The organism is Methylobacterium sp. BI1 (assembly GCF_056680125.1).
Genome location: NZ_CM155267.1, coordinates 2,162,930 through 2,220,600, shown reverse-complemented (window position 1 = coordinate 2,220,600; position 57,671 = coordinate 2,162,930). Strand labels below are relative to the sequence as shown.

At 69.6% G+C, this 57,671-nt stretch carries 44 protein-coding genes and 1 tRNA gene (2 of these 45 running past the window's edge); 18 read left to right on the top strand and 27 right to left on the bottom strand.

The window, feature by feature from the left end; all coding sequences use genetic code 11:
• The 8 genes from AC1MGR_RS10310 to AC1MGR_RS10275 all read right to left on the bottom strand — a co-directional run.
• Nucleotides 1-639, bottom strand: partial view of an allantoate amidohydrolase gene (locus AC1MGR_RS10310; protein ID WP_480234527.1) — the beginning only. 660 nt of this gene lie to the left of the window's left edge; the window shows 639 of its 1,299 coding nt (coding positions 1-639); it begins with the start codon at nt 637-639; its stop codon lies off the left edge, out of view.
• Nucleotides 614-1,366, bottom strand: a complete 753-nt coding sequence (locus AC1MGR_RS10305) for a DeoR/GlpR family DNA-binding transcription regulator (protein WP_480234526.1) — start codon at nt 1,364-1,366, stop codon at nt 614-616. The genes AC1MGR_RS10310 and AC1MGR_RS10305 overlap by 26 nt, the downstream gene beginning before the upstream one ends.
• A gap of 443 nt (nt 1,367-1,809) precedes the next feature.
• Entirely contained in the window at nt 1,810-3,354 is a 1,545-nt protein-coding gene (locus tag AC1MGR_RS10300) for an amidase (protein ID WP_480234525.1), read from the bottom strand.
• Between the two features lie 36 nt (nt 3,355-3,390).
• Nucleotides 3,391-4,104, bottom strand: a complete 714-nt coding sequence (locus AC1MGR_RS10295) for a branched-chain amino acid ABC transporter ATP-binding protein (RefSeq protein WP_108038092.1) — start codon at nt 4,102-4,104, stop codon at nt 3,391-3,393.
• The gene (locus AC1MGR_RS10290) at nt 4,101-4,844 is read right to left on the bottom strand and encodes an ATP-binding cassette domain-containing protein (RefSeq protein ID WP_480234524.1); all 744 of its coding nucleotides are present in this window, start codon (nt 4,842-4,844) and stop codon (nt 4,101-4,103) included. Before AC1MGR_RS10290 ends, AC1MGR_RS10295 begins: the two co-directional genes overlap by 4 nt.
• Nucleotides 4,841-5,932: an ABC transporter permease subunit gene (locus AC1MGR_RS10285; RefSeq protein ID WP_480234523.1), complete on the bottom strand. Its 1,092-nt coding sequence runs from the start codon at nt 5,930-5,932 to the stop codon at nt 4,841-4,843. Before AC1MGR_RS10285 ends, AC1MGR_RS10290 begins: the two co-directional genes overlap by 4 nt.
• On the bottom strand, nt 5,929-6,801 hold the full coding sequence (locus tag AC1MGR_RS10280; RefSeq protein WP_480234522.1) for an ABC transporter permease subunit: 873 nt from the start codon (nt 6,799-6,801) through the stop codon (nt 5,929-5,931). Before AC1MGR_RS10280 ends, AC1MGR_RS10285 begins: the two co-directional genes overlap by 4 nt.
• 8 nt (nt 6,802-6,809) lie before the next feature.
• A complete protein-coding gene (locus AC1MGR_RS10275; protein WP_480234521.1) occupies nt 6,810-8,063 on the bottom strand; it encodes an urea ABC transporter substrate-binding protein in 1,254 nt (417 codons plus the stop codon).
• Between the two features lie 387 nt (nt 8,064-8,450).
• Between AC1MGR_RS10275 and atzD the strand changes: the two genes are divergently transcribed.
• The 6 genes from atzD to AC1MGR_RS10245 all read left to right on the top strand — a co-directional run bounded on the left by atzD (nt 8,451) and on the right by AC1MGR_RS10245 (nt 15,289).
• Nucleotides 8,451-9,557, top strand: a complete 1,107-nt coding sequence (gene atzD / locus AC1MGR_RS10270) for a cyanuric acid amidohydrolase (protein WP_480234520.1) — start codon at nt 8,451-8,453, stop codon at nt 9,555-9,557.
• Between the two features lie 4 nt (nt 9,558-9,561).
• On the top strand, nt 9,562-10,983 hold the full coding sequence (hydA, locus tag AC1MGR_RS10265) for a dihydropyrimidinase (protein WP_480234519.1): 1,422 nt from the start codon (nt 9,562-9,564) through the stop codon (nt 10,981-10,983).
• 88 nt (nt 10,984-11,071) lie between these two features.
• Nucleotides 11,072-12,070, top strand: coding sequence for an ABC transporter ATP-binding protein (locus AC1MGR_RS10260; RefSeq protein WP_480234518.1), 999 nt, complete (start codon nt 11,072-11,074; stop codon nt 12,068-12,070).
• Nucleotides 12,071-12,107: 37 nt separating this feature from the next.
• Nucleotides 12,108-13,382, top strand: coding sequence for an ABC transporter substrate-binding protein (locus tag AC1MGR_RS10255; protein WP_480234517.1), 1,275 nt, complete (start codon nt 12,108-12,110; stop codon nt 13,380-13,382).
• 66 nt (nt 13,383-13,448) lie between these two features.
• Nucleotides 13,449-14,396, top strand: a complete 948-nt coding sequence (locus AC1MGR_RS10250) for an ABC transporter permease (RefSeq protein ID WP_108038076.1) — start codon at nt 13,449-13,451, stop codon at nt 14,394-14,396.
• Nucleotides 14,397-14,398: 2 nt separating this feature from the next.
• A complete protein-coding gene (locus AC1MGR_RS10245; protein ID WP_480234516.1) occupies nt 14,399-15,289 on the top strand; it encodes an ABC transporter permease in 891 nt (296 codons plus the stop codon).
• Between the two features lie 152 nt (nt 15,290-15,441).
• On the opposite strand, the gene AC1MGR_RS10240 is transcribed toward AC1MGR_RS10245, so the two are convergent.
• From AC1MGR_RS10240 to ada, 7 genes are all read right to left on the bottom strand, one after another.
• The gene (locus AC1MGR_RS10240; protein ID WP_480234515.1) at nt 15,442-16,470 is read right to left on the bottom strand and encodes an ABC transporter ATP-binding protein; all 1,029 of its coding nucleotides are present in this window, start codon (nt 16,468-16,470) and stop codon (nt 15,442-15,444) included.
• Nucleotides 16,467-17,528, bottom strand: a complete 1,062-nt coding sequence (locus AC1MGR_RS10235; protein ID WP_480234514.1) for an ABC transporter ATP-binding protein — start codon at nt 17,526-17,528, stop codon at nt 16,467-16,469. Before AC1MGR_RS10235 ends, AC1MGR_RS10240 begins: the two co-directional genes overlap by 4 nt.
• Nucleotides 17,525-18,454, bottom strand: a complete 930-nt coding sequence (locus AC1MGR_RS10230) for an ABC transporter permease (RefSeq protein WP_480234513.1) — start codon at nt 18,452-18,454, stop codon at nt 17,525-17,527. The genes AC1MGR_RS10235 and AC1MGR_RS10230 overlap by 4 nt, the downstream gene beginning before the upstream one ends.
• Nucleotides 18,454-19,407 carry an ABC transporter permease gene (locus tag AC1MGR_RS10225; RefSeq protein ID WP_480234512.1) on the bottom strand — a complete coding sequence of 318 codons (954 nt, stop codon included), beginning with the start codon at nt 19,405-19,407 and terminating at the stop codon, nt 18,454-18,456. Before AC1MGR_RS10225 ends, AC1MGR_RS10230 begins: the two co-directional genes overlap by 1 nt.
• Before the next feature lie 190 nt (nt 19,408-19,597).
• Nucleotides 19,598-21,145: an ABC transporter substrate-binding protein gene (locus AC1MGR_RS10220; RefSeq protein ID WP_480234765.1), complete on the bottom strand. Its 1,548-nt coding sequence runs from the start codon at nt 21,143-21,145 to the stop codon at nt 19,598-19,600.
• A 388-nt stretch (nt 21,146-21,533) separates the two neighbouring features.
• Nucleotides 21,534-23,900 (bottom strand): TonB-dependent receptor family protein, encoded by a 2,367-nt coding sequence (locus AC1MGR_RS10215; RefSeq protein ID WP_480234511.1) that lies wholly within the window; start codon nt 23,898-23,900, stop codon nt 21,534-21,536.
• Between the two features lie 218 nt (nt 23,901-24,118).
• On the bottom strand, nt 24,119-25,207 hold the full coding sequence (ada, locus tag AC1MGR_RS10210; protein ID WP_480234510.1) for a bifunctional DNA-binding transcriptional regulator/O6-methylguanine-DNA methyltransferase Ada: 1,089 nt from the start codon (nt 25,205-25,207) through the stop codon (nt 24,119-24,121).
• A 181-nt stretch (nt 25,208-25,388) separates the two neighbouring features.
• On the opposite strand from ada, the gene AC1MGR_RS10205 reads away from it, so the two are divergent.
• The gene (locus tag AC1MGR_RS10205; protein ID WP_108038059.1) at nt 25,389-25,634 is read left to right on the top strand and encodes a hypothetical protein; all 246 of its coding nucleotides are present in this window, start codon (nt 25,389-25,391) and stop codon (nt 25,632-25,634) included.
• 112 nt (nt 25,635-25,746) lie between these two features.
• Here the strand turns inward: AC1MGR_RS10205 and AC1MGR_RS10200 are convergent, their stop codons facing one another.
• Nucleotides 25,747-26,664: a PhnA-like protein gene (locus AC1MGR_RS10200; protein ID WP_480234509.1), complete on the bottom strand. Its 918-nt coding sequence runs from the start codon at nt 26,662-26,664 to the stop codon at nt 25,747-25,749.
• Between the two features lie 47 nt (nt 26,665-26,711).
• Complete coding sequence (locus AC1MGR_RS10195) at nt 26,712-27,041, bottom strand: CsbD family protein (RefSeq protein ID WP_108040921.1); 330 nt, start codon at nt 27,039-27,041, stop codon at nt 26,712-26,714.
• A 404-nt stretch (nt 27,042-27,445) separates the two neighbouring features.
• Between AC1MGR_RS10195 and AC1MGR_RS10190 the strand changes: the two genes are divergently transcribed.
• Nucleotides 27,446-29,071, top strand: coding sequence for a hybrid sensor histidine kinase/response regulator (locus AC1MGR_RS10190; protein ID WP_480234508.1), 1,626 nt, complete (start codon nt 27,446-27,448; stop codon nt 29,069-29,071).
• A gap of 762 nt (nt 29,072-29,833) precedes the next feature.
• Here AC1MGR_RS10190 and AC1MGR_RS10185 read toward each other — a convergent pair.
• Entirely contained in the window at nt 29,834-30,487 is a 654-nt protein-coding gene (locus tag AC1MGR_RS10185) for a GGDEF domain-containing protein (RefSeq protein WP_480234507.1), read from the bottom strand.
• Nucleotides 30,488-30,627: 140 nt separating this feature from the next.
• Here AC1MGR_RS10185 and AC1MGR_RS10180 point away from each other — a divergent pair, with 140 nt between their 5' ends.
• On the top strand, nt 30,628-30,969 hold the full coding sequence (locus tag AC1MGR_RS10180) for an NUDIX domain-containing protein (RefSeq protein ID WP_480234506.1): 342 nt from the start codon (nt 30,628-30,630) through the stop codon (nt 30,967-30,969).
• Nucleotides 30,970-31,426: 457 nt separating this feature from the next.
• On the opposite strand, the gene AC1MGR_RS10175 is transcribed toward AC1MGR_RS10180, so the two are convergent.
• Nucleotides 31,427-31,702 carry a hypothetical protein gene (locus AC1MGR_RS10175; protein ID WP_480234505.1) on the bottom strand — a complete coding sequence of 92 codons (276 nt, stop codon included), beginning with the start codon at nt 31,700-31,702 and terminating at the stop codon, nt 31,427-31,429.
• A 365-nt stretch (nt 31,703-32,067) separates the two neighbouring features.
• Nucleotides 32,068-32,142 (bottom strand) — tRNA-Val (locus AC1MGR_RS10170).
• A 427-nt stretch (nt 32,143-32,569) separates the two neighbouring features.
• Here AC1MGR_RS10170 and AC1MGR_RS10165 point away from each other — a divergent pair.
• The 3 genes from AC1MGR_RS10165 (at nt 32,570) to AC1MGR_RS10155 (ending at nt 44,125) form a co-directional block, all read left to right on the top strand.
• On the top strand, nt 32,570-34,792 hold the full coding sequence (locus tag AC1MGR_RS10165) for a glycosyltransferase family 2 protein (protein WP_480234504.1): 2,223 nt from the start codon (nt 32,570-32,572) through the stop codon (nt 34,790-34,792).
• Nucleotides 34,793-35,301: 509 nt separating this feature from the next.
• Complete coding sequence (locus AC1MGR_RS10160; protein ID WP_480234503.1) at nt 35,302-42,723, top strand: SDR family NAD(P)-dependent oxidoreductase; 7,422 nt, start codon at nt 35,302-35,304, stop codon at nt 42,721-42,723.
• A 25-nt stretch (nt 42,724-42,748) separates the two neighbouring features.
• The gene (locus AC1MGR_RS10155; RefSeq protein ID WP_108038771.1) at nt 42,749-44,125 is read left to right on the top strand and encodes an aminotransferase class I/II-fold pyridoxal phosphate-dependent enzyme; all 1,377 of its coding nucleotides are present in this window, start codon (nt 42,749-42,751) and stop codon (nt 44,123-44,125) included.
• Between the two features lie 434 nt (nt 44,126-44,559).
• On the opposite strand, the gene AC1MGR_RS10150 is transcribed toward AC1MGR_RS10155, so the two are convergent.
• A complete protein-coding gene (locus AC1MGR_RS10150; protein WP_480234502.1) occupies nt 44,560-45,960 on the bottom strand; it encodes an Nramp family divalent metal transporter in 1,401 nt (466 codons plus the stop codon).
• A 155-nt stretch (nt 45,961-46,115) separates the two neighbouring features.
• Nucleotides 46,116-47,813 (bottom strand): PAS domain-containing methyl-accepting chemotaxis protein, encoded by a 1,698-nt coding sequence (locus AC1MGR_RS10145; RefSeq protein ID WP_108038767.1) that lies wholly within the window; start codon nt 47,811-47,813, stop codon nt 46,116-46,118.
• A gap of 724 nt (nt 47,814-48,537) precedes the next feature.
• Between AC1MGR_RS10145 and AC1MGR_RS10140 the strand changes: the two genes are divergently transcribed.
• Both AC1MGR_RS10140 and AC1MGR_RS10135 read left to right on the top strand, forming a co-directional pair.
• Entirely contained in the window at nt 48,538-49,557 is a 1,020-nt protein-coding gene (locus tag AC1MGR_RS10140; RefSeq protein WP_480234501.1) for a DUF2865 domain-containing protein, read from the top strand.
• A gap of 86 nt (nt 49,558-49,643) precedes the next feature.
• Entirely contained in the window at nt 49,644-50,561 is a 918-nt protein-coding gene (locus AC1MGR_RS10135) for an MBL fold metallo-hydrolase (RefSeq protein ID WP_108038763.1), read from the top strand.
• 7 nt (nt 50,562-50,568) lie between these two features.
• Here the strand turns inward: AC1MGR_RS10135 and AC1MGR_RS10130 are convergent, their stop codons facing one another.
• A complete protein-coding gene (locus tag AC1MGR_RS10130; protein WP_480234500.1) occupies nt 50,569-51,348 on the bottom strand; it encodes a DUF1499 domain-containing protein in 780 nt (259 codons plus the stop codon).
• A gap of 140 nt (nt 51,349-51,488) precedes the next feature.
• Here AC1MGR_RS10130 and AC1MGR_RS10125 point away from each other — a divergent pair, with 140 nt between their 5' ends.
• Entirely contained in the window at nt 51,489-51,971 is a 483-nt protein-coding gene (locus tag AC1MGR_RS10125) for a MarR family transcriptional regulator (protein WP_108038760.1), read from the top strand.
• Here the strand turns inward: AC1MGR_RS10125 and AC1MGR_RS10120 are convergent.
• Both AC1MGR_RS10120 and AC1MGR_RS10115 read right to left on the bottom strand, forming a co-directional pair.
• Nucleotides 51,968-52,696 (bottom strand): HAD family hydrolase, encoded by a 729-nt coding sequence (locus AC1MGR_RS10120; protein WP_480234499.1) that lies wholly within the window; start codon nt 52,694-52,696, stop codon nt 51,968-51,970. The genes AC1MGR_RS10125 and AC1MGR_RS10120 overlap by 4 nt on opposite strands.
• Nucleotides 52,686-53,225: a hypothetical protein gene (locus AC1MGR_RS10115; protein WP_480234498.1), complete on the bottom strand. Its 540-nt coding sequence runs from the start codon at nt 53,223-53,225 to the stop codon at nt 52,686-52,688. Before AC1MGR_RS10115 ends, AC1MGR_RS10120 begins: the two co-directional genes overlap by 11 nt.
• 102 nt (nt 53,226-53,327) lie before the next feature.
• On the opposite strand from AC1MGR_RS10115, the gene AC1MGR_RS10110 reads away from it, so the two are divergent.
• The 3 genes from AC1MGR_RS10110 to AC1MGR_RS10100 all read left to right on the top strand — a co-directional run bounded on the left by AC1MGR_RS10110 (nt 53,328) and on the right by AC1MGR_RS10100 (nt 56,365).
• Nucleotides 53,328-54,725, top strand: coding sequence for an aminotransferase (locus AC1MGR_RS10110; protein ID WP_480234497.1), 1,398 nt, complete (start codon nt 53,328-53,330; stop codon nt 54,723-54,725).
• Between the two features lie 289 nt (nt 54,726-55,014).
• On the top strand, nt 55,015-55,230 hold the full coding sequence (locus AC1MGR_RS10105; protein WP_480234496.1) for a hypothetical protein: 216 nt from the start codon (nt 55,015-55,017) through the stop codon (nt 55,228-55,230).
• A gap of 181 nt (nt 55,231-55,411) precedes the next feature.
• The gene (locus tag AC1MGR_RS10100; protein ID WP_108038750.1) at nt 55,412-56,365 is read left to right on the top strand and encodes a metallophosphoesterase; all 954 of its coding nucleotides are present in this window, start codon (nt 55,412-55,414) and stop codon (nt 56,363-56,365) included.
• A gap of 70 nt (nt 56,366-56,435) precedes the next feature.
• On the opposite strand, the gene AC1MGR_RS10095 is transcribed toward AC1MGR_RS10100, so the two are convergent.
• Nucleotides 56,436-56,564: a hypothetical protein gene (locus AC1MGR_RS10095; protein WP_463776593.1), complete on the bottom strand. Its 129-nt coding sequence runs from the start codon at nt 56,562-56,564 to the stop codon at nt 56,436-56,438.
• A 110-nt stretch (nt 56,565-56,674) separates the two neighbouring features.
• Nucleotides 56,675-57,671 carry the 3' portion of an acyl-CoA carboxylase subunit beta gene (locus tag AC1MGR_RS10090; protein ID WP_108038747.1) on the bottom strand. The gene runs 536 nt beyond the window's last position, so 997 of the gene's 1,533 nt are visible here — the last part of the coding sequence; its start codon lies beyond the right edge, outside the window — the gene reads right to left on this strand; its stop codon occupies nt 56,675-56,677.

The following is a 57,671-nucleotide window of genomic DNA, read 5'->3' as shown; positions in this document are numbered from 1 at the left end:
GCCGATGGTCCGCCCGGCCTCCTCCAGCGCCGTGTCCTGCTCCACGTGGATCTCGAGGTAGCAGGCCGGACGCGGCGGCGCCGGGTCGCTGCCTGCCTGGCCGATCGCCTCCAGCGCCGCCCCCAGGCTGATGCCGTCGTCGTCGCGGCAGGCCAGCGCCTCCGCCACCGTGTGCCGGCCGAGATAGGTGCCGCTGCCGAGGAGGCTCGGCCGGAAGCGGGCGCCCTCCTCGTTGGTCCAGTTCACGGCGCAGAAATCGGCGCTGAAGCGCCCTCCGGCCCGCCGGGCCGCCATCAGGCCGGCACCCACCCGCAGGGCGGCGGCGACGCCGTAGGTGCCGTCGAGGCGGCCGGCGCGGCTCTGGCTGTCGAGGTGCGAGCCCATCATGACGAGGGGCGCATCCGCCTGATCCGACAGCGAAAACAGGCCGAACTGGTTGCCCACCGCGTCGACCCGCAGGGCGCCGCCGGCCGCCTGGACCACTTCCGCGAACACCGCGCGGGCGGCTCCGTCCGCCGGGCTGGCGCAGAGGCGGGTCACGCCGCCCCCGGGGGTGGCGCCGCAGGCGGAGAACCGGTCGAGCAGCTCCGCGAGGGCGTGCGCCTCGTCAGCCTCAGGTATGGATGGTCTCGATCTCATGCCGGGCGAACGCGTCCTGGAACGCCTCCGGCGGCGGCTTGTCCGTGACGATGCTCAGCTTCTCGCCGAGACCGAAGGTGCAGAGGTTGGCCTGCCGGCCGAACTTGCGGGAATCGGCGAGCAGGACGGCCCTGCGCGACTGCCCCCTCAGCGTCCGGCGCAGCACCGACTCGTGCTCCTCGTAATCCATCCAGCCGTGATCGAGATCGCAGGCGGCGATCCCCATGAAGGCGATGTCGAAGAAGTACCGCTGGGCGTAGGCCACCGTCTCGTAGCCCACCAGGGCGTTGTCGTTGCTCCGCAGGGTGCCGGGCGTCAGGTTGACCCGGGCCGGGCCGCCGCCGAGATGCAGGGCCACGTCCACCGAATTGGTGGTGATCGTGAGGTTGCGCCCGGTCAGCCGTCGCGCGAGGGCGAGCGTGGTGGTGCCCGTGTCGATGAAGATCGACATCCCGTCCAGCACCAGGGCCTCGGCCAGGATCGCCACGCGCCCCTTCTCGCGGGTGTTGAGCTTGCCACGCTCCTGCAGCGGACGCTCCTGGTCGAGGCGCGGCGGCACCGCGCCGCCGTGGATGCGCCGGAGCAGGCCGCGTTCCTCCAGCACCTTCAGATCGCGGCGGATGGTTTCCTCGGAGACCTTCAGGAAGAGAGCCACATCCGCGACGCCGACCCGGCCCGTCCCGTGGAGGCGGGACAGGATTTCCTGGTGGCGATGATCCGTCAGCATGCTCGATGGCCGTCCTACCGTTCACCCGATGATAACGGTGATCCATGGCCGCGGTCGCGCGGGAATGCGGGAGCGGCATGCGGTATCCCATGCTCGTTCGCGTCGTTATGCAACCGGAATGATGCATCGGATCTCGCATTGCGTCTTCGGCGGGTGTGCCCGGTCGGTCAAAAGCCACATGCACAGGCCGCCTCTCGAAACCCCGCCGCTCCGCCGGACCCCGGATCCGGGCGTTGTCCAAACGTCGCTCGGCGCATGCTTTTGCCGGACATCTGAGAGGCGTGTGCCAGGGAAACGTCCTACATGCCGACTACGCCGCGATCAACGAGGTGGGTCAATCGAAAAATTTGGGATTTGTGGCTTATGTGGTTTTCCTGCCCATCATCCGGTCCGTCTGCCGATTCCGCAGGCAGCACTGCCCGCAGGTTGCCCGCGCCCGGCTTTCAGCCGATCAGGTCCGGCGCGCGGCGGTGATGCGTCGCCTGCTCGTAGTCGTAGGCGAAGCCGAGGAGGTCGGCCTCGCTCCACATCCGGCCGACGAAGATCAGGTTGAACGGCGCACCCGAGGCATAGAACCCGGCCGGGACCGTCACGCCGGGCAGCCCGGCGATGTTGATCTCGCAGACCGTGGTCTCGTTGATCGCCCCGTCGCCGTGGAGGGGCGGAAGTTCGTTCCGCATCTGCGGAAAGACGAGGCCGTCGAGGCCGTTCGCGTCCATCACCGCGTCGAAGATCGCCAGGTAGGCCTCCCGCAGGGCGAGAAAGGCGGAGAGATCCGGGGGGGCGGTCGGATTGGCGAGGATCGGCGCGAAGGCCGGGATGCTGTGCAGGTAGCGCAGCACGCCGATGGGGCCGAAGGCGTCTTCGGCCGCGGTGGCCGTGGCGAAGGCCTCGACGCTGCGGATGGCGGCGCTCGGGCCGAGGCGCTGTAGATAGAGGTGCAGGTCGTAGGGCACCGATTCCATGCCGCGGGCATCGAAGTGGTTCAGGCCCGGCGTGGGGCGGCCCAGCGCAGCGAAGCCTGTTCCTGCGAAGGGATCGGCCACCAGCGTGGCGCCACGGGCGGCGATCTCGTCCTGCGCGCGGGCATAGAGCGCGCCGGCCTCCGGGGAGAGCGGCAGGTCGCGCCAGCCCGGTCCGAACAGGCCCAGGCGCTTGCCCGTCAGAGCCCCGGTGTCGAGGCGGGCGGTGTATCCGCCCGGCGGGCGCTTGCCGATGCCAGCCACGGTCTTCGGATCGGCGGGGGTGTAGCCCGCCAGCACGTCGAGGGTCAGTGCGGCGTCGCGCACGCAGCGGGCGATGGGGCCGACCACGTCGCGGGTGCTGCCGGCGAGCGGAACCACGCCGGCATTGGGGACCAGGGCGAAAGTCGGCTTGATGCCGACCAGCCCCTGCGCCGAGGCGGGATTCTGGATCGACCCGCCCGTCTCCTCGGCGAGGCCGAGCACCGCGAAGCTGGCACCGACGGCGGTCGCCGTCCCGGCGCTGCTGCCGCCCGGCAGGCTCTCGGGCGCCGCCGAATTCAGGGTCGGGCCGGCCCAGCTGTCGTTGGCATGGCTGCCGGTAGCGCTCAGCACCGGAACGTTGGTCTTGCCGAGCATGATGCAGCCGGCGGCGCGCATCCGCGCCACCACGGGCGAGTCGGTCTCCGGGATCAGGTCGACGCCGCCGGCCCGGGCGCTCAGGAAGTGCCAGCCGGCGGTGGTCGGCAGCCCGGCCATGTCCATCGGGTCCTTGATCACCACGGGCACGCCCGCGAGGGGCCCGAGGGCCTCGCCGGCCGCACGCCGTGCGTCGATGGCGCGGGCATCGGCCAGGGCATCCGGGTTCATGATGATGAGGGCGTTGTAGTGCGGATTATGCGCCGCGATGCGATCGAGGAAAGCCTGCGTCAGCGCCTCGGCGGTGACGCCGCGGGCAAAGGCATCGGCCGCATCGGCCAGGGTCATCTCCACCAGGTCGAAGGGGGCGGGTGTCGTGGCATCCATGCCGGAGGTCTCCTGACGGGAAAAGGGGTCTGGCCCTCAGGCCATGCCGACGAATTCATCGATCATCGCCCGGTCGCGGGCGACATCGGGCGGGACTTCGCGGGTGATGCGGCCCTTCTGGAGGATCAGCACCCGCTGCGAGAGCGATGCGATGAAGTTCAGGTTCTGCTCCACCAGCAGCACCGTGAGGCCCCGTTGCCGGCCGATCGCCTGCAGCGTCTCGATGATCTCCTCGATGATCGAGGGCTGGATGCCCTCGGTGGGCTCGTCGAGGAGGATGATGCGGGGTGCCCCGCAGAGGCAGCGGGCCAGGGCCAGCAGTTGCTGTTCGCCCCCCGAGAGGGCGCCGCCCGGCCGGTCGAGATAGGCCTTCAGGCGCGGGAACAGGGTGAGGATGTCGGCGATCACCGCCTCCTCCCTGTCGCGGGACAGGAGGCAGCCCATCCGCAGGTTTTCGTGGACGCTGAGCGCTGGAAAAATCTCGCGACCCTGCGGCACGTAGCCGATGCCGGCCCGGGCCCGGGCGGTCGGGGAGAGCCGGGTGATGTCGCGCCCGTCGAAGGTGATCGATCCGGCCGTGGCGGGCAGGTTGCCGGTGAGCGTCCGCAGCAGGGTCGACTTGCCCATGCCGTTATGGCCGAGGATGCCGACGAACGCGCCCTCGCCCACCTGCAGCGACACGCCGCCGAGGATCGGGATGCGGCCGTAGCCGGAATGCAGGTCGTCGACGATGAGGAGGGGGGCGGTCATGCGGCCTGCTTGCCCAGGTAGACGTCGCGGACGCGGGCGTCGGACAGCACCGTATCGACATCGCCCTCGATGAGGATGCGGCCCTGGTTGAACACCGTCACGGTCTTGGCGATCATCCGGATGAACGGCATGTCGTGCTCCACCACGATGACCGCATGCGTGCGGTTGATCTCGCGGATGAGAGCGGCGGTGCGCTCGACCTCCTCTTTCGTCATCCCGGCGGCGGGCTCGTCGAGGAGGATCAGGTCCGGCTCCTGGGCCAGGACCGTGGCGATCTCGACCCATTGGCGCTGGCCGTGGGCGAGCTGTCCCACGAGGCGGGTGGCGATCTCGGTGAGCTTGAGGCGGGTCAGCGTCTCCTCGACGATGGCGCGGGTGCGGGTGAGCGACTTCTTGCGGCCCGCCGCGACGAACACGTTCTCGCGCACAGAGAGGCCGTTGAAGACGTTGGGCACCTGCGTCTTGATGCCGACCCCGAGGCGGGCGATCTCATGCGGGTGCGCGGCCGTGATGTCGGTGTCGCGGAAGTGGATGCGCCCGGCGCTCGCCGTGAGCTGGCCGGTCAGCATCTTGAAGAAGGTGCTCTTTCCCGCGCCGTTCGGGCCGATGAGGCAGCGCAGTTCCACCTCGCCGAGGACGAAGTCGACCGCGTTGACGGCGGTGACGCCGCCGAAGCGCATGGTGGCGCCCCTGGCTTCGAGCAGGGGACGGAGGGGATTCGCCGCGGGGGACACGCTCATCGGCGCACCTCCCCGGCCAGCGCCGCGCCCGGGGCGGGCCCGAGGGGCTTGGCCCGCATCCGCCGGCCGCTCAGCGCCGCGCCGAGGCGCAGGACGAGGTTGCGGGCCACCGGCACCAGCCCCTGCGGGATCAGCAGCACGAAGGTGACGAGGATCGCGCCCAGCCCGAGATTGGAATCGATCACGCTCTGGGCGCCGGCCTCGATGGTCAGCCATTGGATCAGCACCGCGCCGAGGATCGGCCCCAGCAGGGTGCCGAGCCCGCCGACGAGGACGAAGATGATCACCTGGGCCGACATGGTGAGGCCGAACACCGTGGGGCTGATGAAGCCGCCCCAGTTGGCGAAGAGGCAGCCGGCGAGGCCCGCGATGCCGGCCGAGATCATGAAAGCCAGGAGCTTGTAGAGGCGCGGGTCGTAGCCGATGAGCTGGGCCCGGGTCTCGTTCTCGCGGATCGCCACGACCACGCGGCCGAAGCGGCTCGCCAGGATGGCGCGCAGGATCATGTAGACGACGACGAGGCTCCCCATCGCGGCGTACCAGATGCCCTCGGGATCGAGCTGGTTGCCGGCATCGCCCGGCAGGTTGAGGGCCGGGATGGCCGGGATGCCGTTGAAGCCGCCGAGCTCGGCCTCGCCGATCCGGTACTGGCTGCCCGAGGTGGTGTTCACGAGCTGGAACAGGATCACCGACACCGTCAGGGTGATGACCCCGATATAGGCGTCCGAGATCCGGCCGTAGAACATGAAGTAGCCGAGCAGCCCGGCGAACAGCATCGGCACCATGACGGCGAGGAGCACGGGCACGGTCGAGTCGCCCAGGTTCAGGACTCCGACGGCGTAGGCATAGCCGCCGAGGCCCAAGAAGGCGGCCTGCCCGAACGACATCACCCCGCCATAGCCCCAGATGAAGCCCTGGCTGAGGGCGAACATCGCCATGGCGGTGAAGCCCGTCATCTGCACGAGGCCGAAGGTGTCGAGGACGTGGGGGGCGCCGAACAGGATGACGAGGCCCGCGGCGACCATGGCGAGGAAGCTCAGGGCCGCCGGGCGGACCAGGGCTTGGAGCGGCGACGGGGGACGGGTCATAGGCTGCGCCTCAGGTAGCGGCCGGTGATGCCCTGGGGCAGCACGCGGATGAGCAGGACCGCGGCGACCAGGAGCGCCACGTCGCCGATGACGGGGGTGGTCTTGAACGAGACGAGCTCGTTGATGAAGCCGAACAGGGTGGAGGCGAGGCCCGTGCCGGTGAGGATCGCCGGGCCACCGCCCAGCACCGTGATGAAGGCGCGGGAGATGTAGGCTGCGCCCATGGCCGGCGAGATGCCCGAGATCGGCGCGAGGACTCCGCCGGCCAGACCCGCGAGGCCGGCGCCGAGGGCGAAGGTCGCCATGTAGATCCGGTCCGGCGAGACCCCGAGGGAGGCTGCCATGCGCGGGTTCTGCATCGTCGCCCGCAGGATGAGCCCGAACTTCGTCAGGCGCAGCAGCAGGTAGAGGCCGGCCAGGGCCGCGCAGGCCACCGCCACGATGACGAGGCTGTACAGGCTCGCGCCGTAGCGGCCGATCTCGAAGCTGCCCACGGGCGTCGACACGCCCCGCACGACGTTCCCGTAGATCGACGTGACGAGGCCGATGAGCCCGAGGCTGATGCCCCAGGTCGCCAGCATCGTGTCCATCATCCGCCCGTACAGGAAGCGGATCACGGTGCGCTCGAGGACGAGGCCGATCAGCCCGACCACCAGGGGCGGCAGCACCAGCATGGCGACCCAGATGTTCAGACCGGCATCGGAGGCGGCGACCGCCGTGTAGGCGCCGAGCATCATGAACTCGCCATGGGCGAGGTTGATGATCCGCATCATCCCGTAGATCACCCCGAGGCCCAGGGTGATCAGAGCGAGGGTGGCGATGCCCGCCAGGACGTTGAAGCCGAGCAGGCCGATGAGATCGGGCACCATGCTTTGCCTCAGCCCTTCAGGTCGGGGGTGAACTGCTTGTTGGTCTTCGGATTCTTCAGCAGGTCGCAGGCGCCCGCGGTGTCCGCCGGGAACTGGTCGGGGAAGCGCGCCAGGATCTCCCACTTCTTGTCCTTGGGTCGGGCCAGATAGGTGCTGCGGGTGGTGTGGTGGGTCGCCCCATCCATGGTCACCTTGCCGGTCGGCCCCTCGTAGGAGATGCCGGATTCCAGGGCGGCGATGACCTTGTCGCGGTCGAGGGAGCCGGCCTTCTTCACCCCTTCGGCCCAGAGCATGATGCCGTCGTAGGTGGCGGTGTCGAGTTCGCTGAGGTCGGTGACGTCGGCGCCGAACTTGGCCTGCATCCCCTTCACGAACTCGACGCTCCAGGCGTCGGGCAGGTCGTTGTACCAGCCGTAGCAGGTGACGATGCCGTTGGTGGTCGAGGCATCCATGGTGGTGAGCTCGTCGCCGAGCCCGAAGACCGAGGAGGCCACGGGGATCCGGCCCTTCATGCCGGCGGCGTCCCATTGGCGGTAGAAGCCCGAATGGTTGGCCCCAACCAGGGCCGAGAGCACGAGGTCGGGCTGGGCCTGCTGGATCCGGCTGATCGCCGAGGAGAAATTCGTCACGTCGAGAGGGAAGAAGTCGGTGCCGGCGACCGAGCCGCCGCCGTCCTTCATGAACTTCGTCATCCAACTCGCGGTGATGTGGCCGTAATTGTAGTCAGCCGCGATGATGTAGGCCTTCTTGCCCCAGGTCTTCAGCGCATAGTCGACGAGGTGGTTCACGGTCTGGGCCGGCGTCGTGCCGGTGCAGAACACGTTGCGGTCGCAGACGCCGCCCTCGTACTGGGTGTTGTAGAAGTACAGGGTCTTGGACCGGCCGAAGATCGGCCGGATCGCCTCGCGCGAGGCCGAGGTGATGCCGCCCTGGATGACGTCGACCTTTTCCTTGAGGGCGAGCTGCTGGGCGTACTGCGTGTAGAGCTGCATGCTCGACTGGGTGTCGTAGGCGATGATCTTGATCGGCCGGCCCAGGAGGCCGCCGGCCTTGTTGAGCAGCTCCACCGCGTATTCGGTGGTCTCGATCATCCGCTTGCCCTCGAGACCGAGGGCGCCGCTGCCGTCGAGAAGGCTCCCGAGCTTGATCGGTTCCTCGGCGGCGAAGCCGGAGCGTCCGAGGAAGGGCGTCGCGAGGGCGCCCGCCGCGGCGGCCGTTCCGAGCTTGAGCGCGCCGCGCCGGCTGATCGTCGGGTGTGTCATGCGTTCATGCTCCTCGGGATTGCCGGCGGGAGGCCGTGTCCGCCGCCGGACGCTGTCAGGGCCTCGCGAAACCCGACTTGGCAAAAGCAATGCCAACAAAACCCACAGATCGGTCATCGGCGCCGTTCGCCGGCGCGATTGCCGCCCGCTTGGTCAGATCGGGCAATCGAGCGCCACCCCGGGGAGCAGAAAGCCACAAATCGTGCAGCTCCAAACCCAGCAGGGCCGTGATCGGCCACCCTGTCGCTCGAGGGCCGCAAGAGCCGTACCGCCCGGGCCGTCCCGACCGTTGCCCGTTCGGGAGCGCGGCGTGCGCAAACCAGCACTCGCGCGGGCCGGACGCTCGGCCTAGCTTGGCCCGCCCTTTCAACCAGCCCCGAACCCGCCATGCCCGAATGCCTCGTCTTCCGCGTGCCGACCCGGCATCCCGCCGACGTCTCGGGGGTGATGGACCTCATCGCTTCGGGCGCCGTGGCGGCGGACGAGATCGTGGCGATCTTCGGCAAGACCGAGGGCAACGGCTGCGTTAACGATTTCACCCGCCAACTCGCCGTGACGGCGCTGGAGACCGCCCTCGCCGGCGCGATGGACTGCACGCCCGCGGCCGTCGGTGCGCGGGTCGCCCTGGTCATGTCGGGCGGCACCGAGGGCGGCCTCTCGCCCCACCTCCTCGTGCTGGCGCGCCGCGACGGTCCTGAAGCCGAGGGTGCGTCGGCGCTTGCGATCGGCACCGCCTTCACCGCCGCGTTTCGGCCCGAGGCGATCGGCCGGATGGCCCAGGTGCGGGCGACGGCGGCGGCGGTCGGCGAAGCCATGGCCCAGGCCGGGCTCGATACGCCGGAGGACGTCCACTTCGTGCAGGTGAAGTGCCCGCTCCTCACCAGCGCCCGCATCCAGGAGGCCGCAGAGCGCGGGGAAAGCGTGGCCACCCACGACACCTACGCCTCCATGGGCCTGTCGCGCGGCGCTTCGGCCCTGGGCATCGCCCTGGCCCTGGGCGAGGTCTCGGGCGAAGACCTCTCGGACGCGGCCATCGGCGCGCGGCGCGACCTCTATTCCGGGCGCGCCAGTGCGTCGGCCGGCATCGAGCTGATGCGCAACGAGGTCATCGTCCTCGGCAATGCCCGCGGCTGGTCCGGCCCCCTTGCCATCGCCCATCGCGTCATGCGCGACGGCATCGATTACGGCGCGATCCAGGGTGTCCTGGCGGATCTCGGTTTTTCCCCGTCGGGCCAGTTGGGGGCGTTAGAGGCGGAGCGCGTGGTCGCCCTCCTCGCCAAGGCCGAGCCCTCGCATGACGGGCTGATCCGGGGTCGGCGCCACATCATGAACGACGACAGCGACATCAACGCCACCCGGCACGCCCGCGCCCTCGTGGGCGGGGTCGCCGCCGCGGCGGTCGGCCGGACCGACCTCTTCGTTTCCGGCGGCGCCGAGCACCAGGGCCCGGACGGCGGCGGCCCGGTGGCGATCATCGCCCGCGTGAGGGACTGACCCGATGCCCGACTTCGACCTCGCCGTCCGGGGCGGAACCCTGGTCACCGCCACCGACACGTTCCGCGCCGATCTCGGCATCCGCGGCGGCCGTATCGCGGCGATCGGCGAGCGGATCGCGGATGCGGCCCGCACGATCGACGCCTCCGGCCTCCTCGTCCTGCCCGGCGGCATCGACAGCCACGTCCATATCGCCCAGGAATCCGGCCCCGGCATCGTCATGGCGGACGACTTCGCGTCCGCCACGCGCGCGGCGGCGGCGGGCGGCAACACCTGCGTGATGCCCTTCGCGCTCCAGCCCCGGGGCGCGTCGCTCCGCGCGGCGACCCATGCCTACCGGGCGCTGGCGGAGGGGCAGTGCCACATCGATGTCGCCATCCACCTCATCGTCTCGGACCCGACGCCGGCGGTGCTCGGCCAGGAGCTGCCGGCGTTGATCGCCGAGGGCTACACCTCGTTCAAGGTTTTCATGACCTACGACGACCTCGTCCTGAACGACCGACAGATCCTCGACGTGTTCGACCTGGCGCGGCGGGAGGGCGCGCGCGTCATGGTCCATGCGGAGGGCTACGACGCCATCCGGTACATGACCGAGCGGCTGGAGAAGGCCGGCGAGACCCGCCCCTTCGGCCATGCGCTGTCCCGGCCGCAGGTGGTCGAGCGCGAGGCGGCGCACCGGGCGATCAGCCACGCCGAGCTCGTCGACCTGCCCATCGTCATCGTTCACGTCTCGGGCGAGCAGGCCATGGAGCAGATCGCGTGGGGGCGGGAGCGCGGCTTGAAGATCCACGCCGAGACCTGCCCGCAATACCTGACCCTGACCGCCGACCACATGAAGGGGCTCGGCTCCGACGACCCCATGGCCGGGGCGAAGTACGTGTGCTCGCCGCCGCCGCGCGAGGCCTCCAACCAAGCCGCGATCTGGCGTGGGATCCAGGCCGGCCTGTTCGACGTGGTCTCCTCCGACCATTGCCCGTTCCGCTACGACGATCCCGCCGGCAAGCTGAACTCGAAGGGCCGAACCTCCTTCCGCTGGGTGCCCAACGGCATTCCGGGCATCGAGACCCGCCTGCCCATCCTGTTCTCTGAAGGGGTCTCGGCGGGGCGCATTTCCCTAAACCGCTTCGTTGAGCTCACCGCCACCAACCACGCCAAGCTCTACGGGCTCTACCCGCGCAAGGGCTCGATCGGGATCGGCTTCGACGCCGACCTGACGCTGTGGGATCCGAACCGCCGCGAGACGATTCGGCAGGCCAACCTCCACCACGGGGCAGACTACACGCCCTGGGAGGGGTTCGCCGTGACGGGCTGGCCGGTGATGACCCTCGCGCGGGGCGCGGTCGTCGCCGAGGATGGGCGGGTGACGGGCACGTCGGGGCGGGGGCAGGTCCTCGACCGGACGGTGACACCGGGTCCGCCGCTCTGAGCGGCCGCCACGGCCGGGGGCGCATTCGGACGCGAAATGGGGATCGTGTGGCCCGTCCCTTGCTGGGGATGGGGCGGGGAGACAACGCATGGACGTCGAGCTGATCCGCCTGACCAAGCGCTACGGCCATACGACCGCCGTGGACGGCATCGACCTGAAGGTCCGCTCAGGCGCCTATTGCTGCCTACTCGGCCCCTCGGGTTGCGGCAAGACCACGACCCTGCGGATGATCGGCGGCCACGAGACGGTGTCCGGCGGCGACGTGGTCATCGGCCCGCGCTCCGTGGGCGATGCCACGCCGGCCGAGCGCGGCACGGCGATGATGTTCCAGAGCTACGCCCTGTTCCCCCACCTGAATTGCCGTGACAACGTCGCCTTCAGCCTGAAGATGCGGGGCATCGCTAAGGCCGAGCGCCGCGCCAAGGCGCTGGCCATGCTCGACCTCGTGCAGATGGCTCATCTGGCCGAGCGCTTGCCGGCGCAACTCTCCGGTGGCCAGCAACAGCGCGTGGCGCTCGCCCGCGCGCTGGTCACCGGACCCAAGGTCCTGCTCCTCGACGAGCCGCTCTCGGCCCTCGATCCGTTCCTGCGGGTGCGGATGCGGACCGAACTCAAGCGGCTCCAGGCCGAGCTCGGCATCACTTTCATCCACGTCACTCACAGCCAGGAGGAGGCGATGGCGCTTTCCGACCTCGTGGTGGTGATGAATGGCGGACGCATCGAGCAGGCGGCCGACCCCCGCACGGTGTTCGAACGCCCGGCCACCGCCTTCGTCGCCCGCTTCATCGGCGGCCACAACATCATCCGCCTGCCCGACGCGACCGAGGTCGCCGTGCGCTCCGACCGGATGCGCCTCGGTGCGCAGGCCGGCCCGGGGGCGGTGCCGGCCCGCGTCGTCTCGGTGGAGTACCAGGGCACCAGCGTGCATGTGGGCTTCGAGGCGGACGGCCTCGGCGGCGCGCCCGCCACCGCCCTCACGGCCGTGATCGACGATCGCGCCTATGCGGGCCAGCCCCTCGCCCTGGGCGAGACCGTGCCGCTGGGCTGGGATGCCGACGCCGCCCATCGTTTGAGCACCCGCGCCTGAGCGCCTGACCCGACTTCGTTTCCTCAGAGGAATCTGCATGACGACCACGATCAAGCTGAGCCGCCGCACCCTGCTGCAGGGCGCGGGTGCCACCGGACTGGCGCTCGGCGCCGGCCCGATCACTGGCTTTCCCAACGTGATCGCCGCCGAGCCCGTGACCCTGCGCTACCTCGGCACCGCCGTGAACCAGTCCGGCGACATCGCCCGCAAGGTAAAGGAGGATCTCGGGATCACGATCGAGTACATCCCCGTTGTCACCGACGAGGTGACGAAGCGCGTGGTGACGCAGCCGAACTCCTTCGACCTCCTCGACACCGAGTTCTTCAGCCTGAAGAAGCTCATCCCGTCGGGCAACATCCAGGGCATGGACGCCCGGCGGATCAAGCAAGCCGACAACATCACTCCGGTCTTCACCAAGGGCGAGGTCGGCGGCAAAAAGATCGGCGACCAGGGCACGGCGCCCAAGAAGGTGTTCTACCTCGAAGGGCAGAATTCGAAGACCTTCGCGGGCTCGCCCACCGAGTGGATCACCCTGATCCCGACCACCTACAACGCCGACACGCTCGGCATCCGCCCGGACCTGATCAAGCGCCCGATCTCGAGCTGGAAGGAACTCCTGAACCCCGAGTTCAAGGGCAAGGCCTCGATCCTCAACATCCCCTCCATCGGCATCATGGACGCTGCCATGGTGATCGAGGCCACGGGCGACTACACCTATCCCGACAAGGGCAACATGACGAAGGCCGAGATCGATCGCACCATCAAGGTGCTGATCGAGGCCAAGCGCGCCGGCCAGTTCCGTGCCTTCTGGCAGGACTTCAACGAGTCCGTGAACCTGATGGCGTCGGGCGAGACCGTGATCCAGTCGATGTGGTCCCCCGCCGTCACCAAGGTCCGCAGCCAGGGCGTCGCCTGCACCTACCAGCCGCTCAAGGAGGGCTACCGCGCCTGGGCCACCGGCTTCGGCCTGCCCAAGACCCTGACCGGCCGCAAGCTCGACGCGGCCTACGACTTCATCAACTGGTTCCTCTCCGGCTGGGCCGGCGCCTACCTCAACCGGCAGGGCTACTACTCGGCCGTGCTGGAGACTGCCAAGGCGCATATGGAGCCGTACGAGTGGGCCTACTGGATGGAGGGCAAGCCCGCCGAGAAGGACATCAAGGGGCCGGACGGCAGCGTGCTGGAGAAGGCCGGCGCCACCCGCGACGGCGGCTCCTTCGAGACCCGCATGGGCAGCGTCGCCTGCTGGAACGCCGTGATGGACGAGAACACCTACATGGTCCGCAAGTGGAACGAGTTCATCGCCGCGTGAGCCTTGACGCAACACAACCCTCCCCCGCAGAGGGGGGAGGGTTCGGCGTCTTACGAGCGTAGAGCCATGACCGAAATCGCCCTTCCCGCCATCGCGGACGCGCCGCCCGTCGAGGCGCCCACGGCCAGCCTCACGGCCAAGACCCGGCGCCGACGCGCGCTGGCCTATCTCCAGGCCGCCCCGATGGCGCTGGTGTTCCTCGTGTTCTTCGTGGTGCCACTGGCGCTGACCTTGATCGTCAGCTTCTGGGAGTACAACGAGTACGAGATCATCCCGTCCTTCACGGTGCAGAACTACATCGACGTGTTCGAGGGCTGCCTCAACACGGCGGATGCCTGCACCACCGTGCGGACCTACCTCTCGACCCTGAAGTTCTGCGCGCTGACCTGGGCCTGCACCCTCGGGATCGGCTTCACGGTGGCCTACTTCGTCGCCTTCCACGTCCGCTCGCGCACGATGCAGATGGCGCTGTTCCTCGTCTGCACCATCCCGTTCTGGACCTCGAACGTGATCCGGATGATCTCCTGGATCCCGCTGCTCGGCCGCAACGGCCTCGTCAACGACACGCTGATGGGGATGGGGATCATCAAGGCGCCGATCGAGGGCCTGCTCTACTCAGACTTCTCGGTGGTGCTCGCCTTCGTGCACCTCAACACCGTGTTCATGATCGTGCCGATCTTCAACAGCATGGCGCGCATCGATCGCTCGCTGATCGAGGCGGCCTATGATTCCGGCGCCACCGGCTGGCAGACCCTGTGGAACGTGGTGGTGCCCCTGGCCAAGCCCGGCATCGCCATTGGGTCGATCTTCGTGGTGACCCTGGTGATGGGCGACTTCGTCACCGTCGGCGTCATGGGCGGCCAGCAGATCGCCTCGGTCGGCAAGGTCATCCAGGTCCAGATGTCGGCCCTGCAACTGCCGGCGGCCGCGGCCAACGCCGTGGTGCTGCTGGGCGCCGTGATGCTGATGATCGTGGCCATGACCCGGCTCATCGACCTGCGGAAGGAACTCTAGACGTGAGCGACCGTCCCCGCTCCCCGGCCTTCTATGCCCTGGCGGCGTTCTTCGCGCTCTTCGTCGCCTTCCTGTACGGGCCGACGCTGACGATCCTCGTCCTGAGCTTCCAGGGTCCGCAGGGCGGCCTCACCTTCCCGATGAACGGTGTCTCGACGCACTGGTTCGGCAAGCTCTGGGCCGGCCTCGGCATCGTCGACATCTGGGGCGCCCTCTGGCGCTCCCTGCGCCTCGGCCTCGTGGTGATGGGGCTCACCGTCGTCGTCGCGTTCTTCGCAGGGTTGGCCTTCCGCAAGCGCTTCCGCGGCGAAGGCGCGCTGTTCACGGTCGCGGTGGCGAGCCTGATCGTGCCCTCGATCGTGGTCTCACTCGGGATCGGGTTGGAATTCCGGCTTCTCGACGAGGCGGTGAAATGGGCCGCGGCCGAGACCGGCTGGGGCTGGCTGCAGGACCACGGCACCCTGATGGGGCTCTACACCTCAGCGTTGGGGGCCCACCTGACCTGGACCCTGCCCTTCGGCCTCCTCATCATGTTCGCGGTCTTCAACCGGTTCGACCCGGCCTACGAGGAAGCCGCCCGCGACCTCGGCGCCACCGGGGCCCAGACCCTGCGGCACGTGGTGGTGCCGATTCTCGGCCCCTCCCTCGTCGGCGTCGCGCTGTTCGGCTTCACCCTGTCCTTCGATGAACTTGCCCGCACCAGCCAGGCCATCGGCGGCCGCAACACCCTGCCGCTGGAGCTGCAGGGTCTGACCACCACCGTCACCACGCCGGAGATCTACGCGCTCGGCACCCTGACCACCGGCATGTCCCTCGCGGTGATCGGGCTGGCGCTAGGGGCGAGCCTGTACCTGCAGCGGCGCAAGGCGAAGGCGGGCTTGCGGCTGGGCTGAACCGCGCCGTCGCGTTCCGTCTTCCGGTTGCGGGAGAAAGTAGCCCGCGAATGCGGGTCGGATACGGGGGCGCCATGTCCCGAGAGGGCGCCCCTGCTCCCGCCTCGTTTCGCGAGGCACCCTTCCCGGCAGCTGGCGAAGGTTCTAAGTCCTCACACCATCGCCTTCGCCATCACCGCTGCCCGGTCCCCCTGGAACGCCGCATGTGCGGCTTCCGTGCGCCAGCAGGCGGCCCGGTGGCCCGTCTGCACGTCCACGGAGGGCGGGGCTTCGACCCGGCACTGCTCCTCGGCGAGGAAGCAGCGCGGGGCGAAGGGGCAGCCCGGCGGGCGGTTGGCGAGATCGGGCGGGCTGCCGGGAATCGTCTTCAGGCGGGTGCCCTTCGCGAGCGCCCCGTCGGCGCGGCTGCGCAGGAGGCCGATCGTGTAGGGATGGTGCGGGTCGAGCACCACGTCGCGGGCGGAGCCCTCCTCGACGATGCGGCCGGCATACATCACCGCGATCCGGTCGGCGACCTCCACGGCGGCGCCGAGGTCGTGGGTGACGAAGATCGTCGAGAGGCCGAGCTCCGCCTGCAATTCGCGCAGGAGCAGGAGGATCTGGATCTGCACGGTGGCGTCGAGCGCCGTGGTCGGCTCGTCGGCGAGCAGCACCTGCGGCCGGCAGGCCAGCGCCAGGGCGATCATCGCGCGCTGGCGCATGCCCCCCGACATCTCGTGCGGATAGGCGTCGAGGCGCCTTTCCGGGCTCGGGATCCGGACCCGCTCGAACAGGGCCAGGGCGCGCTGGCGGGCCGCCGCGGTGCTGATCCGCTCATGCTGGCGGATCGCCTCGATGATCTGCTGGCCCACGGTGTAGACGGGATCGAGGGCGAGCAGCGGCTCCTGGAAGATCATCGCCACGGCCCGGCCGCGCAGGGCCCGCAGAGCTTTCGCCGACATCGCCATCACGTCCGCGCCGCCGACCCGGATCGTGCCGCCGATCCGGGTCCGGCGCTCCGGGTTCAAGCGCATGATCGCCCGCAGGGTGACGCTCTTGCCGGAGCCGGACTCGCCGATCAGCGCCACGGCCTGGCCGCGCTCCAGGGTGAGGTCGACCCCGTCGACGGCCTCGACCACGCCGCCGAAGACCACTGTCAGGCCGCGGATCGCGACCGCCGGTTCGGGTGCGGACACGCTCATGCGGCCACCGTCAGGCTGGGCGACAGGAAATGGCCCGAGCCGGGCTGGCGGGCGAGGCAGGCGACCCGGTGGCGCGGATCGAGGGCGTCCAGCGGCGGGACCGTGTCGCGGCAGACCGCGTCGGCGAGGGTGCAGCGGGGATGGAAGCGGCAGCCGGCGGGCGGGTTGATCGGGTTCGGCGGGTCGCCGGCCAGGGGCGCCACCTGCGTGCGCGCATCCGGGTCCATGGAAGGCATCGAGGACAGGAGCGCCGCCGTGTAGGGATGGGACGGGGCGGCCAGCACCGTGTCGGCGGGGCCGATCTCCACCACTTGGCCGAGATACATCACCGCCACCCGGTCGCAGATGAAGCGCACCACGTTAAGGTCGTGGCTGATGAACAAGTAGGTGAGGTTGAACTCCTGCTTGAGGTCCATCAGCAGGTTCAGCACCTGCGCCTCCACCGACTTGTCGAGGGCCGAGACCGCCTCGTCCAGCACCACGAGGCGCGGTTCGAGGGCGAGCGCCCGGGCGATGTTCACCCGCTGGCGCTGGCCGCCGGAGAGCTCGTGCGGGTAGCGCGCGGCGAAGCGTGCCGGCTCCAGCCCCACCCGGGCGAGCAGGCTGCGGGCCCGCTCGATGGCCTGGCGCTTCGGAATCCCGTGCACCTGCGGGCCGAAGGCGATGGAGCCCTCGATGGTCATGCGCGGGTTGAGGGAGGAGTAGCTGTCCTGGAACACCATCTGGGCCTGGGCCCGGAAGTCGCGCAGGGGCAGAGCCCGGCTGCCGATGCGCTCGCCGTCGAACAGCAGCTCGCCGGAATCGTGGCGGATCAGGCCCATGATCAATCGGGCGGTGGTGGACTTGCCGCAACCGGACTCGCCGACGACGCCGAGGGTTTCGCCCTTCAGGATCTCGAAATCGACGCCGTCCACCGCCCGTACCACCGCCTTGGCGCCGCCGAAGCCCTTCTTGACGGGGAAGTGCTTCACCAGGCGGTCGACGGTGAGGAGCGGCTGGGCCGGGCCGCCCCGGTCGCGGGCGATCGGCACGGTGGCGAGGCCGATGGGCGTGCTCATGCCTTCACCTCCATGGCGGACCGCAGGCCGTCGGAGAACAGGTTGAACGAGATCGAAACGATGAAGATGGCGAGCCCCGGCAGGGCCGCGACCATCGGATTCACGTAGATCGCCGTGCGCAGGGTGTTCAGCATCAGGCCCCATTCCGGCTCCGGCGGCTTCACGCCGAGACCGAGGAAGGACAGGCCCGAGGCGAGGATCATCGACACGCTGATGAGGCTGGTGGCGTAGACGAAGATCGGCCCGAGGACGTTGCCGAGAACCTGCACCCGCAGGATCGTCAGGGTCGAGGCGCCCGAGAGCCGGGCCGCGTCGACGTAGTCGCGGGCCCGGATCTGGGTGGTCACGCTCTCGGCCACGCGGGCGATCTGGGGCACGAACACGCAGGTCAGCGACACGATCGAGTTGAAGATGCCCGCGCCGAGGGCGCCCGAGAGCGCGATGGCGAGCAGCACCGAGGGGAAGGCGAAGAACACGTCCACCGTGCGCATCAGCACGGTGTTGACCCAGCCGCCCACGTAGCCGGCCAGGATGCCGATGCCGGACCCGATGACGAAGGCGAGGATGACGGGGGTGACCCCGATGAACAGGGACAGGCGCCCGCCCATCATCAGGCGGCTCAGCATGTCGCGGCCGAGCTCGTCCGACCCCAAAATGTAGGTCGCGTCGCCGATGGGCTTCAGGCGTCGCAGCATCGAGCCGCGATACGGGTCCATCGGGGTGATCCAGGGCGAGAGCAGCGCCACCGCTACGATGGCGAGGATGATGCAGGCGGCGGCCATCGCGACGGGATCGCGCAGGAGCTTGCGGCCGACCTGCCCCCAGAACCCCCGCGAGGGCACGAAGGCGTCGGGCGCCGCCGGGGCGGGAGCGGCCCCACCAGCGATGTCGAGGATCGGCGCGGCGGACTGGGTCGCGAGTGCCATCAGCCCCTCTCGATGCGCGGGTCGAGCGCCGTCTGGACGACGTCGACGATGAGGTTGAGGGCGACGAAGAACATCGCCAGGACGAGGATCGAGCCCTGCAGCAGGGGCAGGTCGCGCTGGAAGATCGCGGCGTTGAGGAGGAAGCCGGTGCCCGGCCAGGCGAACACCGTCTCGATCAGGATCGAGCCGCCCAGCAGGTAGCCGAGCTGCAGGCCCATGATAGCGAGCGCCGTCGGGGCGGCGTTCTTGACCACGTGCTTGAACACGCCGAACTCGCTCAGGCCCTTGGCCCGCAGGGCGCCGACGAAGTCCTGGGCGAGGATATCGCCCACCAGCGCCCGGATCGTGCGGGCGATGACCCCCATGGGAATCACCGACATCGTGAGGGCCGGCAGGATGATGTAGCGCAGGTGGTCGAAGTCGGGCCGCCAGTTGCCCGAGCCGTCGGGTCCGGCCCCGGTCGGCGGCAGCCAGCCGAGCTGCGCCGAGAACACGATGACCAGCACCATGCCGAGCCAGTAATGCGGCACGCTCACCCCGAAGACCGAGACCGCCGAGGCGAGGCGGTCCAGGATCGAGTTGCGGAAGTAGCCCGCCACGAAGCCGAACAGGCAGCCGAAGGTGAAGCCGATCAGCGTCGCGACGAAGGCCAGGATCAGGCTGTTCACCACCGCCCGCCCGACCTCCTGCACGACGGGGCGGCCGGTGGCGATGGAGATGCCGAGATCGCCCTGGAGCACGTGCCAGAGCCAGATCACGTACTGGACGGGCAGTGGCTTGTCGTAGCCGTAGGCCGCCCGCATGGCGTCGATGGTCTCCTGCGTGGCGTCCACCGGAAGCACAGCGCTCAGGGGGTCGCCGGGGGCGAGGTGGACCAGCATGAAGCAGACGACGCTCACGCCGAGCGCCACCGGCGTCACGGTCAGCAACCGCTGCAGGATGAACTTCAGCATGGCGCGGACCGCCGGAGGCACCCTCCCCCCTCTGCGGGGGAGGGTGGTCGCGGAGCGCCCGAGAGAGGGGTCGGCTCAGGGCTATTCGGAGAAGACAGTGCTCTCCTCTCCCGACCCACTCCGTGGGCCACCCTCCCCCGCAGAGGAGGGAGGGTTCCGTCCTGCGCGCAGCCCGTTATCACCCGTCGCATCACTTGCCCATCGAGATCGGCGAGAAGTCCTGGAACCAGTTCTGCGCCTGCACGAAGCCCTTCACCTTCGGGCTCATGGCGCGCGGGTTGGTGTCGTGGGCCACCATCAGGAACAGGGCGTCGTTGACGTACTTCTCGTGGACCTTCTCCAGGACCTTGGTCTGCTCGGCCGGGTCGAAGGTGGTGCGGACCTGATCGAAGAGCTTGTCCATCTCGGGGTCGCAGTAATTGCCCCAGTTGGTGCCGTTGGGGGCCGCGAGGTTGCACTGGAGGTGGCGGATGAAGCCCGTGAAGGGGTCCTGGATGAAGTAGGAGAAGTTCATCCCCGTCGCCTTGCGCGACATGTCGGACTTGGCGCCCGCGCGCCACAGGTTGATGAGCGTGTTCCACTCGACCACCTCGAACTCGACCTTGATGCCGACATCCGCGAGGTTCTGCTGGATGAACTCGTTCATCGGCAGGGGCTGCATCTGGCCCGAGCCCGACGGCGCGATCAGGATCTTGGTGACGATGGGCTTGTTCGGGCCGTAGCCGGCCTCGGCCAGGAGCTTCTTGGCGGCCTCGGGGTCGTAGGTCGGCTTGAAGGTCGGGTGGCCGAACCAGGCCGAGCCCGGCGGCATGAAGCCCTGGGCCGGGATCATCAGACCGTTAAGCAGCTCCTTCATGCCCTCGCGGTCCACCGCGAGGTTGGCCGCCTTGCGCACGCGGATGTCGTTCCACGGCGAGCCCTCGACGCGGGAGAGGTGCCAGGTCCAGTTGTGCGGGTAGGCATTGGTGACGATTCCGAAGCCGGCGGCCTTTAGCGAGGCGACGGCATCGGGCGGGGGCGCCTCGATCCAGTCCACTTGGCCCGAACGCAGGGCCGCCACGCGGGCATTGGCCTCGGGCAGCGGCACGAGCACGAGCTTGTCGAGCTTCGGCACCCGGGCCTTGTCCCAGTACTCCTTGTTCGGCACCATCTCGGCGCGCTCGCGCGGAGCGAACAGGGTGAGCTTCCACGGGCCGGTGCCGGCCGGCGTCTTGGCGAAGGCGTCCCAGCTCTTGCCGACCTTCTCCCACTGGGCCGGCGACGAGATCATGATCCAGGCGATCTGGTAGGGCAGCGTCGCGTCGGGGTTCTTGGTGACGACTTCCAGGGTGTTCGGGTCGATGGCGCGGTAGCTCGCCACCGCCGGGATCCGCGAACGTCCCTGGGCCGACTGGCGCGGGTCGAATTGCGGCGCGTCGGTCTTCAGGAGCTTGTCGAGGTTCCACACCACCGACTCGGCCGTGAAGGGCGAGCCGTCATGGAAGGTCACGCCCTCGCGCAGCTTGAAGGTCCACTTGGTGTTGTCGGCGGGATCGACGGCCCAGCTCGTGGCCAGGCCCGGCACCAGCACGGAGGGCTTGGTGGCGGAGGAGAGGTCCCAATTGATGAGCCCGTCATAGACGGTGTAGCCCGTGAACCGCATGCCCTCGCCGCCATTGTCGGCCTGGCCCGTGGTGAGCGGGATGTCGGAGGCCGTCATGCCGATCTTGAGGACGCCCTGCGCGAAGGCCGGGGGCATCAGCACTCCGGACACCAGGGTGGCGGCGAGAAGACGGGACTTCGACCATCGGGAGACGGAAGCAAACATGCGCGGACGGGTTTCCCTGGGGTGCAGACGGGGTGACAAACCCGTGAATGCAATCCACCGGCCAAACTTTCGCGCTCGCTCCTGGGCGCTCGGAACAACCACGGAACCGGATCAGTTCTTTGCGCCCACGCTCCCGATCGGGCGCCGCACCGGTGCAGAACGATGCGATGCTGTCCGGGACTCGGCGCGGATGGCCGGTCGCTGCCTCGAAGACATGCAGAGAACGTGTCGCCCCCGGGCCACGTCATGCGTCATGCCTAAATCGTAGGCATTTCCGCACTGTGCTGGCCGGATGTGCAGACTCTCCGATCGCGGACGTTCAGAACGAGAGCTTCAGCCCGCCGACGACGTTGCGCGGCGCGCCCGCGAGGATCGATCCGGCCGTGCCTGCCAGGGCGGCCGCGCCGTTCTCCAGGCCGGTGGTCCGGCTGAGGGTGCTGGTCAGGTTCAGGGCCGAGGCGATGTAGGTCGTGTCGAGCAGGTTGCGGATCTCCAGGTACAGGCTGAGGCGCTTGGCGTAGCCGCCGGTCAGTTCGGTGGCGTAGTGGATGTTCGCGTTGAGGACGGCGTAGCCGGGTGCTCTCAGGCGGTTTCCGTTGTCGATGAAGACACCGTCCTGGACCACGGTCTCCAGGAAGGCCCCGAGCCCGTTCAGCGGGCCGCCGACCTGGTCGTAGCCGACCCGCGCCAGTAGCTGATGCGCGGGGACCCCGGGAATGGATCGGCCCGCCCGGTCGAACCGGGCGGTGAAGGCGCCGGCGCTCAGCTGCTCCGTGAACCGCGTGTAGATCTGGTCGTCGAAGCTGTAGGCCAGCGTTCCGCGCCAGCCCGGTGCGAAGGCCCAGTCGCCGCCGAGCTCGATGCCGCGATGCTCCGAGGCCGGTGCATTGACGAAGTAGCTCAGCCGGCCCCCACCCGGGGATTGCGACAGGAGTTCGTTGCGGAAGAATTCGTAGAAACCGGTCAGGCTGATCCGCAGGGAATCCACCGGCGTCCAGTCGACGCCGAGGTCGAAACCGAGGTTCTCCTGCGCCTGGAGCTGCGTGTTGTTGCCCGGCAGCCCCGCGCTGGTGACGAACAGGTTGCTGCCCGTCGGCGTGGCGTAGCCGGTGGCGACGCGACCGCGGAAGCTCCAGGCGTCCTGGGGCCGATAGACCACGGCGAGCTCCGGCGCGACGTTCAGGAAGCTGCGCGCGGCATCGACCACCGACACCGTCCGGCCGGCATCGGAATAGCCGTAGGCGAAGTTGCGGCCGGCGATCGTGGTATTCGTCGCGCTGATCCCGAGGAGCCCGGTCCAGTGCTCGGAGAGCGCCACCTCCGTGCGGGCGCGCCCGCCGAGGTTGGTCTGGTCGCCGCGCAGGTCTCCGATCAGGGCGCCCAGGGCCGGACGCCCCGCCCCCGGCGCCCGGTTGAACGTGGTCACGTGGTTGTCGAGGATCTCGGAGGTGAAGGCCACGTAGCCCACGGCCGGCAGGCCCATCAGGTCGTAGCGACGGGTGAGGTCGCTGAGGAAGGTCAGGGACGGGTAGCTGCCGCGGAAGGCCGAGGTGTAGAACGGCTGGTCGAAGTTGCGCTCGTCGAAGCCGAGTTGGGTGCGCCAGGTGGTCTGCGCGTCGAGGTCGTGCTCCCAGCGCAGGGCCACGACGGTGCGACGGTCGTCGCGTCCGAACCCGCCCTCCGTGGCGGTCACGCCCACCGTCCGGCCGAACGCGCCGTTGGCGAACAGGTTCGTCAGGGTGCAGCCCGGCGCGGCCGTCGCCGCCCTGGCACAGCCGCGCTGCTCGGGGTTGATCCGATACTGGTCGAGGGAGGCGCGCGCCGGCAGGTCCGCCTGCAGCTGGTTGTTGATCACCTTGAGGGTGAAGCGGTTGTCCGGCGTCGGCGTGTAGCTGGCCAGCAGGTTGATCGTCTGCGTGTCGTAGGCGCTGTGATCCTGGTAGCCGCCGGCGCGGACGTCGCTGGCGAACAGGCTGATCTCGACGGGACCGCTGACGCCGCCGACCGTGAAGTAGTTGCTCAGATAGCCGAAGCTGCCCGCATCGGTGCCGATCTCGAAGCCGTCGATCTCGCGGCCGGTGCGGGTGCGGAAGGCGAGCGCGCCGCCGGTGGCGTAGTTGCCGAACAGAGCCGATTGCGGACCGCGGAACACGTCGATGCGGCTGTAGGCGCGGGGATCGACGAGGTCGAAGCGCGAGGCGCCGTCCGGCTGGGTCAGGAGGAAGCCGTCCTCCAGCACCACCATGTTCCGGATGACGCCGGTGGAACGGGCATTGTTGCCCCGGATGGAGATCACCACGTCGCGCCCGCCATTGCCCTGGCGCACGGTGACGCCGGGACTGTTCAGCAGCACCGATCCGATGCTGGTGGCCGGCCGGTTCTCGATCGTGTCGGAGCGCCCGACGCGCGTGGCTGTGGCGCCCAGGGGCTGCTCGATCACGCTGGGGCTCGAGCCGGGGGGCGCCGACACGCCGAAGGGCACCACCGCCGGTGCCGGGCGGCCCTCCGCCGTGACCGTGAGTTCCTCCAGGACGATCCCGGTCGCATCCTCCGCGCGTGCGTCCGCCGCGGCGAGGAGGAAGGCCAGGATGGCAGACACGGCGGCTCCGGTTCGCGCGGCGGCGCGGCGGGCCGCGGGGGCTGTCGCGCCGGCGGGGGACCAGGGAGGACGGGGAACAGCGGCCATGCCGGTATCGACCACGGGAGTGGGGGCGGATGACGCCGTAACTGAGAGGCAGGTCCGGACGGACGCGAACCGGCATGTCCGGTTGGGCGCGTCGCGCCTCCGAACGTGCCGGGGCGGGTTGTACCTCGTGAATCGGAGGTGCGCGACGGGTCCGACACCCTGTGGTCGTGACCTGTGGCGTCCATGCCACGTCGCGGATCGGGTGCGCCGAGCGACCCTCAGCGCCCATCCGCCTCGCGGTCGAGGAGCAGGCGCTTGCGCGCCACGCCCCATCGGTATCCGGAGAGCGACCCGTCCGAGCGGACCACCCGGTGGCACGGGATGGCGACCGCCAGCCGATTGGCGCCACAGGCCTGGGCCACGGCCCGCATGGAAGTCGGGGCGCCGATGGCCCGGGCGATCTCGGCATAGGTCGTCGTGGTACCGACCGGGACGGCACGCAGGGCGGCCCAGACGCGCTGCTGGAAGACGGTGCCGCCGATGTCGAGCGGCAGGTGGAGCCCGCGGCCCGGTGCCTCGACGAAGCCGACGACCATCGCCACCCAGCCGTCGAAGGCGGCGTCGCCGGGCGACAAGTCGGCTCGGGGAAAGCGGTCCTGGAGATCGCGGACCAGGGCATCCGGATCGTCGCCCAGGAGGATCGCGCAGAGGCCCAGCGGGGTCGCCGCGACGAGGAGCGCGCCGAGGGTGCACGCGGCCACCGCGAAGCGGATCGTCGTCCCGGCGCCGCCCGTCCGATAGGCCGACGGAGTCATTCCGAGCCGGTCGGGGCCCTGGGCGTAGAAGCGGCTCGACGCATTGAAGCCGGCCGCGAAGACCGCCTCGGTCACCGTCGCGGCCTCGGACAGACCCCGCGCCACGCGCTCGGCCCGCTTGGCGGTCGCGTAGGCCTTCGGCGTGATGCCGGTGATCCGTCGGAAGACCCGGTGGAAGTGGAAGGGGCTCAGGCCCGCCGTCGCCGCAAGGTCCTCGAGACGCGGCATGGTCTCTGCCCCGTCGATCGCGCGGCACACCCGGACGATCGCCGCGGCCTGCCGTTCCGCCAGATTGGCCGCGTTCGGCCGACAGCGCCGGCACGGACGGAAGCCCGCGGCCTCGGCCGCTTCGCAGGTGGCGTGGAAGCTGACGTTCTTCGGATTGGCCGCCCGGGAGGGGCAACTGGGGCGACAATACACGCCGGTGGTGCGGACGGCGTAGACGAAGGTGCCGTCGGCCCGGGCGTCGCGGGCGGCGAGCGCCGCCCAGCGCCACGCGTCCTCCGGGGCATTCGGGGCGTCCAACGCCCTTTGCGTGTCCGCGCGCTGCATGGGGAAACATCCTCCATCGTCCGGGGCCGGGCGCCGCCGGTCTCGGCCGCGCCTCGGCCCGTCCTGCCTCGAAATCCCCGAAGCCGCATCCCGATCCTTGCTCCCCAATCCGGCTCCCGGCGTGTGCGAAGGGAAACCCGGCGGCGATCCCGAGTTATCGCAGTCAGCAACAGGAGTGACCATGAAAACGCTCACGCTCTCGACCTGCGCCCTCGCCCTGTCCTCCCTCGTCCTAGTGCAGATGAGCACCACCGCCGACGCGCGGTCGCGCCACAAGAAGCGCGGCCTCGCGGTGTCCAGTACTCAGAATACCACGGGTGGCCGTCGCGGTTCGAGTTCCGCCGCGGGCGGGAATGCCGGCCAGCCCTCGCGCGCGAACGGTACCGGCAGTGCCGGCGGCGGCTCGGGCGGCAACGGGGGCCTGTAGCGGAAACCAGCCGGCTTCGGCAGCCGCGGATTCCGCGGCACGGGGCCGGCCTGACGGCATCGACCGAACGGAGGTACGGGGGGCTGGCCTCGATGGCCAGCCCCCGCTCGGCTCAGGCGCGGCGGGCGTCGTAGGTGTCGGCGAGGGTGTGGCGCTTGGGGGCGCCGAGGCGGCCGCCGAGGAAGCCGGCGAGCGCGCCCAGGATCAGGGCGAGCGCGCCGTAGAAGGCGCCCTGGGTGGCGGCCGACTTGGCGGCGACGGCGGCGGCCTCCGCCTTCTGCTTGGCCGTCGCGACGGTCTCGTCGTACTGCTTGCGGTAGTCCTGGATCTGCGCCTTGGCCTGCTCGACCGGGATGCCCTGGGCCTTGGCCAGGGCGTCGGCCGCGCGGGTCTCGGCCTGGGCCTTCTGGGCCGGATCCCCGGTGAACAGGGCGCGGATGGCGGCCACCGCCGCGTCCTTGGCCGCCTGCGGGTCCTGGCCGGCGGCCTGGTTGCGCACCGACTGCTCGATGCCGTCGAGGGGATTGGAGATCTTCGACAGCGACGGCGCGGCCGCCTGGGCGGCGGTCTGCACGGTGCCGCCGACGAGCGAGCCGGCCCCGCCCAGCGTGCTGGTCACGCCCGAGAAGGCGCCCCCGATCAGGCCGCCGGCGGCGGAGGTCAGGAGGTAGAGCACCACCAGGGTGGTCACCGCCCAGGAGACGAGGCCGTGCAGGCCGGCCGCGCCGGGGACGGGCTTGCCCGAGAGGCGCCCGGCGATGAGGCCGCCGGCCAGGGAGGCGAGTACGCCCGAGCCCACGAACCAGAGGCCGGCGCTCAGCGAGAGGGTCGAGGCGGCCGGGTTGTCGGCGGCGTTCGCGCCGACGCTGGACAGGCCGACGCCGACCCCGACCATGTTGAGGATGACCTGGGTCACGAGCGCGGTGACGGCGCCGGCGAAGATGGCGCCCCAGGACACCTGGTTCAGCAGCACGGTGCGGGTGTCGGCCGAGACGGCCGGGGATGGGGACAGGATGGGCGAGGCGGCCACGGGATGCTCCGAACGTTCGGTGGGTCTGGATAAGCGGAGGGGACGGGTCAGAGCTTGCTCACGAGCAGGCCGAGGCCGAAGCCGACGAGGCCGGCCACGAGGAGCGAAGCGTGCGGCCACGCGACGGACTGCTCATGGACCTCGTGCAACTGGCGCTTGCCCTGGTCGTAGGCGTCCTCGGCATAGTCCGAGACTTCGTCGGCGACGTTCCGGACGACGTCCCTGGCCTGGCCGTAGAGATCCTCGGCGGTCCCCTGGGCTTCGCGCAGGCGCCCCTTCACGGAGTCGTCTCGAGATCCCACCAGGTCGCCGACGGCGCCCTGAGCCTTGCCGGCGAGTTCCTTGGCGGTGCCGGTGATACGGTTGGTATCGACCATGATGTTCTCCCGTCGTCTGTCGAAATGGCTTGGTCGGTCACGGCGCGGCTGCGGCCCGATCGGCGATCGTCCGACACGCCGGCAGCCGTGCACAAACGGGTTGTGCGCAATCCTGTTCCGGCCACGCTCGCACTTTCTGGTACGGACGCACTAAGGGGCCGGGCGGACGGATCGGGCGTTGGGGTCGCCGACACGCGGACCCGCCGCGTATCCGCCGCCGACGGCGCCCCGGCCAGCGCCGGTTTCCCTCAATCAGACCTGGTCAGATTGGCCTGCGACGACGCGCCCCCGGCGAGATGTTCAAGTTTTGTTCAAGGGCCATTCACCGGTTGTACGCCGTGTGGCATCTGTCCATCTGGAATGGTTCAAGGCACCTCAGGCGCCTCGAATACCGGAGCTCCGCATTGACGACTTCGCCCGAGAAGCCGAAGACCTATGGCCCGAAGACGCCCGTCAGCGGCCGCGGTCCCTCGGGCGTCATCGATCAGCACCACGACATCTTCTTCGCGGCCGTCGAGACGACGCGGATGCCGATGATCGTCACGGACCCGCATCAGGCGGACAATCCGATCATCTTCGTCAACCGCGCCTTCGAGCGCATGACCGGCTACACCCGGGACGAGCTGATCGGCACGAACTGCCGCTTCCTGCAGGGGGCTGAGACGGACCGCGAGGTGGTCGACGAGCTGCGCCTGGCCATCGAGGAGCAGCGCGAATTCTCGACCGAGATCATCAACTACCGCAAGGACGGCTCCTCGTTCTGGAACGCCCTGTTCGTGTCCCCGGTGTTCAACCGGTCCGGCGAGCTCGTCTACTTCTTCGGCTCGCAGCTCGACGTCTCGCGGCGGCGCGACGCGGAGGAATCCCTGCATCAGGCGCAGAAGATGGAGAGCCTGGGCCAGCTCACCGGCGGCATCGCCCATGACTTCAACAACCTGCTGCAGGTGATCTCCGGGCACAACGAGGTCATGCTCGCCCTGGTCGACCATCCCGACATCGATGTCGGACGCCTGCGCCGGGCCGGCGAGGCAGTCCGCGACGCCTCCGAGCGGGCCGCCAAGCTCACCCACCAGCTCCTCGCCTTCTCGCGCAAGCAGCGGCTGGAGGGGCGCCTCCTGAACCTCAACGGCCTCGTCCAGAGCATGAGCGAGATGGCCGAGCGGACGCTGGGCGACCACGTCACCCTGCGCCAGGACCTCCTACCCGATCTCTGGAATACCCGCATCGATCCGACTCAGGCCGAGGTGGCGCTGCTCAACGTGATGCTGAACGCGCGCGACGCGATGCCGGACGGCGGTACCGTTACGGTGAAGACGGAGAACCTCCTCGTCGAGGACGAGGACGCCGCCCTGTTCAAGACCGTCGGGCCCGGAGCCTACGTGGTGGTCTCCGTCACCGATACCGGGAGCGGCATGCCGGCCGAGATTCTGAAGCGCGTGATGGAGCCCTTCTTCACCACCAAGGGCGAGGGCAAGGGCACCGGCCTCGGACTGGCGATGGTCTACGGCTTCGCCAAGCAGTCGGGTGGCTCGGTGAAGATCTACTCCGAGGTCGGGCACGGCACGACGGTGCGCCTGCTGTTCCCGGCGAGCGACCAGAAGATCGAGGAGGAACGCAAGGCCTCGCAGCGGGCCGCGGACCGGCACGGGACCGAGACGGTCCTGGTGGTCGACGACCGGGTGGACGTGGCCGAGACCGCGAGCATCATCCTGGAGGATTTCGGCTACAAGGTCATCGTGGCCGACGGCCCCCGGGCCGCCATCGAGATCCTCGACGGCGAGCGACGGATCGACCTCCTCTTCACCGACCTCATCATGCCCGGCGGCATGAACGGCGTCATGCTGGCCCGCGCCGCGCGCGAGCGTCAGCCCCGGATCAAGGTGCTGCTGACCACGGGCTACGCGGAGGCGTCCCTGGAGCGCACCGACGCGGGGGGCACGGAGTTCGAGATCATCAACAAGCCCTACAAGCGCCTCGAGCTCGCGCGGCGCGTGCGACGGGTCATCGACGGCCCCACCGGGGTCGGTTGAGGCGACGCGCCTGAGGCCGGCCGCCGGCTCGGCGGGCCGTCACGATGGCTCGGGCGCTGCGGAGAGATCCCGTGCTCGTCCTCTCTCACGGCGCGGGGCGCGGCGAGGCAGGTCGACCGGGATCGGACGACCGCTGAAGCCTCTGGCCTTCCGACCCGGATGCGGGCGAACGCCGAGGCCCGGCGTCCGGAAACGAGACGAGCGCTCCGGTGCAATAGGGCGAGCAGCTGACCCGGCTGCAGGCTCGATTCCCCCTCAAGACGTTTCGATCGTACCGAAGTTGGCGTTCTCGCGTCGGTCGCTCGCCATGTGCGGCAGCGCGGCCGTCACCGGAGCGCTCGTATGATGGCCGGCGATGGGAACATATCATTTGCAATCTTGATGGCGCCGGCAACGACGACAGCGGCATTCTCTAAGCGCTGACGAAACCTCTGGCGCGTTAGTAATCAGGCCTCTGCCGCCAAAGGGTGCGGTGTCGCAGTATTCGTGGGAGGTCCAAGCTGATCAGGAGCGAACTCTTCTTCGTTCTCCGGGAGTTGACGTTCCGCACCGCGTCGATCCCGCTGATCGAGACGCTTCAGACAATGCCCTACGGCGGTCTTCGAAGAGGTTTGCGAAACGTCAGAGGTCTAATTTTCCCAGCCCTCAGATTGCTACGGCTTGTGGTTCAGCCAGTGGCCCACGGTCCGGTGCGGACGCTATCTTCAAGCGTGGCAGCGTGAAGATCTCGGCCTCATGCGCGACGTGGTTCCGGCCCGCGGCTTAGGTAAGATAGAGGGCGTGGTCGGCGGCCGAGTACACCTCGCTCGCGGCCACTCCGAGGCTGATCGTGATCGGCCGCTCGATGCCCGCCACGATCATCGCCGCGACAGCAGCGCGGGCCGCTTCGGCGGGATCCGGCCGGCGGCCGTCCGTATCGGGAAGGAACACCGCAAATTCTTCCTCACCGATCCTCCCGATGACGGCTGGCGTGCCCGCGAACACGGCGCGTAGGGTCTGCCCGACGCTGCGGATGACGTCATCGCCCGCGAGATAGCCGTAGGTGTCGCTGATCGCCTTGAAGCGCTCGATGTCGATCGGGATCATTTGCCCGGCTCCCGTCGCGCCCTCGATTCGCTCGAAGAAGGCGCGCCGGTTGCACACGCCCGAGAGTGCGTCCGTGCAGCTGAGGTGCTCGAAGGCATGGTGCTGGATCGCGAGCGCGCGGATCGCCTGGCCGATCATCAGCGTGAAGATTAAAGAGACCACGACCGTGATCGACGCCGGCACGGCAAAACCGACCAGGGGGGCCTGTTCGAGCGGATAGAGCAGCCTACCGGGGTGCGGACGTGGTCGAAAAAGTCGGAAACGCGCAACCTTCGCGACACGATGCGGATCAGAGAATTGCCCATCGAACGCGCCTATCGACGCTTTCATAAGGCATTCATCCAACCAAAAAAAACAACCGGTCCAACGCGCTTGCGGAGTTTGATTGGAACCAAGTGCTGCCGGAGTGGAGGTGATTGAGAGGCAAATTTTGTCCCCTCGGATGCCTCAATTTGTTCTGAGGTACCACTATGAACTGGATTCCGTTCGAAACATACCGACAGATCCTTCTGAGCGTACCGATCGCCTGTGTCGACATCGCGATCGTTTCGGAAGGGCGTATCTTGCTTGTCGAACGGATGGATGCGCCCGCGGAAGGACAATACTGGCTGCCGGGCGGCAGAGTTCATAAAGGTGAGCTTCTCAAGGATGGCGCGAGCAGAAAGGCATTGGTAGAGGTTGGGATCGCGTGTAACGTCGGGCCAATCGTACATACGGCGGAAACGATTTTCGATGATGGCCCGGATGGCATAGTGGTTCATAGCGTCAATACGTATTTTTTTTGTTCCCTAAAGACAGGAACATACGAGTGAAGCTTGACGATCACCACACCCGTCATCTGTGTGCCGGCGAGATTGGCAGTGATTTGCAGCCCTATGTTCGGCGCTGCTTGCTGGCGGCGATTCTTCAGGGACCTTCGGCTGATTGATGCGGATGAGCTGTGCCGCATACGCTTCAAGGGAAGTTGATGAGATCGGTGAGGTCGTGGATCGTCGGTCTCATCCTTGAACTGCCTACGGTCGCCAATTGCGCGCAAGATGCGGAGCAGAAGCATTCCCCATCGCAATGACGCTTGCCTGCGAGGCGGACGACCCGGCACCTAGGCTTCGGCTCGGTGAATGGACCTCGCGTCGTCGGACCAGCGGTCGAAGTGGGCGGCGGGAACACACCGCCGCTGATCGCCATTCATGACTACTCCGGCTGGGTCGGCATCGATGCGCGGGTGATAATACGCTGCCCCGATCCCGCCTCGACGTCGCTGAAAATCCGTTACTTTCCGCCGATGAACACCTTGTCTTGTGGGTTGCCCTTGCCCGTCTCGGAAGTGAAGCCTTCAAGGTCCGGATTACGCTGCGGAATGCCGGGCGGAAGCGCGCTTTCGGGACAGAACTTGACGCAGTAGACCTCGGTGTCGAATTGGTTCGAGCAGACGTTCTGCGCCTTCCCATTGACGCAGGCGCAGGCGCAGTAGGCGCTCGCCGGCAAGGGGAGCAGAGCCAGAGCGGAAATGACGCCCGCGGCGCCGATCTGAATCGGCTTCTTCATCAACTTCAACTCTTCTCGGGGTGGGCCAGCAAGATCGCGGCGCGCACGGAGGGGCGCTTGTGCGTTTCTATGGCGTGCACGTCCTCTACGATCACTCGTCGCGGCTCGACTTGCTGCGCTATGCCTGCTCCGAGGTCGATAACACAACTACCGCCGATGGGATAAGCACGAACGCCTGGGTTCCGAAGCACGGCGCTGACCGCCACATCAACCTCATGCGCGAGGATCGCCCGAGCCGTTTGCGGCTCTTGGATGGTCGGGCTTCCGGCCAGGGTGCTGAACCGTAATGAGGCTGGCTGAACCTGCGATCGTCGACCGCAGATCTATCTCTTTTCAGGGAAAACCCTGTGACATCAAGAGATAGATGGTGGGCGCGACAGGGATCGAACCTGTGACCCCTACCATGTCAAGGTAGTGCTCTCCCGCTGAGCTACGCGCCCTCACCGGTGCGGCTCGGCGCCGGTGGAGGGGGCTATAGCCTGGGGTTCCGGGGTACGCAAGGGCCCTCGCCGCGCGAATCTTCGGTGGACCGGTCCGGCGATCCGCGGCCCTGGCATCGGCCCTGTCCGGCCTACGAAAATGCGGTAAGCCATACCCGTTGCGTCCCGGTGGCGGGGTCGGTCCGGTCCGCTGCCGGCGATTGGCTGCCGGCGCTTGGCGGCCGGGACGGGCGGGTTGGGACTGCGGTGGGACGATGCGTGTCGGGGGCGAGGGTGGATCGCGGGACGCCGTTGGGGGCGGCGACGCTGACGGGGGGAACGGGGGGCGGGATCGTCCCGGCTCCGCTGCGTCCGGCCGTTCGAGGGGGATGGCGGGACGCTCCGGCCGGGCCGTCCCGGGCACAGTCGGCGCTGGCGTGAGGCAGGAATGAAGACCCCGAACCGGTCCGGCTCGCCGCCCTCCGCCTCCCTGCCCTCCGCCTCCCTGCCCCAGACGCGCCCGGGGCTGTCCCTGCTGCGGCGCCCGTCGACGCGGAGTTTCGTGCCGGATGGTCCTGCCCTCGACCTCGACCTTGCGGATGCCGGTCTCGGCGGGACCTGGGCGACGATCCGGTTTCGGGACGTCGGCAGCGCGGGCGTCTGCCGGCTGGTGCTCAGCGCACGGGTCCTCGGGCCGGACGGTCGCCCCGGCCTCGTGGCCCTCTCCGAGGAGGCGGAGGGTGGGGATCGCTTCGCCTGGACGGGGCGCTTGCCCGAGGGACTGCGCGCCCTGCGCGTGACGCCCCTCGCCCGCGAAACGGCGTTCCACCTCGACGGCTTCGCGATCCGCCGGGCCCGCCGGATCGGCCTCGTCGCACGCGCCCTGCGCCGGAGCCCCGGTCTCGCCGCGCGCGCAACGTACTGGCGCGCCCTCGGCCTCAAGGTCCGCGGGCGGGCGCTGCTCCTGCGCGCCCTCCACGATCGGACGGAGACCGGCTACGCCACCTGGATCGCCCGCTTCGATACCCTGTCCGAGGCCGACCGGCGGCGCATCCGCGACGAGATCGGCACCTGGGCGGACGCGCCGCGGATCTCGGTGGTGATGCCGGTGCACGATCCCGCCCCCCGCGTGCTGGACGCCGCCATCCGCTCGGTCCGCGCGCAGCTCTATCCGCACTGGGAGCTCTCGATCGCCGACGACGCCTCGACGGATCCGGCCATTCCGCGTCTCCTTGCCCGTCACGCGCACCAGGATCCGCGCATTCAGGTTCTCCGGCGCGCGGAGAACGGCCACATCGCCCGCGCCACCAACGATGCCCTCGCGCAGGCGAGCGGCGCCTTCACCGCCTTCCTCGACCACGACGACGTGCTGGCCGAAGGGGCGCTCTACCACGTCGCCGCCGCGATCCGGGCCGCGCCCGATCTCGTCCTGATCTACAGCGACGAGGACAAGATCGACGGGCGGGGGCGTCGCTTCGAGCCACACTTCAAGTCGGGGTTCGATCGCGAACTGCTCTATGGCCAGAACTACATCAATCATCTCACGGTGATCCGCACCGCGGCGATCCGGGCGGTGGGCGGCCTGCGCCCGGGCTTCGAGGGCAGCCAGGACCACGATCTCCTCCTGAGGGTCACGGCCCGGCTCGCGCCCGAGCACATCCGCCACATCCCGCGGGTCCTCTACCATTGGCGCGCCGCCGCCGGCTCGGGAACGTTCTCGGACCGGGCGCTGGAGCGGAGCGAGGTGGCGCGGCTGCGCGCGCTGGCCGAGGTCGCCGCGCCCTTGCGGGCGACCGCGGTGCGCGGCCCCCTCGGGTTCAACCGGCTCGTCCGCCCGGTCCCGGAGCCGGCGCCCCTGGTATCGGTCATCATCCCGACGCGCGACCGCGCGGACCTCCTCGCCGTGGCGCTCGCGGGTCTTCTCGACGCGACGGATTATCCGGCCCTCGAGGTGCTCGTCGTCGACAACGACAGCCGGCAGCCCCGTACGCGCGACCTCTTCGCGCGCCTGTCCGCCGACGCGCGCGTTCGTATCGTGCCGGTGCCCGGTCCCTTCAACTTCTCCGACCTCTCCAACCGGGGCGCGGCGGCGGCGCGGGGCGCGCTGCTCCTGTTCCTGAACAACGACATCGAGGTCATCGAGCCCGGCTGGCTGCGCGAGATGGTGTCCATCGCGCTGACGCCGGACATCGGCGCGGTGGGCGCGAAGCTGCTCTACCCGGACCGCACGCTGCAGCACGGCGGCATCGTCCTCGGGATCGGCGGCGTGGCCGGGCACAGCCATCCCGGCCTGTCCGAGAACGAGCCCGGCTACTTCGCCCGGATGGTCCTGACCCAGGAGGTCTCGGCCGTGACCGGCGCCTGCCTGCTCCTCCGGGCCCCGGTCTTCGCGGCGTGCGGGGGGTTCGACGCCCGAGACCTCGCCGTCGCGTTCAACGACGTCGACCTCTGCCTGAAGCTGCGCGCGCGCGGGTATCGGATCGTCTGGACACCCCATGCGCGCCTGATCCATCACGAATCCAAGAGCCGCGGCGCGGAGGACACACCCGAGAAGCTGGCGCGGTTCGAGCGGGAGGTCCGGGTGATGCAAGACCGCTGGGGACCGGTTCTGCGGGCCGATCCGTACTACAACCCCAACTTCTCGAAGAGCGCGGCGCGCTATCGGACCTGATGCTGCGGCGCAGCGGCGTCCCGTCGCACCGCAAAGTCGCCGTAATCAGCCGCTCTATCCGCCTGCCCTCGACCGTGCCGGCGCCGTGATCCGCCGTCGCGCGAGAGGGGGGCAGCGAGGTCTGATCGACGGGGACGACGCCGGCTCTCAGCCCGGCCGCCGGTCGGAACCCTCCCCCCTGCCGGAATGTCGAAGTTGCGGACCCGCCATACGGGTCGATGATTGCCTGCGGCTCAGGTTGGGTGATCCGGCCTGATTTATGGCATTTGTTTGGAATTCCTGCCTGGGATCGAGTGGAAGCTGTCGCGAAGTGCGGCGTTCTGCTCCCTCATCTTGCCGGAATGATCGATGAATACGTGCAACAGGGTACCTGTTCCCGCTTGGTGATTGCCCTGATTCCGGGCGCTCCGGTTGGACAGTAGCCTGGAGCCATACTAAGGATCGGGCTGGTTGCCGCCGGTGGTACAAGTCGATCCTGTCCCCCGTTCAAGAGCGTGTGCGAATCGAACGTGACACAACGTACAGACATCGCAATCATCGGCCGTGCCTGCCGGCTTCCCGGCGCTTCGAGCGTCGACGGGCTCTGGCAGCTCCTCACCGAGGCGCGATGCGCCGTCGGTCGCATCCCGGACGATCGCTGGTCCCTCGAGCGGTTCGGACACCCGCGCGCGCAGGAGCGGGGCAAGAGCTATACGTGGTCGGCCGGCGTCCTCGACGACATCTGGTCGTTCGACCCGGGCGTGTTCGGCATCTCGCCCCGTGAGGCCGAGCAGATGGACCCGCAGCAGCGCCTGCTGCTGGAGCTCACCTGGGAGGCCCTGGAGGATGCCGGGCTACGCCCCTCGGACGTGGCGGGCACCCAGATCGGCGTCTTCGTCGGCGCCTCCTCCCTGGATTACGGCAACCTGCGCGTGCTCGACACCTCGTCGGGCGACGCCTACGCGGCCACCGGGAACACGCTCTCGATCCTGTCGAACCGCATCTCCTACATCTACGACCTGAAGGGACCGAGCTTCACCGTCGACACGGCCTGCTCGTCCTCGCTCGTCGCCCTCGACGCCGCGGTGGCGGCCATCTCCAGCGGCCGGATCGACACGGCCGTCGTCGCCGGCGTGAACCTCCTGGCGAGCCCCTTTAACTTCATCTGCTTCTCGAACGCGCAGATGCTCTCGCGCACCGGCCTGTGCCAGGCCTTCTCGTCGAGCGCCGACGGCTACGTGCGTTCGGAGGGCGGCGTCGTCCTCGTGCTGAAGTCGGCCAAGGCCGCCCTGCATGACGGCAGTACCGTGCGCGGCGTCATCGCGGCGAGCGGCGTCAATTCGGACGGGCGCACCACCGGCATCTCCCTGCCCTCCGGCTACGCCCAGGGTGCGCTGCTGGAGCAGGTCTACCGCGAGGCCGAGATCGACCTCGACGCGGTGGTCTTCGTCGAGGCCCACGGCACCGGCACGCCGGTGGGTGATCCGATCGAGGCGAGCGCCATCGGCGGCAAGCTCGGTCGTCCCCGCAAGGCGCCGCTCCCGATCGGCTCGATCAAGAGCAATATCGGGCACACCGAGCCGGTGTCGGGCCTGGCCGGACTCCTCAAGGCCAGCCTGGCTCTCGAGCACGACCTGTTCCCGACCTCGCTGCACGCGGCCGAACTGAATCCCGAGATCCCCTTCCGGGATCTGAACCTGTCGGTCACGAACAAGCCGCTGCCGCTGGCCCGCGACGGCAAGGCGCGCTTCGCCGGCGTCAATTCCTTCGGGTTCGGTGGCACCAACGCGCACGTCGTCCTCACGGACGGACCGCCGGTGCGTGCCGCCTCCGTCGCACCCGATGCCGCCCGGACGCCGGAGGTGCTGCTGCTCTCGGCCCAGAGCCGTGCCGCCCTCAACGAACTCGCCCTCGATTACGCCGAGCGCTTCGACGGCGCCGACAAGGCCGAGATCGCCCGGATCGCCGCCGCTGCCGCCCATCGCCGCGAGCGCCTGTCCTCGCGCCTGGCCGTGTCCCTGGATGCCGATCTTCCGGGGGTCCTGCGCGCCGTCGGTGAGGCCGAAGATGCCCCCGAGGCCCTCCTGGGTACCGCCGTGGACCGCGCGGCGGAGGTCGCCTTCGTCTATTCCGGGAACGGGAGCCAGTGGGCCGGCATGGGTCGTGAGGCCTATGAGGAGAACGCCGTCTTCCGGGGGGCCTTCGACCGCATCGACGGCCTGTTCCACACCCTTTCGGGCTGGTCCCTGAAGGAGGCCTTGTTCGCCGAGGATCTGGAGGAGCGCCTCGTCCTCACGCGGGTGTCGCAGCCCCTGATCTTCGCCATCTCCAGCGCCTCGACGACGGCCCTGCGGGCCCGCGGCCTCAAGCCGAGCTACGTCCTCGGCCACAGCGTCGGCGAGATCGCCGCGGCGGAAGCCGCCGGGATCCTGAGCCTCGAGCAGGCCGTGAAGGTCATCTTCTACCGGAGCAAGCACCAGGAGACGACGCGCGGCTTCGGAACGATGGCCGTGCTGCTCGCGCCCGCGGACGAGATCGAGCTGTTCCTGAAGGATTACCCGAGCCTCGACATCGCCGCCTACAACAGTCCCAAGGCGATCACGGTGGCGGGCCCGGTGGAGGATATCGACGCGGCCATGAAGGCGTTGACGCGCAAGCGTCGGCGCGGGCGCAAGCTCGACCTCGAGTACCCCTTCCACGGCCGCCTGATGAACCCGACCGAGAAGCCGCTGCTGCGGGACCTCGCCGGGCTCAAGCCGCATGCCGCGACCACCGCGATGGTGTCGACCGTCACCGGCAAGGTGCTGGCCGGGGATCAGTTCGGGGCCGGCTACTGGTGGCGCAACATCCGCGAGCCGGTGCGCTTCTGCGAGGCCGTGCAGGAGGCGACCCGCCGGGGCGCCCGCGTCTTCATCGAGGTCGGCCCGCGTGCGACCCTGCTGTCGCATATCGGCGACGCCATCGAGCCCCTCGGCATCGAGAACGCCACCATCGGCGTCCTGCATCGCAAGCCGGCGGGCGGCGATCCGATCGCCCGCACCGTCGCGGCCGCCCTCGTGCAGGGCGCTGCCGTCGACGAGGCGACGGTCTTCGGATCCAATCCGGCGGGCGACGTGCCGCTGCCGCTCTACCCCTGGCAGCGCCGGCCCTTCCGGCTCGCCGAGACCACCGAGGGCGTCGGTGCGGCGACGCCGCGCCCCTATCACCCCCTCTACGGCTCGCGCGTCGCACCGGATGGCCTCGAATGGCACGGTCACGTCGACATCGCGACGGTGCCGGAACTCGATGACCACCGCATCGACGGGCAGGCGATCCTGCCCGGTGCGGCCTTCATCGAGATGGCGCTCGGCGTCGCCCGCGAGGCGATGAAGAGCGACAGCGTCACGCTCGCCGACTTCGAGATCCAGTCGCCGATGGTGTTCGGCGAGGAATCCCTGCGCGAGGTCGCGGTGCGGGTCGCCGGCTCCGGCAACGCCATCCAGATTCTCAGCCGGCCACGCCTCACCCAGGCCGCGTGGCAGCTCCACGCCGCGGCCAAGATCATCGACGGCAGCTTCCCGGCACCGGCCCCGGTGGACCTGCACGTTCCCGCCGACCACGCGGTGGCGGGCGAAGGCCTCTACCGCCTCGCCGCCGCCTCGGGTCTCGGCTTCGGTCCGAGCTTCCGTCAGGTGGCGCTGAGCGCGCGCCTCGACGAGACGACCATCGTCTCGGAACTCCTGCCCGCCGAGGCCGACGAGCGGTTCGGGCTCGTCCCCGCACGCCTCGATTCCTGTTTCCACGGCCTGATCCTGCTGTTCGCCGGCCTGATGGGCGAGGGGTCGACCAAGGCCTATGTCCCCGTCCGCTTCGGCGAGATCCGCCTCGTGAAGCCCGGGGCCGTCATCGCCCGGGCGATGATCCGGACCCGGCGCGCCAACGAGCGCAGCATCCTGGCCGATTTCACCCTGGTGGATGCCGAGGGCGCCGTCATCGCCACCCTGCGCGAGGGCCGGTTCCAGGCGCTCCGCGCCAAGAACGGCAGCGACCTCGCCGCCTACGCGATCGCGCAGCGGCCCGAGCTCGCCACCGAGCCCACCGCCATCGCCATGGAGCGCGGAAAGCGCGTCGCCGACGCGTTCCGTCCGGCCTGCAAGGCCGTCGTCGCCCCCGCCGAGGCGCCCCTCGCACCGGGGCACCTCCTTCTCGAAGGCTGGGCGACCTCGATGGCGTACCGCCTGGCGGAGGGCCTGCAGCGCTCCGGCACCGTGGCGATCGACGACCGCGTGCCGGAGGCGATGCGCCCCTGGCTCCTGAACGCCCTCTACGCCCTGGAGAGCAGCGACCTCGCCACCCTCGATGGCGAGCGTTGGACCCTGCGCAAGGACGTCTCCCTGCCGGCGCCCGACGAGATCATGCGCTGGATCGCGGCGGATCATCCCGAGCTCTCGGCCGAACTCGTGCTCACCGCCGATATCGGCGCCGTCGTCGGTCGCCTGCTCGCGGGTGACCTGACCGAGGCTCCGACGCTCTCGCAGAATGCCCTGGACGCCTTCGTCCTGCGCAGCGCGACGGCACGGGCCGCGGCCGATGTGATCGCGGATCTCGCCGAGTCCGGCCGGGCCGCCCTGCCCCGCGACCGGGCGCTGCGCGTGCTCCAGGTCGGCTTCGGCCCCCTCTCGGCCCAGGCCGCCGCCTTCGCGGACGGCATCGAGGCGCAGCTGACGGTGTTCGAAGCGGATCGCCGCCTGGCGGAGCGGGCGCGCCTCGCCCTGCCCCGCGGCGTGACGGTCATCGAGGACACGGCCGAGCTGACGCCGGCCAGCTTCGATGTGATCCTGGCCAGCAACGTCCTGCATCGCTCCGAGCGGGTGCTGCTCGGCAAGGTCGCCGATGCGCTCGCGACGGGCGGCTTCCTCGTCGCCGTCGAGCCCGGGGCCTCGCTGTTCCGGGACCTGGTGTTCGGCCTGACGCCGGATTGGTTCGAGAGCACCGCCGACCTGCCGGTGGGCCGTCTCGACGACATCACCGGGTGGCAGCGGGCCCTCAGCGACACCGGCCTCGTGCGGGTAGCGGTCGATCGCGCCGTCTCCGCCAACGGCGACGATCTGCTCTTCATCGCCGAGGCACCGGTCCGCGCCAGGCCGGCGCCCGGTCAGACCTTCGCGTTCGTGATCGGGTCGCACGACGCCGTCGCGGCGGAGACGGCCTCGTCCCTGGCGACCCTGCTGGTGGCGAGCGGCGTCCACGTCTCGATCATCCTCGACTCGGAGCAGTCGCTGCTCGAACTGGAGCGTGAGACGCCCGACACGGTCGTCTTCCTCGCCGGCGCCTTCAACCATGCGGGCGCCGCCGCGGACCGCCTGCGGGAGCGCTGCCTCAGCCTGAAGCGCTGCGTCGAGCATCTCGGCAGCCGCCAGACCCGCCTCTGGGTGGTCTGCCCCGGTGCCACCCGCGACGCGGGCGATCCGACCGGCTCGGTCGAGGCCGGCGTCTGGGCCTTCAGCCGGACGCTCGCCAACGAGGTGGCGAATCTCGACGTACGCCGGATCGACCTCGCGGAGGCGCTCTCGACCAAGGCGGCCGCCGAGCGCCTGCGCGATCTCATCCTCTCGGGCACCCTCGAGACCGAGATCATCCTCGACGCCGAGCGGACCCGCGTGATCCGGTTCTCGCCCGGCCAGCTCTCGCGTCGTCCCGGCGCCGATGCGGTCCCGGCCGAGGCGGCGCGCCTGGAGCGCAGCAACACCGGCGGCCTCAACGAAATGGCCTGGGGGCCGGCGACGCGCCGGGCTCCCGAGCGCGGCGAGGTCGAGATCGCGGTCGAGGCCACGGGTCTCAATTTCCGCGACGTCCTCTGGGCGCTGTCGATGCTGCCGGAGGAGATCCTTGAGGACGGCTTCGCCGGTCCGCGCCTCGGACTGGAAGTGGCGGGGCGGGTCCTCTCCGTCGGCAAGGGCGTCGATGCCTTCAAGCCCGGCGATCGCGTCGTGGCCTTCGCGCAGTCGGGCTTTGCGACCCACATCGTCGTGCCCGAGCTCGTCGTGGCCCCGAGCCCGCCCGGCCTCGATCCGCAGGCGGCGGCCACCGTGCCGGTCGCCTTCCTCACCGCCTATTACGGCCTCGTCAGCTGCGCCCGCCTGCGCCGCGGCGAGTGGGTGCTGATCCATGGCGGGGCCGGCGGTGTCGGTCTCGCGGCCCTGCAGATCGCCAAGATGAAGGGGGCCCGGGTCATCGCCACGGCCGGCTCGCGGGAGAAGCGGGCCCTGGTCAAGGCGCTCGGCGCCGAGCACGTGCTCGACTCCCGCTCCCTCGCCTTCGTGGACGATGTCCGCCGGATCACCGGCGACGGCGTCGGCGTGGTGCTGAACAGCCTGTTCGGCGAGGCGATGGAGCGCAGCCTCAACGTCCTCAAGCCCTTCGGCCGCTTCATCGAGCTGGGCAAGCGCGACTACGTCGCCAACACCCATATCGGCCTGCGCCCGTTCCGCCGGAACCTGTCCTACTTCGGCGTCGACCTCGACCAGGTGCTCCAGCACCAGGGCGAGGACGGGGCCCGGATGTTCCGCGAAGTCATGTCCCTGTTCAAGGAAGGCGGCCTGAAGCCGCTGCCCTTCCAGCCCTTCACGGCGGACGAGGTCTCGGACGCCTTCCGCCTGATGCAGCAATCGGGGCATGTCGGGAAGATCGTCATCGCGCCGCCCAAGCCCGGCAGCGTGATGCAGGCGGAGAAGTCCGCCTTCACGATCTCGCCCGAGGGCGTCCACCTCGTCACCGGCGGCCTCGGCGGCTTCGGCATCGAGGCGGCGCGCTGGCTCGCGGACCGGGGTGCGAAGCACATCGTCCTCGTCGGCCGCAACGGGGCCGCGAGCCCCGAGGCCAAGCAGGTCGTGGCCGATCTCGGCGCCCGCGGCGTCAACGTTGCCGCGATGGCCTGCGACATCACCAGCCGCAAGGCGGTGGATGCGCTGCTGGCCGCGGTGGAGCGCGAGGGCCGGTCCCTGGCCGGCGTGATCCACGGCGCGATGGTGCTGCAGGACGGCCTCATCGCCAACATCGACGCCGCCGCGCTCGACACCGTCATCCGTCCGAAGGTGATCGGGGCCGAGCACCTCGACGCGGCGACGCGCACCCGTGCGCTCGACTACTTCGTGATGTTCTCCTCGGCCACGACCTTCATCGGCAATCCCGGTCAGGGCGCCTACGTCGCGGCGAACGGCTTCATGGAAGGCCTCGCCCGCCGCCGGCGCAAGCTCGGCCTGCCGGCCCTGGCCGTAGCCTGGGGCGCCATCGGCGATGTCGGCGTGCTGGCCCGCAACCGCGCGGTGATGGAGACCCTGGCGGGTCGCGTCGGCGTGACCCCCATGGATGCCCGCCACTGCCTCGACCTCATGGCCGACGCGCTGGAAGGCCAGGGGACGAACCCGGACGACGCCGTGATCGCCATCGCGTCGATGCATTGGGGCAAGGCGCGCGAGCGGCTCGCCACCATGAAGAGCCCGAGCTACGCCGAACTCGGTTCGGACCAGCAGATGGAAGCCGGCACGGTGGCGGCCATCAACATCGGGATGCTGCTGAAGACGCAGGACATCGACTCGGTGCGCAAGACGGTGGCCGACGCCATTGTGGAGGACATCGCCCGCATCCTGCGCCTGCCCAAGGACGACATCAGCCGCGTGCGCCACCTCTCCGAGATCGGCCTCGACTCCCTGATGGGCGTCGAACTCGGCGCGAGCCTGCAGGAGCGCTTCGCCCTCGAGGCGCCGCCCTCCGGCATCTCCTCCGGCCTCACCGTCAACGAACTCACCGAGACCCTGATCCAGTCGATCGCGGCGCCGGTGGACGAGGCGGCGGCGGCCGTGATGAGCCTGGCGCAGCGTCATGCCAGCGAGGGGGTGGATGTCCGCACCCTCGAGCCCTTCCACGCGATGGTCGAAGAAAACAGCCTCGCGATCAAAGAAATCCTCCCGTGAGCGATTCCCCCTTGAGGCATGCCGCATGAGCAATTCCGCGAGACCGGACGGCGGACGCGCGGCCCTGGCGGGCTTCGTCACGAACCGACTCGGGCGTAACGCCAACCGGACGGCGCCGGCCCGTCCGGCGCAGCGCCCGACGGGCGATGCGTCCGTCCAGAACTTCGAGTCGCTGCCGGGCTACCGGGAGCTGCGTCTCCAGCGTTCGGCGGCCGACCTGATCGGCCTCGGCAACCCGTTCTTCCGGGTACACGAGACCAAGGCCGGCGCCACGACGCGCATCGCCGGCAAGTCGTTCGTGAACTTCTCGTCCTACGACTATCTCGGCCTGAACGGGCATCCCGACGTCAATGCCGCTGCGGCCCGTGCCATCGAGACCTACGGGACCTCGGCCTCCGCGAGCCGGATCGTGGCCGGCGAGCGCCCGGGACACCTCTCCCTGGAAAAGGCCCTGGCCGATCACTACGACACCGAGGCCTGCGTGGTGATGGTGAGCGGCCACGCCACCAACGTGACCACCATCGGCGCCCTGCTCGAACCGGGCGACGTGATCTTCCACGATGCCCTGAGCCACAACAGCATCGTCACCGGTGCGCAGCTCTCCGGCGCCCAGCGTCGTTCGTTCTCCCACAACGACCTCGACGCCCTGGAGACGCTGCTCGGCGCCACGCGTCACGAGCATCGCCGGGCGCTGATCGTGGTGGAAGGCCTCTACAGCATGGACGGCGATGCGCCGGACCTCGCGGCGCTCATCGCCCTGAAGCAGCGCTACGACGCTTGGCTCATGGTCGATGACGCGCACGGGCTCGGCGTCCTCGGGCGCACCGGCATCGGTCTCGCCGAACATTGCGACGTCGATCCCCACGGGGTCGACATCTGGATGGGCACCCTCTCGAAGACCCTGTCCACCTGCGGCGGCTACGTCGCCGGACCGGCGGCGCTGATCGAGTACCTCAAGTGCACGGCGGGCGGCTTCATCTACAGCGTCGGCATCTCGCCGCCCCTCGCGGCCGCGGCCGAGACGGCGCTCGAGATCATGCACGCCGAACCGCACCGGGTGGAGCGTCTGCGTCAGAACGGCCACCTGTTCCTGTCCTGTGCGAAGAAGCACGGGCTCGATACGGGGACCAGCCTCGGCCTCGCGGTGATCCCGGTCATCGTCGGCGACTCCCTGAAGTCGGTGACGCTGTCGGACCGCCTCTACAAGCGCGGCATCAACGTCCAGCCGATCATCCACCCGGCCGTGCCGGAGCGCGCGTCGCGCCTGCGCTTCTTCATCACCTCGGAGCATACGCCGGAGCAGATCCGCGAGACCGTGGATGCGGTTGCGGAGGAACTGGCGGCCATCGAGAAGGGCGGTTCGCTCATCGAGCAGCTCATGGCGAAGCGCGGCAAGCCGTAGGGGGTTCCGGGGGCGGTGTTCCTGCGCATTCCCGGAGGGTTTCCGGGGGCGCAACGCCCCTGCCCTGCATCGAGCTTGAGCACCGGCGCCACCACGCCGGTGCTTTTTTGCGCGCTTCACACCGATGCGGCCGATTGCCCTCGACCCCTGAGCAGGAGACACTGATCTTGCTATCTGTGTCTCATCGCAACCGGAACCCGGCCCGGGATGCGACGTTCGTCCTCAGCCCGTCGGTCAGGAGCCCGTCATGAGACAATCGACTGTCGCCTCCATCGCGCGACGTCTGATCAAAACCGTTGCCGAGGCGAGCCGCTCGCTGATCGGTGCGATCCTCCAAGGTCCGATGCCCGCCCCCCAGCCAGTGCCCGTGCGCGTTCGCGCCGACCGTCGCCGTTGAGGCCCACCCGCTGAGCTCGACGTGATGTGGCGCCCCGTCATGCGCCCATCACGGTATCGAACAGAAGCTTCCCGTTCAGCACCACGATCACCGCCGCGATGGCCCAGGACAGGATCTTGAGCCAGGGCCGGATCGTGTGGGCGCCCATTTTCCCCCGGTCCGAAACGAACCCGACCAGGGGGATGACGGCGAAGGGAAGCTGCATCGACAGGACCACCTGACTCAGGACGAGCAGCTTGGCCGTCCCCTGCTCGCCGTAGAGCGCGGTCACCCCCACCACCGGCACGATCGCGATCGCGCGGGTGATCAGGCGCCGGGCCCAGTCGGGAATGTGGAGGCGCAGGAACCCCTCCATGACGATCTGCCCGGCCAGGGTCGCCGTGACGGTGGAATTGAGGCCCGAGGCCAGCAGGGCCACCGCGAACAGCGTCGAGGCGATGCCGGCGCCGAGCAGGGGCGACAGCAGCTCGTAAGCCTGCTCGATCTCTTGGACGTCCGTGCGCCCCTGCGCATGGAAGACCGAGGCGGCCATGATCAGGATCGCGGCGTTCACGAACAAGGCCAGCATCAGGGCGATCGTCGAATCCGCCACGGCGAAGCGGATCGCTCCGCGCCGGCCCTTCTCGGTGCGCGGATAGGCCCGGGTCTGCACGATCGACGAGTGCAGGTAGAGGTTGTGGGGCATCACGGTAGCGCCGATGATGCCGATGGCGATGTAGAGCGCCGCCGGGTTCCGGACGATCTCCGCCGAGGGCAGGAAGCCGCCGAGCACCGCCTGGATCGGCGGTGCGGCGAGGGCGATCTGGATCCCGAAGCTGACGAAGATCACCGCCAACAGGGCGATGACGAACGCTTCGAGCGCGCGAAAGCCCCGCCGCATCAGGAGCAGGATCAGGAAGACGTCGAGCGCCGTGAGGGTGGCGCCGACGACGAGGGGCAGCCCGAACAGGAGCTTGAGGGCGATCGCCGTCCCGATCACCTCGGCCAGGTCGCAGGCGATGATCGCCGCTTCGCAGGCGAGCCACAGGACCAGGCTGACGGGGCGCGGATAATGATCCCGGCAGGCCTGGGCGAGGTCGCGTCCCGTGGCGATGCCGAGCCGGGCGGCGAGCGCCTGGAGGACGATGGCCATCAGGTTGGACAGCAGGATGACCGAGAGCAGCGTGTAGCCGAACTGCGCACCTCCGGCGATGTCGGTCGCCCAGTTGCCGGGATCCATGTAGCCGACCGAGACCATGTAGCCGGGGCCGATGAAGGCCAGCAGTCGACGCAGCCAGGTGCCGGTCGCCTGGACGGGCACGCTCCCGTTCATCCGTCCGAGGCTCGGCTGGGCCAGCGTCTCACGGCTGAAGCGCCAGGATCCTTCGGGTCTCGGTCCCGCCGCGCGTGGTCCGTCCGTCAGGGCACCCTCCGGGGCCGAGACGGGACCCGGTGTCATCAGATCTTCGTGTCGAGCCATGCCTACGCGTGTTTCCGCCAAAGGGACCGCCAGGCGCCTCGTGGCGACCCTCCGCTTTATAGCAGGAGCTATAAAAACAGCAAACGGCTATGTCGGGCTCGCGCGATGGCGGCGCTTCCCGGCGTTGCCGGCTCTCAGGATGCCAGGGCCTGCAGGTTGCGATCGATATCGGCCACGCCGTGCGCCGCGGTTTGCATGCTCATGGAAATCTCCTGCGTGACGGCGCTCTGCTCCTCGACGGCGGACGCCACCCCGGTGACGAAGCCGCGCACCACATCGATCGCCTGACCGATCGCCGCCAGGGACGCGACCACGTCGCCGGACACCGCCTGCATCGTCTTGATGTCCTCGGCGATGCGGGTGGTGGCGCTCGTGACCTGGTTGGAGAGGTTCTTCACCTCGCCCGCCACCACGGCGAAGCCGCGGCCGGCCTCGCCGGCGCGGGCGGCCTCGATCGTGGCGTTGAGCGCCAGCAGGTTGATCTGGCCGCCGACGCCCTGGATCAACTGGACGATCCCGTTCATCGACGTGGCGGCGTCGGCGAGCTGGCCGGTCGACCGGTCGGCCCTCTGCGCGCGCTCGTCCATCTCGTCCACCTCCTGGCGGGATCGGGCGAGGCTGCCGGCGATCTCGCCGATGGAGGCGTTCAATTCCTCGGCGGCCGAGGCCACCGTCTGGACGTTGACCAGGGTCTGCGACGAGGCGCTCGCCGCGTCGATCTGCGAGCGCATCCGCGCCGTGATGTCGGTGGCGTACTTGACCACCTTGAACGGCTTGCCGCCCATGTCGAAGATCGGGTTGTAGGAGGCCTGGATCCAGATCCGTCGGCCGCCGGCGCCGACGCGCTGGAAGATGCCGCTCTGGAACTCGCCCCGGCGCAGGGCGGCCCAGAAGGCGGTGTACTCGGCCGAGGCCCCATAGGCCGGCTCGACGAACAGGCTGTGGTTCTGGCCCCGGATCTGCGCGAGATCGTAGCCCAGAACGCCGAGGAAGTTCGCGTTCGCATCCAGGACCTGCCCAGCGAGGTCGAAGTGGATCACGCCCTGCGAGCGGCCGATCGCCTCGACCTGACCCTGCAACTCCGCGGTCCGCAGCCTCTCGGTCGTGATGTCGGTGGCGAACTTGACCACTTTGACCGGGCGCCCGGCCGGATCGAGGATGGGGTTGTAGGTCGCCTGCAGCCAGATCGCGCGGCCGTCCTTTCCGACGCGCCGGAACTCGCCGCTCTGGAAGACGCCTTGGGCCAGTCCCTCCCAGAAGGCGCTGTAGGCGGCGCTGTCCCGCTCGGGGCCGTCGACGAACAGGCGATGGTGCTGCCCCCTCACCTCGTCGAGGCCGTATCCCACCACGTCGAGGAAATTGCGGTTGGCGTTCAGGATCGTTCCGTCGAGGTCGAACTCGATCACGCCCTGCGATCGGTCGATGGCTTCGATCTGGCTCAGCGTGTCGGCGCTCCGCCGTTTCTCCTCCGTGATGTCGGTGGCGAATTTGACCACGCCGGTGACCCGGCCGTCCCGTCCCCGGATGGGGTTGTAGGTCGCCTGCAGCCAGATCTCGCGGCCACCCTTGCCGATCCGCCGGTACTCGGCGCGCTGGAACTCGCCCCGGGCGAGGGCAGACCAGAAGGCCTTGTAGGCCGGACTGTCCTGGTCCGTGCCGGCGACGAAGATCCGATGATGCTGGCCTTTGATCTCGGAGAGCGCATAGCCGACGGTCTTCAGGAAATTCTCGTTGGCGGCGACGATCGTGCCGTCGGGGAGGAATTCGATCACGGCCTGGGACCGGTCGAGCGCCTCGAGCTTCGCCGCGGTGCGGGTGTTGAAGAAGGTCATGGGCATTCCTCGGCTGCGACGCGTTCCACTGCCGTTCGGACACCTCTGCACCCTCCGCGGGGACCGTGAGACGGTCCGGCCCGCGGTGAGGAAGCGCGACGCGATCCCTCGGGCGAATTGTGCGGTCGATTGACGATCCGGAGCGCTCGACATCCCCTGTGGCGTGTTTCGTCCGCAGCGTCTGGTCCGCTGCCGGCGCTCTCGACGGTGTGCGCTGATTGAAGCCGCCAAGGCTTAAGGTCGAATTAAATCGCCGGTAACGTCCCTGTGATCGGCCCTGAATATTTGTAATTCAGGTCATTATCATAAGTGAAAGCCCCACGAAACAAGTTCTCAGCTTACGAGGAGGATTGGAGGAGCTTCTGGTCCGTTTCGTTCGTAATCGCAGGATGCAGGCCGATGGTCATGCGCGGAAAGCGAGCGTCACGGTGGGGGACGGCCCCTCCATCGTCTCGCCGACACCTTATCGGCGGAACGCGGTTCGGGTCCCGGCCGTGATTTGATGTCCGCGCAGGAGACCAAGACTGGCGCCGTCGATCATGCGACGCAGCAACATCTCGGCATCTGCTTTGATGCCTGGGCCGCGCATTCCCCATGCGGAAGGCGCCCGTCTCGGTGGTTTGCCGCCGTTGCGCCCGGTCCGCGATGATGTGTACCTGAGGGGGCCGTACGCCGAAGAGAAGCGGCCGGACGGATCAGAGCGACGCATGCGGAGCCGGCGGGTATGAAGTGGCAGCGTCTCGCACCGGCCGGTCCGCGACAGCAGATGGTCGCGACGGCGCTGGCCGGCCTCCTGCTGGGGCTCGGCGGGGTCACGGCGGGGACGACGATGGTGAAGGCCTCGGAGCGCGGGGGCCTCTTCAACTTCCTCGAGACACTGTTCCGCGAGCCGCCCTCCCCTCCGGCGGCCTCCGTTCCGTCGCGCCGCCCCGGGCATTACGTGTCGCTTCCAGACGCCCGGCGGGTGAGCGCCGCGCGCCCGATGCGCCAGACGCCGCGCGCCGTTGCCGAGGCGAGCGCGGCCCGACCGATCCGGCTCCGGCATCCCCGGGGGGCCGCCGCTTCCAGCCCGGTGGCGGCGGTTCCGGCCGCCACGCGCACCGTCCTGGGCGCCCGCACCGTCTGCGTGCGGTCCTGCGACGGCTACGTCTTCCCGCTCGGACGCCTCGGGGCCCGATCCGACCTGCCGGTCCACGAGGCCGCCTGCGCGGCGGCCTGCCCGAACACGCCGACCCGTCTCTTCACCCTGGGGGCCGGGGAGACCGAACTCGACCGTGCCGTCGGCCTCGACGGACAGACCTATCGCAGCCTCGCGGTGGCCAACCTGTACCGGACGAAGCGGGTGGAGCATTGCAGCTGTCAGCCCGAGCAGGGTGTGTCCGCGCCGCTCTCGATCCTGCAGGATAGGACCGTGCGCGCCGGCGACGTCGTCGCCACCGAGGCGAGCGCGGCCGTCGTCACGCGGGCCCGTGCCGGCGGCTTCACCGTCGTCGACTTCCGCGCCGCGCGCGGCCTGTCGCGGCGCGCGCGGCGCGACATCGACGCCAAGGTCGACGTGGTCCGCCGCGAGGCCGATGCCCGGGCCCTCCGCCAGGGGAGCCGCAGCGCCGATCGCGCGGTCCGCGTCCGCGTCGCCGCCTCCGCCGGCTTCGAGCCGGTGCCGCTGCCGATCGAGGTCGAGCCGCGCTTCGGTCCGGTCCGGGCGCCGACCCGGGTCGTGATGGCATCGCCCTTCGTCTACTGAGCCGGCCGTCGGCCGCGGGCCGCGCGTTGTCCCCCGGCCGGGGATGGCTTAGGGGCGGGTTCGATCCCATGCGCTCCGGAGCCGCTATGAGCGAGACGCAGTCCGATCCCGCCTTCGACGGGGCTCCGCCCCCGAGCGGTGAGACAGTCCGGCTCTCCGCCCTCGTCCGGCGGCGGATCGCACCGAACGGGGGACCGTTCACCGCGACCGGCACCTGCAGCTACCTCGTGGGCGACGCGGCCGTCGCCATCATCGATCCGGGCCCGGCGGATGAGGGGCACATCGCGGCGCTCGTCGAGGCCTGCGCCGGGGCACCCGTGACCGCCATCCTGGTGACCCATACCCACCGGGATCACTCGCCGGGGGCCCGGCTGCTCCAGGCGCGCACGGGCGCGCCGATCCTGGGCTGCGGCCCCCACCGGGCGGCGCGTGCCCTCGGCGCGGGCGAAATCCCCCATCTCGACGCCAGTGCCGACCGGGACCACGTCCCCGACCGGCAACTGCACACGGGCGAGACCGTCACGGGGCCGGGCTGGACCCTCGCGGCGCTGGAGACCCCCGGCCACACCATGAACCACCTCGCCTTCGCCCTGCGGGAGGAAACGGCCCTGTTCTCGGGCGACCACGTGATGGCGTGGTCGACCACCATCGTGGCGCCCCCCGACGGCGCGATGCGCGCCTACATGGAGTCGCTCGAGGCCCTGCGGGATCGCGAGGAGACGATCTACTGGCCGGGCCATGGCGGACCGGTCCGCGATCCGCGCCGCTTCGTGCGCGGTCTCGCCACCCATCGCCGTCAGCGCGAGAGCGCGATCCGCAGCCGCCTGGAGGCGGGCGACCGGGACATCGGCACCATCGTCGCGGCGATCTACCAGGGCCTGAAGCCGGCCCTGCGCGGCGCGGCGGCCCTGTCGGTCTTCGCCCACCTCGAGGATCTGGTCGAGCGCGGAATCGTGCGGAGCGACGGTCCTGCCCGGCTCGACAGTCGCTACTGGCCGGCCTGAACGCCGCTCACTTCACCGCGATGGCCAGGTTGGCGACCTCGTCGAGATAGGCGCGGATCCGGTCGGCGTTGCTGCCGAGGTCCCGGGTGCCGAGGCGCGAGGCGGAGCGGACATCGATGCGGGCCCCGTCCGCCCGCGGATGGACCCGCACGGTGACGTCGTCGGCGAGGTTGAGGACGGGACCGCGCGACACGGCTTCGATGCGGCCGTTCCCTACGCGGCCGCCGGGGCGGATCGCCTCGACGATCTGCCAGCGACGGTTCACGGCCGCCTTGCGCGCGAGCTCGAAGGCCTCGTCGGCGTCGAGGTCGAGGGTGAGCGGCGCGATCTGCGGATAGGCCGCCCGCTGGGCGGCCCGGGCGGCGGGACCCGGATCTGGCGGGTAACGACCCTCGCGGGCGGCGAAGGCGGTGCGAGAGCGGGAGAAGGCCGGGGGATTGTCGGTGTCGGTGGTCACGTCCGCGATCGCCGGCAGCCGCAGGGCGCGCAGGCCCGCAAAGGCCGGATAGGCGAGGACGAGGCTCGCCAGGAACAGGCCCGCCAGGGCCGCCCCGAGGCCCCGCGCGCCTTCGCGCCAGACCCGCACGAAGGCGACGAGGGCGAGGACCACCGCGACCACCGCCAGGGCGAGACCGGCGCCGAGGGTCGCCAGGGCCGGGCCGGCCTCGGCGCGCGGATCGCGCACCAGGACCAGGGCGAAGAGGCTCACGAGAAGGGCCAGCACGGCGACGGTCCGCGAGACCGGGCCGGCGCGGGTGATGGGATCTTCGTAGGGCAGACGACGCATGCTGTGACGAGATTCGCTGTCCGGAAGATCCGCGGGGCCGTGCGCTGGGAGCTTTACCGGTCCGCGCTCCGCGGCGCCACCCGGGCCGTGCGTCGCGCAGCTTCCGGGACGGGCGCCGTGTCTGCTATAGCCGCCGGACGATGCCCGCGCCCCCATCCACTCCGACGCCCGCCGAGGCCGCCGATCCGCTGCGGGTCTGGTTCCGCTTCATCCGCCTCAACCGTCGGGTGACCGCCGCGATGGCCGGGGAATTGCGCGGCCTGGGATTGTCCATTCCCCAGTTCGATGCGCTCTCCACCCTCACCGAGCGCGAGGGCATGACCCAGCAGGACCTCGCGGCGCGGCTCTACGTCACCAAGGGCAACGTCTCCGGGCTGATCGATCGTCTGGTCGAGGCCGGCCTCGTCGAGCGGCGTCCGATCCCGGGCGACCGGCGCTCCCACGCCCTCTACCTCACCGCCGCCGGCGCGGACCTCGCCACGCGCGGCATCGTCGCGCAGAAGGCGTACGTCGCCCGCACCCTGGGGCAGTTGCCGGTTCAGGACATCGCGGATTTCGAGCGCCTGGTGCTGAAGTGGCGCGATCTGGCCCGGGAACAGCCGGTCACGGGCGAGGCTGGCTAGAGCCCGAGCAGCGCCGGCAAATCCGCGGCCGAGTCGAGGATGTAGTCGGCCAGGGGGGCCATCTCGTCCCGGGCTGCAGGACCGAGCGGGCCGCTGAGCACCGCGATCGCGACGGCCCCGGCCGCGCGGGCCGCGACGAGATCGTAGGGGGAGTCGCCCACCATGGCGATCCGGCGCGCCGGCACCCCGAGATGGTCGGCGAAGGCCGTGACCATTCCGGGCTTCGGCTTGGAACCGTGGCCGGAATCATAGCCCACCACGAAGGCGCAATGCGCGGCGAGGCCGAGAGCGGCGCATTGGGCCCGCGCCGACGCCTCGGCGTCATTGGTGGCGATCCCGAGGGTGAAGCCGCCGGCGACGAGGCGCGCGGCGAGGTCCGACGGCGTCCCGATCGGCGTGAGGGCCGCGAGGCCGGCGGCCCGGAACAGCGCATCCATCTCGGCGTAGAGCACCGGGCCGGCGGGCCGGTCCAGGACCTCGGCCCAGAGGGGGCCGTAGCCGGCCGACGAGCCGGCGATCAGCGGCGAGGTCGGCGCGAAGCGCTGGCCGCCCTCGTCGTAGTGGCTCACGCGCATGAGCGCATCCAGCCGGGACCGGTCGCCGCCCGACAGGTCGGACATCACCGCATAGGCGGCCGGCCCCCAGGTCCGGTCGAAATCGACCAGGGTCCCGTCCTTGTCGAACAGGATGCCGCGGATCCGGGTGCCCAGGGTCTCAGGCCGCATCGCGGACCTTCTCGACCTCGATCACCACGCCCTGCGGCGTCATGCGCTCGCGCGCCACCATTCGGTCGCCGGGCTCGAAGACGCCGAGGGCCACGTCGCGGTCGGGCAGGACCACCGTGGTGGTCTTGTTGAGGTGGACGAGGACGTGGCGCTTCTGCGCCAGGGACGACACCGCCCAGCGCTTGAGCTGGCCGTAATAGGGCTCGCGCCGCCAGGCATTCGGCTGGCCCGGATCGACCTGCACGTTCATGTGGCGCGAGACCGGATCGAGGCTGAGCACCATCTTGGCGCGCTCGGGCTTCCATTCCGGGCCGAGCCAGGCCTCCGTCATCCAGAGGCAGTGAAAGGCGCGGCAATGGTCGGGCCGGGTCGCATGGATGGCGCAGCCCCGCCCCTGCTTCGTGTGCCGGCACCACTGCCCGGCGACCGATTCCACCGCCGGGACGTCGTAGACCTTGCAGCAGAGGGTGCAGGTTCCGCAGGTGCGGCCGGGGGCGGGTTGGGCCACGATGGTTGCGGGGTCGAGCATGGCTTCGGGTCCGGTTGCGACGTCGCGCGGGTTTCTACCGGGGGCGCCCCTCGTTACAGTCGCGCACCCATGTCGGCCATCGGCCAACCGTCAGGCAAAAATATGCTCTCGAACCTCGCGACCCGCGACGTCGAAACCCTGATCCACCCCTACACCAACCTGGAGACCTTTCGCGAGACCGGTCCGCTGGTGATCGAGCGCGGCCACGGGGTCTGGGTCTACGACAGCGACGGCCGTCCCTATCTGGAGGGCATGGCCGGTCTCTGGTGCACGGCGCTGGGCTATTCCAACGAGGAGCTCGTGGAGGCGGCCAGCGAGCAGATGGCGCGCCTGCCCTTCACCCACCTGTTCTCCGGGCGCAGCCACGACCCCGCGATCGAGCTGGCCGAGACCCTGAAGGAGCTGATGCCGGTTCCGACCTCGAAGATCTTCTTCACCTCGTCGGGGTCCGAGGCGAACGACACGCAGGTCAAGCTGACCTGGTACATGAACAATGCGCTGGGCCGGCCGCGCAAGAAGAAGATCCTCTCGCACATCAAGGGCTATCACGGGGTCACGGTGGCCACGGCCTCGATGACGGGCCTTCCCGCCAACCACGCCGACTGGGACCTGCCCCTGCCGGGGTTCCTGCACGTGGGCTGCCCGCACCATTACCGCTTCGGGCAGTCGGGGGAGAGCGAGGAGGCCTTCACCACCCGCCTCGCCGCCGAGCTGGAGGCGGTGATCCTGCGCGAGGGCCCCGAGACCGTGGCGGCCTTCGTGGCCGAGCCGGTGCTCGGCGCCGGCGGCGCCATCCTGCCGCCCGCGGGCTACTACGCCAAGATCCAGGCCGTGCTCGACCGGCACGACGTCCGCTTCATCGCCGACGAGGTGATCTGCGGCTTCGGGCGGCTCGGCACCTGGTTCGGCTCCGAGGCGATGGGCATGCGGCCCGACAGCCTGTCCTTCGCCAAGGCGCTCACCTCCGGCTACCTGCCCCTCGGCGGCATCTCCGTCGACGAGCCGCTCTACCGGCTGATGGTGCAGCAGAGCGCCAAGCTCGGGACCTTCGGGCACGGCACCACCTATTCGGGGCACCCGGTCGCCTGCGCCGTCGCCCTCAAGACCATCGCGATCTACAAGCGCGACCGCATCGTCGAGGGGGTCGCCGAGAAGGCGCCGCAGTTCCAGGCGCGCCTCGCCGCCCTCGGCGATCACCCCCTCGTCGGGGAGGCCCGCGGCATCGGGCTCATCGGCGGCATCGAGCTCGTGGCGGACAAGGCGTCCCGGCGGCAATACGAGCCGAAGGCCGGCGTGGCGGCCCGGGTGGTGGCCTTCGCACAGGCCGAGGGACTGATCGTGCGGTTCCTCGCCGGCGACCGCGTCGCGGTCTGCCCGCCCCTGGTGATCGCACCGTCCGAGATCGATACCCTGTTCGACCGCCTGACGCGCGCCCTGGACCGGACGACGGCCTGGATCGCGGAGCAGAAGCTCGAAGCCGCTCCGCTCCCCGCGGCTTGACCATCAAGACTGCACTGCGAAGGTATTCTTCGCAGTGCATGATGTCGTTTGCACTGCAGGCGGCGCCCTGCTTAAGTGTTCTTGAGGTGGGATGCGCGCTCGATTTGTGCTGTGGTCGAGGGATCGTGAGAGCCTTAAGCTTTCATTCAGGTTGGCCGCGGCTGTATGGTTGTCACGTCGCTCGATCGGCGTCCGGGTGAAACCAAACGGTGCCCGCGAGACGTTCATGGCTCAAGATTAGGCAACAGAACCTGACAGAGCCTGTCGAGCACAACAGGACACCCGTTACATGCACCCGCGCCAACAGACGTCCGGCACCACTCGACGTTCCGACCGCTCCACCATCATCGTCGATCATCAGGCCGAGACATTCCGGCCCGTCGCGCTTCCGGCCCTCGCGGCAGCCGTACAGGCCGTGTCCCAGGCGCAGAAATCGGCCCGGACGGGGCTCCTGAGCAGCACCCGCTCCGCGCGCTTCGAGCACGAGGACACGCCCCTCTCCTGAGGCCCCGATCGCGGGTCGCGTCGGTGGGTTGCGTCGGGAGGCGCGAATCCACCGCTGCGGTATCCCTTCCTCAACGCCTCGGGCCTATCGGTCGCCGTGCGCGCGGCACGCTCCTCGCTTTCGTCATCTTTTGTGGCGAGAGGGACGCGCCGCGCCCTTCGCGCGACCGAGGAGCCTGACCATGCTGATCCTGCCGAGCCGCCGGCAGTTCCTGACCGGGCTCGGGGCGAGTGCGGGCGTCGTCGGATCGACGGGGGTCTATGCCTTCGGCATCGAGCCGCTCTACCGGCTCGTCGTCACGCCCTACGCGCCCGTCCTTCCGAACTGGACACCCGGCCTGTCGCTGCGCGTGGCCGTGCTCGCCGACTTCCATGTCGGCGAGCCGTTCATGCCCCTCGACCGGATCGCCGAGATCGTCGACACCACGAACGCGCTGAAGCCCGACCTCATCCTGATGCTGGGCGACTATCCGGCCGGCCCGAGCGTCACCTACCGCAAGATCCCGCTGCCGGACTTCGCCCGCGTGGTCGCGGGGCTCCGCGCCCCCCTCGGCGTCTACTCGATCCTCGGCAACCATGACTGGTGGGACGACAAGGCGGCGCAGGCGCGCCGCGACGGGCCCGTCGAGGCGCAGCGGGCGCTGGAGAATGTCGGGATCCCCGTCATGGAGAACGACGCCCTGCGTCTCGAGAAGGACGGCAAGCCGTTCTGGATCGCGGGCGTCGGCGACCAGATCCCGTTCCTCCTCGAGGATGACGGAGGCGGACGCGACGATCTGCCGGGCACCCTCGCGAAGGTCACCGATTCCGCGCCCGTGCTCCTGATGATCCACGAGCCGGACCTGTTCCTGGACGTGCCGGATCGCGTGTCCCTGACCCTCGCGGGCCACACCCATGGCGGCCAGGTCCGCATCTTCGGCTACTCGCCGGCCATGGCCGCGGTCCACGGCCGCAACGAGTTTGCATACGGCCATGTGGTCCGGAAGGGCCGCCACATGATCGTCTCGGGGGGATTCGGCGTGAGCCGCATCCCGGTGCGCCTGGGCGTACCCCCGGAGATCGTTCTGCTGACCCTCGGAAGCCCGTCCGATCCGGCGGGCAAGACCGTTCAGGCACCGGGCCTCGTCCGGGGCTGACGGGGCCGACCCGGCGCGGGCGTGGCCCGCACCGGTGCCCCGCGGGCCTCCTGAGCGGTGCCCCGCGGGCTTACTTCTTGCCGGCCTTCGGAGCGGCGATCACCATGCCCTTGGTTGAGGGCGCCGCCGCGATCGTCTTCGTCACGGGCTTCTTGGGCTTCTTCGCCTCGCGACTTCCGCGCTTCTGTTCCGTCGCCATGGCCTGTCTCCTCCCGGGTGTGGGTGGGGGATCATGGCACCGTTCCGGGAATAGGCCATCGGAATGTTTCGCGAGGCCGGCCCGGCGGGGTACCGGGCCGGTCCCCGCACTCAGAGCGGGATGTTATCGTGCTTCTTCCAGGGCTGCTCCATCTCCTTGGTGCGCAGCATGCTGAGCGCCCGGGCGATGCGCTTGCGGGTCGAGTGCGGCATGATCACCTCGTCGATGTAGCCCCGCTCGGCGGCCACGAAGGGCGAGAGGAAGCGGTCCTCGTACTCGCCGGTGCGCTCGGCGATCTTCTCCGCATCGCCGATCTCGCTGCGGAAGATGATCTCCACCGCGCCCTTGGCGCCCATCACGGCGATCTGCGCGGTGGGCCAGGCGTAGTTGAGGTCGGCACCCACGTGCTTGGAGGCCATCACGTCGTAGGCCCCGCCGAAGGCCTTGCGGGTGATGATGGTGACGAGCGGCACCGTCGCTTGGCTATAGGCGAAGAGCAGCTTGGCGCCGTGCTTGATCAGGCCGCCGTATTCCTGCGCGGTGCCCGGCAGGAAGCCCGGCACGTCCACGAAGGTGACGATCGGGATCGAGAAGGCGTCGCAGAAGCGCACGAAGCGCGCCGCCTTCCGGGAGGCGTCCGAGTCGAGCACGCCGGCCAGCACCATCGGCTGGTTGGCCACGAAGCCGACGGTGCGGCCCTCGATGCGCCCGAAGCCCGTCATGATGTTGCGGGCGTAGGTCGCCTGGATCTCGAAGAAGTCGCCCTCGTCGGCCACGCGCCGGATCAGCTCACCCATGTCGTAGGGCTTGTTCGGGTTGTCCGGGATCAGCGTGTCGAGGCTCATGTCGAGGCGCAGGGGATCGTCGAAGCTCTCGATCTCCGGCACGCCGTCGATGTTGTTGGCGGGCAGGAAGTCGAGCAGCCGGCGGATCTGCAGGATCGCCTCGACGTCGTTCTCGAAGGAGCCGTCGGCGATGGAGGATTTGGTGGTGTGGACCTTGGCGCCGCCGAGCTCTTCCGCGGTCACGACCTCGTTGGTGACGGTCTTCACCACGTCGGGGCCGGTCACGAACATGTAGCTCGTGTCGCGCACCATGAAGATGAAG

Bases quoted from the DNA above. Each gene is read 5' to 3' on its own strand.
- AC1MGR_RS10300 (WP_480234525.1), bottom strand. From the start codon at position 3,354: ATGGATGCCACGACACCCGCCCCCTTCGACCTGGTGGAGATGACCCTG.
- AC1MGR_RS10115 (WP_480234498.1), bottom strand. From the start codon at position 53,225: ATGCTCGACCCCGCAACCATCGTGGCCCAACCCGCCCCCGGCCGCACC.
- AC1MGR_RS10120 (WP_480234499.1), bottom strand. From the start codon at position 52,696: ATGCGGCCTGAGACCCTGGGCACCCGGATCCGCGGCATCCTGTTCGAC.
- AC1MGR_RS10220 (WP_480234765.1), bottom strand. From the start codon at position 21,145: ATGCCCCCGGCCTTCGCGCAGGGCGTCCTCAAGATCGGCATGACGGCC.
- AC1MGR_RS10295 (WP_108038092.1), bottom strand. From the start codon at position 4,104: ATGACCGCCCCCCTCCTCATCGTCGACGACCTGCATTCCGGCTACGGC.
- AC1MGR_RS10175 (WP_480234505.1), bottom strand. From the start codon at position 31,702: ATGAAGAAGCCGATTCAGATCGGCGCCGCGGGCGTCATTTCCGCTCTG.
- AC1MGR_RS10285 (WP_480234523.1), bottom strand. From the start codon at position 5,932: ATGACCCGTCCCCCGTCGCCGCTCCAAGCCCTGGTCCGCCCGGCGGCC.
- AC1MGR_RS10095 (WP_463776593.1), bottom strand. From the start codon at position 56,564: ATGGCGACGGAACAGAAGCGCGGAAGTCGCGAGGCGAAGAAGCCCAAG.
- AC1MGR_RS10195 (WP_108040921.1), bottom strand. From the start codon at position 27,041: ATGGTCGATACCAACCGTATCACCGGCACCGCCAAGGAACTCGCCGGC.
- atzD (WP_480234520.1), top strand. From the start codon at position 8,451: ATGCCCGAATGCCTCGTCTTCCGCGTGCCGACCCGGCATCCCGCCGAC.
- AC1MGR_RS10155 (WP_108038771.1), top strand. From the start codon at position 42,749: ATGAGCAATTCCGCGAGACCGGACGGCGGACGCGCGGCCCTGGCGGGC.
- AC1MGR_RS10250 (WP_108038076.1), top strand. From the start codon at position 13,449: ATGACCGAAATCGCCCTTCCCGCCATCGCGGACGCGCCGCCCGTCGAG.
- AC1MGR_RS10110 (WP_480234497.1), top strand. From the start codon at position 53,328: ATGCTCTCGAACCTCGCGACCCGCGACGTCGAAACCCTGATCCACCCC.
- AC1MGR_RS10205 (WP_108038059.1), top strand. From the start codon at position 25,389: ATGAAAACGCTCACGCTCTCGACCTGCGCCCTCGCCCTGTCCTCCCTC.
- AC1MGR_RS10275 (WP_480234521.1), bottom strand. From the start codon at position 8,063: ATGACACACCCGACGATCAGCCGGCGCGGCGCGCTCAAGCTCGGAACG.
- AC1MGR_RS10230 (WP_480234513.1), bottom strand. From the start codon at position 18,454: ATGGCACTCGCGACCCAGTCCGCCGCGCCGATCCTCGACATCGCTGGT.
- AC1MGR_RS10135 (WP_108038763.1), top strand. From the start codon at position 49,644: ATGAGCGAGACGCAGTCCGATCCCGCCTTCGACGGGGCTCCGCCCCCG.
- AC1MGR_RS10260 (WP_480234518.1), top strand. From the start codon at position 11,072: ATGGACGTCGAGCTGATCCGCCTGACCAAGCGCTACGGCCATACGACC.
- AC1MGR_RS10255 (WP_480234517.1), top strand. From the start codon at position 12,108: ATGACGACCACGATCAAGCTGAGCCGCCGCACCCTGCTGCAGGGCGCG.
- AC1MGR_RS10225 (WP_480234512.1), bottom strand. From the start codon at position 19,407: ATGCTGAAGTTCATCCTGCAGCGGTTGCTGACCGTGACGCCGGTGGCG.
- AC1MGR_RS10130 (WP_480234500.1), bottom strand. From the start codon at position 51,348: ATGCGTCGTCTGCCCTACGAAGATCCCATCACCCGCGCCGGCCCGGTC.
- AC1MGR_RS10100 (WP_108038750.1), top strand. From the start codon at position 55,412: ATGCTGATCCTGCCGAGCCGCCGGCAGTTCCTGACCGGGCTCGGGGCG.
- AC1MGR_RS10280 (WP_480234522.1), bottom strand. From the start codon at position 6,801: ATGGTGCCCGATCTCATCGGCCTGCTCGGCTTCAACGTCCTGGCGGGC.
- AC1MGR_RS10185 (WP_480234507.1), bottom strand. From the start codon at position 30,487: ATGAAAGCGTCGATAGGCGCGTTCGATGGGCAATTCTCTGATCCGCAT.
- hydA (WP_480234519.1), top strand. From the start codon at position 9,562: ATGCCCGACTTCGACCTCGCCGTCCGGGGCGGAACCCTGGTCACCGCC.
- AC1MGR_RS10180 (WP_480234506.1), top strand. From the start codon at position 30,628: ATGAACTGGATTCCGTTCGAAACATACCGACAGATCCTTCTGAGCGTA.
- AC1MGR_RS10235 (WP_480234514.1), bottom strand. From the start codon at position 17,528: ATGAGCACGCCCATCGGCCTCGCCACCGTGCCGATCGCCCGCGACCGG.
- AC1MGR_RS10150 (WP_480234502.1), bottom strand. From the start codon at position 45,960: ATGACACCGGGTCCCGTCTCGGCCCCGGAGGGTGCCCTGACGGACGGA.
- ada (WP_480234510.1), bottom strand. From the start codon at position 25,207: ATGCAGCGCGCGGACACGCAAAGGGCGTTGGACGCCCCGAATGCCCCG.
- AC1MGR_RS10165 (WP_480234504.1), top strand. From the start codon at position 32,570: ATGAAGACCCCGAACCGGTCCGGCTCGCCGCCCTCCGCCTCCCTGCCC.
- AC1MGR_RS10305 (WP_480234526.1), bottom strand. From the start codon at position 1,366: ATGCTGACGGATCATCGCCACCAGGAAATCCTGTCCCGCCTCCACGGG.
- AC1MGR_RS10140 (WP_480234501.1), top strand. From the start codon at position 48,538: ATGAAGTGGCAGCGTCTCGCACCGGCCGGTCCGCGACAGCAGATGGTC.
- AC1MGR_RS10105 (WP_480234496.1), top strand. From the start codon at position 55,015: ATGCACCCGCGCCAACAGACGTCCGGCACCACTCGACGTTCCGACCGC.
- AC1MGR_RS10240 (WP_480234515.1), bottom strand. From the start codon at position 16,470: ATGAGCGTGTCCGCACCCGAACCGGCGGTCGCGATCCGCGGCCTGACA.
- AC1MGR_RS10290 (WP_480234524.1), bottom strand. From the start codon at position 4,844: ATGAGCGTGTCCCCCGCGGCGAATCCCCTCCGTCCCCTGCTCGAAGCC.
- AC1MGR_RS10125 (WP_108038760.1), top strand. From the start codon at position 51,489: ATGCCCGCGCCCCCATCCACTCCGACGCCCGCCGAGGCCGCCGATCCG.
- AC1MGR_RS10145 (WP_108038767.1), bottom strand. From the start codon at position 47,813: ATGACCTTCTTCAACACCCGCACCGCGGCGAAGCTCGAGGCGCTCGAC.
- AC1MGR_RS10215 (WP_480234511.1), bottom strand. From the start codon at position 23,900: ATGGCCGCTGTTCCCCGTCCTCCCTGGTCCCCCGCCGGCGCGACAGCC.